The sequence below is a fragment of the Achromobacter sp. D7-1 genome, assembly GCF_059760445.1.
In genome coordinates this window covers 1-55,877 of sequence record NZ_JCBAMT010000039.1, presented here as the reverse complement: position 1 = coordinate 55,877, position 55,877 = coordinate 1, and the positions used below count along the sequence as shown (strand labels likewise).

The window sequence follows — 55,877 nt, the reverse complement described above, 5'->3', positions numbered from 1 at the left end:
GCGCAGAACATCGGCTTTAACGAGGTGGCGCGCCGCGCCATCATCACCGATCCGGATTTCCACGGCGGCGATTACTACGCGCAAGACACGGTGCCGCGCCGTGGCCTGTCGGTGGCGCGCATGATCGGCCACATCACCTATCTGTCCGACGACGACATGGCCGAGAAATTCGGCCGCGCCCAGCGCGCCCCGGCCGAGAATGGCGCCTACCACTACGGCTACGACGTCGAGTTCGAGGTGGAGTCGTACCTGCGCTACCAGGGCGAGAAGTTCACCCGCTATTTCGACGCCAATACCTATCTGCTGATCACGCGCGCGCTGGACTATTTCGATCCCGCGCGCACCACCGGCGGCGACCTGGCCCGCGCACTGGCGCCGGCCAAGGCCGATTTCCTGCTGGTGTCGTTTTCGACCGACTGGCGCTTTCCGCCGGAACGCTCGCGCGAAATCGTGCGCGCGCTGCTGAAGAACGCCAGTCCGGTGACCTACGCCGAGATCGACGCGCCGCATGGCCATGACGCCTTCCTGCTGGAAGACGCGCGCTACCATGCCGTGGTTCGCGGCTATTACGAACGCATCGCGCGCGAGCTCGGCCTCGGCGATGCCGCCCAGACCGAAGGACGCGCCGCATGACGCCCGTGACTCCCCGCCCCGCGCTCAACGTCCTGCGGCCCGACCTGGCGCGCATCGCCAGCTGGATCGAGCCCGGCAGCCGTGTCCTGGACCTGGGCTGCGGCGACGGCGCGCTGCTGGCGCATCTGCGCGATCACCGCCAGGTGCGGGGCGCCGGCGTGGAACTGGACGACAACTGCGTCATCGCCTGCGTGCGGCGCGGCGTCGAAGTGATCCAGCAGAACCTGGAAGACGGGCTGGCGCTGTTCGACGACAAGCAGTTCGACACCGTGGTGTTGTCGCAGACCCTGCAGTCCATGCACCGCACCGAGCACATCCTGCGCGAAATGGCGCGGGTGGCGCGCTTCGGCGTGGTGTCGTTCCCCAACTTCGGCTACTGGCCGCACGGCTGGGCCATCCTGCGCGGCCGCATGCCGGTGACGGGCCAGATGCCCTACCAGTGGTACAACACGCCGAACATCCACCTGTGCACGCTGCGCGACTTCGAGCAATTGGCCGGCGAGGTGCGCCTGAGCATTCTTGAACGCGCCACCTTCAACGAAGGGCGCGAGGTGAAATTGCTGCCCAGCTGGCGCAGCACCTTGGCGGTGTACCGTTTCGCGTCGCCCTGACATTCCGACACGCATCCTGCCTGCAGCGCTGGCGCAGAGGCCCTAAAATGCCGCAAGCCCGCGGCCGCTAGCGGCGCGCGGGCGCGTTTCAGGAGATCGTCATTACCGCTGTATCCAACGTCTACACCAGCCCCCGCGTGGCCCCCTTGCTGGTCCTGGGCTTTGCCAGCGGATTGCCGTTGGCCCTGACCAGCGGCACCTTGCAGGCCTGGGCCACGGTGGAAAACGTGCCGCTGCAGCAAATCGGTTTCCTGACCCTGGTGGGCAGCGCCTATACCCTCAAGTTCCTGTGGGCCCCGCTGGTGGACCGCTATGCGCCGCCCCTGCTGGGCCGGCGCCGCGGCTGGATGCTGCTGACCCAGTTGCTGCTGGCCGTGGCCATCATGGCGATGGGCGCCTTGTCGCCGTCGTCGACGCTGCAGACCCTGGCCCTGCTGGCTGTGCTGGTGGCCTTTCTGTCGGCCACGCAGGACATCGCTTTCGACGCCTATTGCACCGACGTGCTGCGCAAGGATGAGCGCGGCGCTGGCGCAGCCATCAAAGTCATGGGCTACCGGCTGGCCATGATCGTGTCGGGCGGGCTGGCGCTGATCCTCGCGGACCAGTGGATAGGCTGGGGCAACACCTATGTGCTGATGGGCGGCCTGATGCTGCTGTGCGCGCTGGCGACGTTCTGGGCGCCCGAGCCCGAGCACGTCGCCCGCCCGCCGCGCACGCTGCGCGAGGCCGTGGGCGAGCCGCTGCGCGAGTTCTTCACGCGGCGCGGGGCGCTGGCGGTGCTGCTGCTGATCGTGCTGTACAAGCTGGGCGACGCCTTCGCCGGGGCGCTGTCCACCACCTTCCTGATCCGCGGCGCGGGCTTCACGCCGACGGAAGTGGGCACGGTGAACAAGGTGCTGGGCCTGGCCGCCACCATCATCGGCGCGCTGGCAGGCGGATCGCTGATGTCGCGCTGGGGGCTGTATCGCTCGCTGATGGCCTTCGGCCTTTTGCAGGCGGTATCGAACCTGGCGTACTGGCTGATTGCCGTCAGCCCCAAGAACCTCTGGCTGATGGCCGCGGGCGTGGGTATCGAGAACCTCTGCGGCGGACTCGGCACGGCGTCCTTCGTCGGCCTGCTGATGGCGCTGTGCCGCCAGCAGTTTTCGGCGACCCAGTTCGCGCTGCTGTCGGCGTTGTCCGCCGTGGGCCGCACCTATCTGGCGGGGCCGCTCACGCCGCCGCTGGTCGAGGCGATGGGCTGGCCAGGCTTCTTCCTGCTGACCGTGGTCATCGCGCTGCCCGGCCTGGTGCTGCTGCATCTGCTGCGTGGCACGATAGAAACCATGGAAAAGCAGGGCGAGGAAGCGTAGGGGCAAGCACAAGAGCCCCGCAAGCAAAAAAAACGGCGCCGAGGCGCCGTTTTTTTTATGCCCTGACCGGGTTACTCCTCGCCGAGCAGGCGGACGATCAGCACGTCGCTGGGCAGGGATTCCAGTAGCCGTTCGGCCACGCTGCCGATGGCGGTGCGCAGGATGCCGGTGCGGCCGTGGGTGCCGGTCACGACCAGGTCGGAACGGTGATTGAACGAATACTCCGACAGCACGGTTTCCGGCTGGCCGCATTCGAGCACCACCTTGGGGGCGGCAACCTGGGCCAGTTCGGGCGTTTCGGCGATGAACTCCTGGGCGCTCTGTTCGGCGGCGTGATAGAAGCTGCGCGTGATGGCATCTTCCGGCGCTTTCTTGCCCTGGAAGGGGATGTCATAGGAGTGGAACAGCGTCAGATCCGCATTCGGCACCAGTTGCAGCGCGGCGCGCAAGGCCTGGCGCGAACCGGCGGAGAAGTCGGTGGCGACCAGCACGTCGCGGTAGGGGCGGCGCGGACGGGTCTTGACCACCAGCACCGGTTGGCGCGCCTGGCGGGCCAGCTTTTCGACCGTGGTGCCCAACAGCAGGCGGCCCAGCGTTTCATCGCGGGCGGTGCCGGTGACGATCAGCGAGCAGCCGTAGCTGTCGGCGGTTTCCATGATGCGGACCAGCGGATCGCCGCTGACGACCACCACTTCGGTCGGCACGTCGGCCGCCGCCAGGTCTTCGGCCAGCTCGCGCTCGGCCAGCGCCTTGTGGTCCGTCGACAGGCGCCGCCATACCGGCGTGGTCAGGCGGGCCGGCGTGGCATGGGATTCCATGACATGCAGGACGATGAGCTTGGTGCCTAGTTCCTTGGCCAGTTGCAGGGCGCGGTCCAGGGCGCGGTCGCCGCGCGCGCTCAGGTCGGTCGCCAACAGGATGGGGCCAGTTTGCTGTGTCATACGTTCTCTCCCGGTTGTGGCCAGATCGCCGACTCCCGCATGCGCGCGTTCCAGCCGTTCCGCCCTAACGGGCTATATCCCCATTGTCCCGCGGCCTCGCGGATGGGGACTTGATAGATATCAACGCAAAGTCGAGGGTAAGGGATGGCGCGGATGCAGGCAATGGCCGCCGCGGCGTGCCGGCTTAATACAATGGGGGCCAGTCCAACTTTCCCGCGCCCCATGTTCCCGGATCTGTCGCCCACCCTGCTGCACACGCTGTACCTCGTCGCCATCGTGGCGGAAGCGATGACCGCAGCGCTTTCCGCCGGCCGCCGCGACATGGACTGGATGGGCGTCTGCATCATCGCCTGCGTGACGGCGCTGGGCGGGGGCTCGCTGCGCGATGTGCTGCTGGGGCACTACCCCCTGACCTGGGTGGTCCACCCGGAATACCTGTGGATGACGGCGGGCGCGGCGATCATCACCGCCTTGATCGCGCCGGTCATGCGGCGCCTGCGCAGCGTGTTCCTGCTGGCCGACGCGCTGGGCCTGGTGGCGTTCACGGTCATCGGCTGCCAGGTGGCGCAGGTGATGCAGCTGCCGGTCACCGTGGTGCTGATCAGCGGCATGATCACCGGCTGCGCCGGCGGGGTGCTGCGCGACGTGCTGTGCAACGAGGTGCCGCTGCTGTTCCGCAAGGAACTCTATGCCAGCGTGTCCTTCGTGACCGGCGGCCTGTACCTGGGTTCGCAGGCGCTGGGCCTGTCCGCCAATACCGCGGTGCCGATTGCGCTGGCCGCGGGCTTGGCGGTGCGCCTGCTGGCCCTGCGCTTCAATTGGCAGATGCCGAAGTTTGTATATCGGGACGACTGGGACTGACAGCCGGGGCGGCATGGCGCTCTGCAACAATTTTCTTATTTATGTTTCAAGAGATTTCTAGTATCTTCACAATGTCTCATACCATGCATTGCGCAGTACAAGGGGAGCCGATTGGACATCAAAGCGCCCGCCACGATTCCGTATTTCCTGCAGGAACAGATTCGTGAATTGATCGTGGACGGCACCATCCGGCCCGGCCAGCCGCTGCGCGAGCAGGAACTGGAGCAGCGTTTCGGCACCAGCCGCAGCCCGATCCGCGAAGCGCTGCGCCTGCTGGAATTGAGCGGCCTGGTCACGCACATCCAGCGCAAGGGCTTCCGCGTCACTCTCTACACCGAAGCGCAGATCCGCCATCTGTACCTGTTACGTGCTGAGCTGGAAGCCTATTGCCTGCGCCAGGCGGCGGAGGTCGACGATCTGGCGCCGCTGCTGGCCGAGCAACGCGGCCATGACGCGGCCATCGCGGCGGCGCTGGCCGCGGGCGATGCGCAAGCGGCGATCGGGGCGGCGTGCGAGTTCTATCTGGCCGCGGCCCGCAGCACGGGCAATACCCCGCTGGCCAGCATGCTCAGCAAGCTTTACGAACAGATCGAGCCGCTGCGCTACCTGCTGGCCAGGCAAGCGATGCCGTTCAGCGGGATCCAGGTATGCACCCGCGGCGTGATCGAGGCGCTGGCCGTTCGCGATGTCGAGCGCGCGATCGACATGACGCGCAGCTATCTGGCGGATGTGCTGCCTGGCGTGCTGGAGGCTTATCGCCATGCCGCGCAGCAGGACGGGGAAGAGCCGGCGCCGCGCTACGGCCGCGCCTGAGCTGATCGCGCCTGAGCCGGCTGCGCCTATGCCGGCCACGCCTAGCCGGCCGCGCCTATGCCCTCGGGGGTGTGCGGACTTCGATGCCCGCCTGCTCCAGCGCCTTGCGGATGCCGTCGGCGAAGATCAGCGCGTTCGGCTGGTCGCCGTGGATGCAGAGCGTATCCGCCTGCACCGGCACGTCCTTGCCGTCGACCGAGCGCACCTTGCCTTCGCGCACCATGCGCACCACCTGCGCCACCGCCTGATCCAGGTCTTCGATCATCGCGCCCGCACGGCTGCGCGGTGTGAGCGAGCCGTCGTCCTGGTAGGAGCGGTCGGCAAAGACCTCATTGGCGGCGGCCAGGCCGATGGCGCGGGCCGCGTCGATCAGCTTGCTGCCCGCCAGCCCGTACAGGATCAGCGAGGCGTCCACGTCCTTGACGGCCTGGCAGATCGCGCGCGCCAGGCCTTCGTCCTTGGCGGCCATGTTGTAGAGGGCGCCGTGCGCCTTGACGTGGTGCAGGCGGGTGCCTTGCGAGGCGGCCACGCCGGCCAGCGCGCCGATCTGGTAGACCACAATGTCGTAGGCTTCGTCGGGACTGATCTGGATGACACGGCGGCCGAATCCGGCCAGGTCCTGCAGGCTGGGATGGGCGCCCAGCGCCACGCCGCGCGCCAGCGCGGCGGCCACGGTCTTGCGCATGGTGGCCGGGTCGCCGCCATGGAAGCCACAGGCGATGTTGGCGGAGCTGACGAACTGCAGCACCGCCGCGTCGTTGCCCATGGTCCAGGCGCCATAGCTTTCGCCCATGTCGCAGTTCATGTCGATGCGGGTGGTCATGGCAAATTCCTTTCTAGGCAAGGAGCGCGCGCAACGGCGCCAGCGCATCTTGCAATTGCGTGAAGGCGCGTTCGCGCTCGCCGTCCAGGCGCTGCGCTTCTTCCAGTTCGATCAGCTGGAAACGCAAGGTCTGGCCGGGCGCGCACTGCGCCAGGACCGGCAGGTCCACGGTGGCGATCTGCGCGATCTTGGGATAGCCGCCGGTGGTCTGGCGGTCGGCCATGAGGATGATGGCCTCGCCGCCCGAGGGCACCTGCACGGTGCCGAAGCAGGCCGCTTCCGACAGCATCTGGCGCGGCTGGCTCATGGACAGCGCCGGGCCCAGCAGCCGGTAGCCCATGCGGTCCGACTGCGGACTGATGCGGAATTCCGCGCCGCCGCCGAAGGCCTGGCGGGTGGCGCCGGAGAATTCCTCCCAGTGCATGCCCGGCAGGAAGCGGATGAACTCGCGGCGCTTGGCGCCCAGCGCAGCCGGCAGATACACGCGCTGGTTCCACAGCGCTTCCTGCAAGGCGTCCAGATCGCGGCTGGCGGCCAGCGGCGCATGCAGCGGCACCTGATCGCCCTTGGCCAGCGCGCGCCCCTGGAAGCCGCCGAAGCCGCTGCGCAGGTAGGTGCTTTCGCTGCCCATGACGCGCGGCAGCGCAAAGCCGCCGTGCACCGCCAGATAGCCGCGCACCCCCACGGCGGGCCTGGCGCCGAAGGCCAGCGTGTCGCCGGCCCGCGCCACCAGGGGGCGGTGGACCGGGATGTCCTGGCCGTTGAGCGTGGCGCCGAGGTCGGCGCCGGCCAGGGCGAAGCAGGCCGCCGCGTCAAAGCGCAGGGTCGGACCCGTCAGGGTCATTTCCAGCGTGGCGTGTTCGTCCTGGTTGCCGGCCAGGGCGTTGGCCAGGCGGTGCGCGCGCTCGTCCATGGCGCCGGCAGCCGGGATGCCCTGGTGCTGGTAGCCCTCGCGGCCGCGGTCCTGGAAGCTGGACAGCATGCCGGGCTTGATCACGGTCAGGCTCATGGCCGGGCTCCCCGGATGCGGTCGAATTCCTCGGAGCTGATGGGTACGAAACGGACCGAGTCGCCGGGTTGCAGCAAGGCGGCGGGTTCGCGGGCCGGGTCGAACATGGTGAGCGGGGTGGCGCCGATGATGTTCCAGCCGCCGGGAAGCCGGTTCGGGTAGATCACGGTCTGCCGGTTGGCAATTGCAACCGCGCCAGCAGGCACGGCGGTGCGCGGCGAGGCGCGGCGCGGGATATTCAGTTTTTCATCGTGCACGCCCAGGTAGGCGTGGCCGGGCGCGAAGCCCAGCATGAAGACCATGCTGCGGGGCTGGCTGTGCAGCTGGATGACGCCTTCAGGGGTGAGGCCGGCGGCTTCGGCCACCTCGGCCAGGTCGGGGCCGTGTTCGCCGCCGTAGCAGACCGGAATGTCGATCTCGCGTCCGCCCAGGGTGTCCGCGGCGATACCTGCGGACAGCAGTTGTCCGATGCGTTCGGCCAGTTGCGAGTACGTGGGGCCGCCGCTGGCGCCGGGCCGGTAATGCACCGCCACCGCGACGAACGATGGCACCACGTCGGTCACGCCGGGAAGCCGCGCGTCGCGCAGCTTGCCGGCCGCGGCCAGACAGGTCCGGCCCACGGCCGCGTCGATCTGGTCGCCAAAGGAAATGATCAGGCAGCGGTCACCCTGCGGCAGGATGCGCCAGGAGGTTTCGGCCGGAGAAGGAGGTTCTGAAATTGCGTTCAACGACACGAAACCTGTAGAGACGGATTACTTGGCGAACAGGGAATCCATGTTCTTGAACGCCTTGAATTCCAGCGCGTTGCCCGACGGATCCAGGAAGAACATGGTGGCTTGTTCGCCCACTTCACCCTTGAAGCGGATGTAGGGCTCGATGACGAATTCGGTGCCGGCGTCGGTCAGCCGCTTTGCCATCGCTTCCCATTGTTCCATGGAAAGCACGGCGCCGAAATGGCGCACCGGCACATTGTGCGAATCCACGGCGCTGGTGGCCTTGTGGCCGCATTCGCTGGGCGCCAGGTGGGCGACGATCTGGTGGCCGTAGAAGTTGAAGTCGATCCATTCGGGCGAGCTGCGGCCCTCCGGACAGCCCAGCTTTTCGCCATAGAAGGCGCGGGCTTCGGCCAGGTCACGGACCGGGAAGGCGAGGTGGAACGGCGGCAGGTTGGTTTGAGCGGTCATGGAAGGCTCCGGGTCGGGCAAAAGAAAATGATCAATCAGATTGCAGGCCATCGCAAGACTGCGCAGGCCTGGCATCAGCGCTTAGTTTAAGTATTGTTTTTTTGATTGAAAAACGATATTTTTCGTGTCTTAGCATCGAAATTATTGATTGTGATCAAAGAATTCAAAACCTTTCTGGCTGTGGCGCGGGACGGCACTTTCACCGGTGCCGGCGCTCAATTGGGGCTGACCCAGTCGGCGGTCAGCGCCCAGATCAAGCGCCTGGAGGAATACCTGGGCGTGGCGCTGTTCGACCGCAGCGCCCGCGCGGCCGTGCTGAACCTCCATGGGCGCGAGATGCTGCCGCAGGCCGAGGAACTGGTGGCGATGGCTGAGCGCATGGCGGCCGCGGCCGGCGCAGGACATGTCAGCGGGTCGCTGCGCATAGGCGCGATTGCCTCGGTGCAGCAGCATCTGTTGGCGCAGGCGCTGGGAGAGTTCCGGGCGGGCTATCCCGACGTGCGGGTGCGGATCGTGCCTGGCGTGTCGCTGTCGCTATTGGGGCAGGTGGACGCGGGCGAAGTGGATATGGCGCTGCTGATCCGGCCTCCGTTCGCCTTGCCGCCAGAATTGGGCTGGCAGCCGCTGCTGCGCGAGGAAATGGTGCTGGCGATGCCGGAATCGATGGCGCGGGCTCCTTGGCGCGAGCTGCTGGCCACCCAGCCGTTCATCCGCTACGACCGGGCCTCGTTCGGCGGACGGGGGGTGGATCTGTTCCTGAAAAAGCAACGCATCACGGTGCACGAGGCGGTGGAACTCGACGAGATCGAGGCCATCGCCAACCTGGTGCGGCACGGCCTGGGGGTGGCGCTGCTGCCGCGCTTGTTGGGGCTGGATCTGGCGGGCTTGCGCCTGGTGTCCCTGGACGAGGCGGCCTTCCACCGCGAGATCGGCATCATCGGGCGGCTGCCGTTCGATGCCGCGAGCGTTAGGGGCAAGATGGCGGAATGCCTGGTCCGCGCGGCCTCGGCTGCCGATGGCGCGCATCGTCCGGCCCGCTAGTTCTTCTGACGCTTGCGCCACAGGTAGAGACCGCTGCCCAGGACCACGATCGTGATCAGGTCCAAGGCGGCCCAGATCAGCTTCAGCGGCAGGCCGGCGGTGTCGCCATAGTGCAGCGGCCGCGAGAATTGCAGTACGCGCAGGTACCAGGGCATCTCGAGCACCGCCGTCAATTGGCCCGTACGCGCGTCCACCAGGACACCGTCGAAGAGATGGGCGGCCAGCGGGGTTTCACCCTTGGCCCACAGCAGGTAGTGCTGCGGCAGGCCCAGGCCCGCGTCCGGGAAACGCAGGGACTCCACCACGCGGCCGGGGACAGCAGCTTGCGCGGTGGCGTAGGCCTGTTGCGCCGAGGCCAATTGCGACGGGCCGGCGGGCGGATGGCCGTCGGCCGTCGCCACCGCGGCCTGGACGTCGTGGGACAGCCAGTAGCGGAAGAGCGGCACCGCCAGTTCGTGGATGGCGCCTGTGACGCCCATCATCAGCGCCCAGACCAGCGTGACGATTCCCAGGAGATTGTGCAGGTCCAGCCACTTCAAGCGCTTGGCGCGCGTGGCGCGGACGGTGCCAAACGGGGTTTTCTTCATGTAGGGGTGATAGAGGACGGCGCCCGATATCACCGCCACCGAGAAGAGCAGGGCCATGAAGCCCAAAAACAGCTGGCCGGGCAGGAGCGCGTAGAGATCGATGTGCAAGCGCGTCATGATGGTCATGGCGCGCGTGCCCAGGCCTTCGTCGGCGCTGTCCAGCGACTGCTGCAGCAAGCCGTTGCGAGCGTCGTAGTGCAGCTGGATCGAGGATGTTCCGGACGGAGCCTGGTCGCCAGGGGCCAGCGCCAGGATGACGCGGGGCGAGCGGGCGGCCACTTCGACCTCGACGATGCGATGCGCCGGATGATGGTGGAGAGCCTGCGCGATCAGGCCGTCGAGGGCAGGCGCGGACGGGTCCGGCGCGACGCTGGGCCAGGGCGGCGGAGCGTCCAGCCATTCCACGATTTCGTCGTGGAAGATCAAGGGCAGGCCGGAGACGCAGACCACCAGCATGAAGAGGGTACAGACCAGGCTGGTCCATTTGTGGACCAGATACCAGGTCTTGCTGCGCACCGCCCGCGCGGGCGATGCGCTCCCTGCAAGCAGCCGCATCAGAACTCCGCGGTGACGGACAGCAGCAGCGTGCGTGGCGCGGCCACCGTCAGGCCTTCACGCGCGGCCGACAGCCAGTAGTGCTTGTTGAACACGTTCTCCACCGTCGCCCGCAAGGTGACCGGCGTACGGTTGATATTCATCGCGTAACGCGCGCCCACGTCGAAGCGGGTCCAGGCGGGCAGCTGCTGTGTGTTCGCCGCATCGACATACTGGGTGCTGGTGCGCAGCACGCGCGCCATCAGGGTCAGGCCTTGCGCGAAAGGCGTATCCCATTCCGCCGAGGCGTTGAACTGCCAGCGCGGCACGGCAGGCGCGACGTTGCCGTCGTTGACGCCGCCTTCCGTCTTGGTCAGGACGCCAGCGGTGTAGGCCACGCCGCCCAAGAGCCGGACGTGGCGTGCCGGCTCGCCCTGGATCAGGAATTCCACGCCGCGATTGCGCTGCCTGCCGGATGCCTGGTAGCGCAAGGTAACCGGGTCCAGGTAAGCGCTGGGCTGCTCGATCTGGAACGCGCTCAAGGTGGTTGCGACGGTGCCGAAGTCGTACTTGGCGCCGACTTCATATTGCTTCGAGACGCCGGGCTTGAAGGTCTCGCCTGCGTTCACGGCCTCGGCCGGCGCGGTGCCGCCCTGGCTCAGACCCTCGATGTAGTTGCCGTACAGCGCCAGTTGCGTGGTCGGCCTCACCGTCAGCGCGAACGCCGGGGTGAGTGCGGATTTGCCGTAGTCCGATACGCGTTCGCCGGTCGCGGGGTTGTAGTTCACCGACTGCACGCGCTGCTGGCGCAGGCCGCCGGTCAGCTGCACCGCGCCGTCCATCGCCGAAAGCGTGTCGGCCAGCGCAACGCTGTACAACCGTGTTTCGCTGGTCTTGCCCAGATCGGTGGGCTTGGGGATGTTCGGTTTGGCCAGATCGGCCGGGTCGTACAGGTCGGAGAAAACCGTGGTGGTGGAACGCACGCGCGCCGACGAGTAATCGATGTCGAGGAAGCTGGCCGACAGCACCGGTTCGTGCTTGATCGGGCCGGTATTGAAGCGGCCGCGGATGCCGACCTCGCCGGTCTTGCTCAACAGCCTTTCGTTCAGGCGGGCGGGCACGGCGCCGATCATGCCCGCCGAGTCGAGCATCAGCCAGGTGGTCTGCAGGCTTTCGAAGTCGTGCTTGCGCGCGCCCAAGGCGCCGTACACCGTCCAGTCGTCGGACAGGTCGTACTCGGCGCGCACGTCGCCGGTCCACTCTTTGGCTTTCCAGTAGGTCCAGTCGGGGAAGAAATTGCGCTTCGGGTCCGGTGCATGGCCGATGTCCTCGCCCGAGGGGGGCGGGAACAGCAGGCCGCTACGCGCGTCGGTCACGCGGTTCTGGTAGTTGATGTCGCCTTCGATGCGGAAGCGGTTGCCACGGTAGTCCAGGCCGAGGGAGATCGCGCCCATGTCCTCGCCGGCGCCGGAGATGTTCATGTCGCCGCCGCTGCGCAGCACATTCAGGCGCACGCCGGTGCGCTGGTCTTCGCCGAAACGGCGGGCGATATCCGCCTGCAGGCCGAACTGGCTGTTTTCGAGATAGGACAGCGTTACGCGGTTCAAGGGCTCGGCGTCGGCGCGCTTGGGCACCAGGTTGATCGAGCCGCCCACCGAGCCGTACGGCGCCATGCCGTTGAGCAGCGCGTTCGGACCGCGCAGCACCTCGACGCGCTCGATTCCTATCAGCGAGGTGGAGTTGCGGGGGGAAATGCCATAGAGGCCGTTATAGGCGACGTCATAGTTGAACAGCGTGAAGCCCCGGACATTGAATTCGTCCCGGCCCGCGCCGCGCGAGTAGGTATTGCGCACCGAGGGGTCGTTGAGCAGTACGTCACCGAGGTTCTGCGCCTGCTGGTCTTCGATCAGCTTGGACGTGTATGAGGTCACGCTGAAGGGCGTATCGAGAAAATCCCTGTCGCCGAGCAGGCCGATCTTGGCGCCGCGCGCGACCTCGCCGCCCGGGTAGGGCTCGTTATACGCCGCAGTGGCGGAACCGGTCACCAACACGGCGGGCAGGGTGGTTTCAGCGGATACGGGCGCGGGCCGCAGCGAGTAGCCGCCGTCGGCCTGGCGCACGGCTTCCAGGCCGGTGCCGTTGAGCAGCTGCCGGAACCCGCCATCGACCGTATGGGTGCCGCGTACCCCGGGACTGGTCTTGCCTGCCGTCATAGCTGCCGGCACGCTGAGAAGAATATTGGCCTGATCGGCATAGCGGCTCAATGCGCCCGCCAGAGGGCCGGCGGGGACGTCGTAGGCGCGGACCGAGGGGCTGGCGGCGGCGGGTCCGGCGCCTTGGGCATGGACCGTGCCGACGCCGGCGCCCGTCATCAGGATCGCGCCCAGCAAAGCCTTGCGCGCCACGGCGGCTGGGCGCGGCAATCGGGCAAGGGACGATACGGGGTAGGCAAGTGGCGGCAGGCGGCGCATGGAACGGCTTTCCTTGGAATGGAGTTGGGCAAGGAGAGGTCCACCGTTTACGGGCATGGGGCGTCGGCCGGCCGTCACGGACCGGTATTGCCGTAGGAATGCGGCAAAGGTCGGCGGAGTCCTCTTTCCCTGTTGATCGAACGAACAGGAGAAAAGCGAACCGCGCTGTGAAAATTTTTTCGGGGGTACGCTCACCGGGGGGCCAGCGTTACCCACCATGGCAGTGTGCGCTGGATGCGTATCGGCAGGTCACGGGCGAGCATGGCCAGCGTGCGATCCAAGTCATTGGCCGGGTAGCGGCCGACGACGCGCAGGCCGGCGATGCGGGGATCGACGCCGACATGCCCGAGGTGATAGCGGCCCAGTTCCGCGATGAGATCGGCGAGGGACAGGTTCTCCGCCAGGATCACGCCGCGCGACCAGGCTTCGCGCGCGGGATCGGCCGGGGCCGCCGCGGAGATATCGTCCCCGGTGTAGCGCCGTTGCTCCCCGGCCCGGACGAGCGCATTGCGGCCGGCAAGGTTCTGAATGCCCACCTGCCCGTCATAGACCGCCAACAGGACATCTTCGTCCGTCTGCCGCACCGTGAAACGGGTGCCCAAGGCCTGCGCGCGGCCATAGCGGGTATCGACGAAGAACGGTCGACGCTGCGTGTCGTGGCCGGTTTCGACCAGGATTTCGCCATCGGCCAGCGTCAACAGACGGCGATCCTGGTTGAAATCGACATTGATGGCGCTGCGGGTATTGAGCCAGACGCGGGTGTCGTCGGCCAGGACAATGTTGCGTTGTTCGCCGACGCCGGTGGCATAGTCGGAGCGCCAGGCGGTCACGACGGCGGGCAAAGGAGTGTGCCGCCAGGCGAGCCAACCCAGGATTCCCGCGCCGCCCAGCGCCAGGACGTGGCCGACGGCCCGGCGGCGCGACGATGGGCGGCGGGAAGCGACCTGTACTGCTTTCTCGGCGGCTTCGCGCTCACCGTCGTTGCGCAGCAGCGCAAAGCGCCGGCTGACCGCCATGACATGCGCCCAGGCGCGGTGGTGTTCCGGCCGAGCATCCAGCCAGCGCTGCCAGTCGACGTGCTGCCTGGAGCCGGCTTCGGCATCCTGCAAAACTGCATACCACTCGGCGGCCGCTTTCAGGCTTTCATAATCCGCTTGGACGGGAAGGGGGCCGTCCGCGAGGACCGGCCGGGGCGGCGCAGGCATGGTCAGGGCCTGCGGATACCGGAGGCAGCCAGCCCGGCGTCGATCAGCGCAAGATGCAGCATGGCCTGAGCCAGGTACTTCTGCACCATGCGCATGGACACGCCCATGTGGTCAGCGATCTCGCGGGTGGAAAGCCCATGTATCTGGGCCTGGATGAAGGCTGTGCGTACCTTTTCCGGCAGGCGTCCCAGCCATTCGCCGACTTCCATCAGGGTTTCGATGACCAGCGACTGGTGTTCCGGAGAGGGCGCATGGGCCATGGGTTGCGCGGCAAGGCTTTCCAGCCAGGCTTGCTCCACTTCCCGCCGTCGCCAGAGATCGGTGCACAAGCCTTGCGCCATGGCGCGCAGATAGGCGCGAGCGGCGCCCGCACTGGCAAATCCGTCGGGTGCCGGCCTGATGATCAGGCGCAGGAAGGCGTCGTGTGCCAGGTCGGCGGCGTCAGCGGCGTTGCCCAACTTGCGGCGCAGCCATCCCAGCAGCCAGCCGTGATGATCGCTGTATAGAGCGTGCAGGTCTTGATGCACGGGGAGATCGGCGGCGGACATCGGGCGGACCCAGGCGCGAAGGTGCGCCGTATTTAGCAGGAGTGGGAATGGTTATCGTTTATAACTGAAGTCTGCCGCATTGCGCAATGCCGATACGCACGGGGATCTGGGTTGGTGTTGGGGCGCGGCAGCAAAAAGGGCCCGCTTGCGCGGGCCCCTTGTCATCTTGGCAACCTTACAGCCGGTCGCAGCGGACCGTGATCGGATGGTCGCGCAAGGTGGTCATGACGATGTCGTTGACTTCGCCTTCCACGTCGGTGATCACGTAGCCGATCTGGCCGCGGGTCTGCAGGGTCTGGCTGACGATGTTCAGGCCGTGCTGCGCCATCAGGTTGTCCAGCGTGCCGAGCGCGCCCGGGGCGTTGCGGTGCACGTGCAGGATGCGCGTGCCGCCGGCCGGCTCCAGATACGGCAGTTCGGGGAAGTTGACCGCGCCCTTGGTGGTGCCGGCCTGCAGGAAACGCACCAGCTTCTCGGCCACTTCGCGGCCGATGTTCTCTTGCGATTCCTGCGTGCTGCCGCCGATGTGCGGGGTCAGGATCACGTTGGGCAGGCCGATCAGCGGGCTGGCCAGCGGCTCGTCCGCGCCTTTGGGTTCGGTCGGGAACACGTCCAGCGCGGCGCCGGCCAGATGGCCGGACTTAAGCGCGGCGTGCAGCGCGTCGATATCCACCACCGTGCCGCGCGAGGCGTTGATCAGGATGGCGCCACGGCGCATGCGGCCGATGGTTTCCGCATTCATGATCTTTTCGGTGGTCTTGCCGCCCGGCACGTGCAGGGTCACCACGTCGGCCTGCTCCAGCAGATCGTTCAAGGTGGCGGCGGGCCGGGCATTGCCCAGCGGCAGCTTGGCTTCGACGTCGTGGTAGATGACGCGCATGCCCAGGCTTTCGGCCAGCGTGCTGATCTGCGAGCCGATGTTGCCGTAGCCCACGATGCCGAGCGTCTTGCCGCGGGTCTCGAAGGCGCCCGAAGCGCTCTTGTCCCAGTGGCCCTGGTGCACGCGGGCGTTCTTTTCGGGAATGCGGCGCAGCAGCAGGATGGCTTCGCCCAGCACCAGTTCGGCAACCGAGCGGGTATTCGAGAACGGCGCGTTGAATACCGGAATGCCGCGCTGCATGGCCGCGTCCAGGTCGACCTGGTTGGTGCCGATGCAGAAGCAGCCCACGACGCGCAGGTCGGGGTTGCCGGAAAGCAGCGCGGCATCCAGGTGGGTGCGAGAACGGATCCCCGCCACCTGGGCGCCGCGCAGGGCGTCGCTCAGTTGCGACGCCGGCAAGGAGGCGGCGTGCGTGACGATGTCGGAGTAGCCGGCGGCTTCGAAGACGGCGCGGGCGCTCGGGTGGATGTTCTCGAACAGGACGATTTGTGCCATGACAGCCTGAGGGGTGGGTGAGGAATCCGTTTTATTGATTGTGGCCCATTTTTGCTGCAGTGCAAGGAGTAGCCATTGGGGCGGTGTGGATGAATTGTTTCAGGTGCGCAAACGACTCGGGCATCGCCCGAAAAGGAGCGATGCCCGAACAGGACGTCGAAAACTGCGCTTTAACGATAGGCCTGGAACACCTTGGCGCCGCCCTGCTTGTCCACCAAGACCACGTCGTGCGGCGTCTTGCGGCCGCCGTATTCGGGGCCGTCCATGCCGGGCGAACCCAGCGGCATGCCGGGCGCGGCCAGGCCGGCGGCGTCGGGCTTTTCCAGCAGCAGGCGGCGCACGTCGCTGGCGGGCACGTGGCCTTCGATGGCGTAGCCTTCGACGGCCGCGGTGTGGCAGGAGCCGTAATTGGCCATGCCGGCGTTGCGGCGGATGGGGCCAGTGTCCTGGACGTCGTGGGTGGTGACGGCGAAGCCGCTGTCGCGCATGTGCTTGACCCAGTCTTCACAGCAGCCGCAGGTCGGGGTCTTCCAGACCTCTACCTTGACGGGCGTCTGGGCGGTGGCGAAAGCGGGGGCGCACAGGGCCGCGGCAAGGGCCAGGCGGCGCGTAAGACGGGAAAGATTCATGATGCTCCGTTGCGGGACGAGGTGAATTCAAGCGTACTGTAGAAGAACGGGAGTGACCCCATTCTGTCGTCAACATTACGATTTTGTAATGTTCGCCGTGGACGCGTGGCCTTCCGGCGCGCGCAACGTGATGCCGACCACGGTGCCGTGCGCGCCCGAGGCCGCATCGACCTCGCCGCCGTGCATGCGCGCGATGGCACGCACGATGGCCAGGCCCAGGCCGTGGCCTTCGCTGCGCGGTGTGCGCGCGTGGGTCGACCGGAAGAAGCGGTCGAAGATGCGGGGCAGGTCGGCGGACGGGATGGGCGCGCCGGGGTTGCGCACTTCGACCCGGGCGCCCGCGGGCGAAGCCGAGCAGGCCAGCACGATCTCGCCGCCGCGGGGCGTGGCTTTGATGGCGTTGGAGATCAGGTTGGCCAACGCGCGTCGCACCAGGCCGGCGTTGGCGGCCACGGTGGCGTCGCCCACGCAGCGCAGGTGCACGCCGCTTTCTTCCAGCATGGCCTCGTAGTATTCGGCCACGCGCCGCGCTTCGGCGGCCAGCGATACCGGCGCCAGATCCGCGGCCCGTTCGCCGCGGTCGGCGCGCGCCAGGAACAGCATGTCGTTGACCAGGGTCTTCAGGTCTTCCAGTTCTTCGAGGTTGGATTCCAGCGCATCGCGCAGTTCGGCCGCATCGCGCGGCGACGACAGCATGACCTGCGTGCCGTTGATCAGCGTGGCCAGCGGCGTGCGCAGCTCGTGCGCCACGTCGGCATTGAAGCCTTCCATCTGTTGATAGGCGGCCTGCAGGCGCTCCAGCGTGCGGTTGAAGGAGCGCACCAGATCATGCAGTTCGCGGTCGGTATCTTCCAGCGGCAGGCGCCGCGCCAGGTTGTCGGGCTGGATGCTGGCGGCCTGTTCGGACAGCCTGCGCGCCGGCGCCATGCTGCGGCGCACGGCCCAGGCCGCCAGCACCACCGTGGCGCCCACCCACAGCGCGCAGATCAGCACCAGCGCGGTGCCGTAGGCATACAGGAACTGGGAGCTGGTGCGCGTGCTGACCGCCACGGTCAACTGCGCGCCGGGCAGGATGCGGTCGTTCATGGCCACCCGCAGGCCGCGCATGCGGCCGCCGTCGGCGGTTTGCAGCACGACCTGCCTGCCGTCGCTGGTCGCCAGCGTCTCGGGGGCGGGGCCGCCGTAAACGGAGCGGCCGTGCGCATCCACGATCCAGATGCCCAGCTGGCCTTGGCCCGCGCGCATCTCGTCGAAGGTGGCGGCCAGGTCTTTCAGGCCGCGGGCGTTGTTCTGCATGTCGATCAGGTGATCGATCAATTCCAGCTTGCCGCTGACCTCGGTGATTTCCTGGCGCTCCACTTCGCGCTTGAGCGCCCAGAACAACGTGGCTCCCGCCAGGCTGGACACCAGCAGGGCGATGGCGCCCAGCAGCAGGGTCAGCCGCGCCTGCATCGAGCGCACGCGCAGCGGGTTCATGCGGGGCGGCCGTGGGCGGGGCGCGATTCCAGCACGTAGCCCATGCCGCGTACGGTGTGCAGCAACTTGGTGTCGTAGGGGTCGTCCAGCTTGCTGCGCAGCCGCCGCACCGCCACGTCGATGACGTTGGTGTCGCTGTCGAAGTTCATGTCCCAGACCTGCTCGGCCAGGGTGGTGCGCGACAGCACCTGGCCCTGGCGGCGTAGCAGCAAGGCCAGCAGATTGAATTCCTTGGCGGTCAGGTCCAGGCGACGGCCGCCGCGCTGGGCGCGGCGGCGGGCCAGGTCCAGTTCCAGGTCGGCCAGGCGCAGCAGGGTGGGCTCTTGCGAGCGTCCGCGGCGCAGCAGCGCCTGCACCCGTGCCAGCAGTTCCGAAAAGGCGAAGGGCTTGACCAGGTAGTCGTCGGCGCCGCCTTCCAGGCCGCGCACGCGGTCTTCGACCGCGTCGCGCGCGGTCAGCATCAGGATGGGGGTGTCTTTCTGTTCGCGCACTGCGGCCAGCACGCCGAAGCCGTCCACGCCCGGCAGCATCACGTCCAGCACGATCAGGTCGTAGACGCCTTCCAGTGCCAGATGCAGGCCGTCCACGCCGTCGCGCGCCAGGTCCACGACATGGCTTTGCTCCGACAGGCCCTTCTTGAGGTAGTCGGCCAGTTTGGGTTCGTCTTCGATGACCAGGATGCGCATGGCCGGAAATTTACCATTCGCGCGGCACTTGGGCCTGTGCATGGCAAAGCTGCCTTGCACAGGCTCGGGTGGTTCAGGCCGGGCTGTCGATGGCGATCCGGTCGGGCGGAAAGCGCAGGGCGAACACGCTGCCCTTGCCGGGTTCGCTGGTGATCAGCAGTTCGGCGTCGTGGCGCATGGCGATGTGCTTGGTGATCGCCAAGCCCAGGCCGGTGCCGCCCACCGCGCGCGAACGGCCGCGGTCGACGCGGTAGAAGCGTTCGGTCAGGCGCGGCAGATGGCGCGCCGGGATGCCGATGCCGGTGTCTTGCACGCTGTAGCGCGCGCCGCCGTCTTCCTCGCGCTCCCAGCGCACGGTGATGGTGCCGCCGTCGGGCGTGTAGCGCACGGCGTTGGTCAGCAGGTTCGACAGCGCCGAGGTCAGCTCGGTCTCGGCGCCCAGCACATCCAGGGATTCGTCGATGTGCCATTCCAGCACATGGCGGCCGCCCGACAGCGCCTCGATCTGCTGGCGCGCCTTCTGCAGCAGCGCACCCATGTTGACGGCGCGCGGGTCGCTGCCTGGCGACGATTCCAGCGTCGACAGGGTCAGCAGGTCTTCGACAATGGCCTGCATGCGCTGGGCCTGCTCGTGCATCATGTCGATGTACTGCTCGCGCTGTTCGGCGGGCAGGGCGTCGGCGGGCATGTCGCGCAGCGTTTCCAGAAAGCCCGCCAGCACCGTCAGCGGCGTGCGCAGTTCATGCGAGACGTTGGCAACGAAGTCGCGGCGGGTGGTCTCCAGGCGTTCGATCTGGGTGACGTCGCGCGTGATCAGCAGGCGCTGATTGCTGGCGTAGGCGGTCAGCTGCATCATCATCAGCCGCTCCTGGCCCTGTTGGCCCAGGCGCACCAGGATGGGATCGGGCCAGGACGGGCGGTGCGCGTACTCCACGAATTCGGGCGCGCGCAGCAGGTTCAGCAGGTTGTGGCCGCGGTCGGCCGGCAGGCGCAGGCCCAGGTGCTGGCGCGCCATGCGGTTGCACCAGTCGATCTGGAAATCCTCGTTCAGGGTCACCGCGCCATCCGGCAGCGCTTGGGCTGCGGCCAGCATGCCCTGCATGGTGTTCTGGGTTTCGTTCAGTTCACGGGCGCGAGCGCGGGTGTAGCGGTACAGCGGGGCGAGGATGTCGTCCCAGGGACCGACCGACGCGGGCGGCGAGGTGTCCGGGTGGTTGGCCCAGTGGGACACCAGGTGCAGGCGCCAGCTGCGCCAGAGCAGCATGGCGGCCAGCGCGACGGAGAACAATATCCAGCCCGCCGGGTCTCCTATGAGCCATTGAGCCAATAATGCGGCGACCGCCCACAGGGCGACCAGGAAAAGAGTGCGCAGCCAGATCATCGTGCGGGAGTTTTACCGCGTCGGGAGCTGGGCCGTAAACCGGTAGCCGCTGCCGCGGACCGTTTCCACGTGCGCGTCGTGGCCGCTTGGTTCCAGCGCCTTGCGCAGGCGGCGGATGTGCACGTCGACCGTGCGCTCTTCCACGAAGACGTGGTCGCCCCAGACTTGGTCCAGCAGTTGCGAGCGCGAGAACACGCGTTCGGGGTGGGTCATGAAGAAATGGAGCAGGCGGAATTCGGTGGGGCCGATCTGCAGCGACTGGCTGTTGCCGGACAGGCGATGCGTCACCGGATCCAGCTTCAGGCCGCCCACGTCGATCACGTCGTCGGTCAGCTGGGGGGCGCGGCGGCGCAGCACCGCCTTGATGCGCGCCATCAGTTCCTTGGGCGAGAAGGGCTTGGTGATGTAGTCGTCGGCGCCAGCTTCCAGGCCGTCCACCTTGTCCTGCTCGGAGCCCTTGGCGGTCAGCATGATGACCGGGACGGCGCGGGTGCGCTCGTCGTTGCGCAGCTTGCGCGCCATGGCCAGGCCGGAGGTGCCGGGCAGCATCCAATCCAGCAGGATCAGGTCGGGCAGCTCGGCGCGGATCAGGGTCTGGGCCTGGTCGGCGTCGAAGGCGCGCAGCACCTTGTGTCCGGCGAAGGACAGGTTGACGGCGATCAGTTCCTGGATGGCGGGTTCGTCTTCGACGACGAGGATGGTGCTGGACATGGCGGATTTGGCACACTTCTGAGCGCCGGCGCGGCGCGAACATTGCGATAGTATGGCCGCAATATTTCAGGTATGTGACCGCTGGGCGCCATAGTCCGCGTCCGCCGGCCTCCGCAGGGAGCCCGATAGGCTACCATTGAACGATATATCGGGAATTCACCATGCAAAACCCCTCCGAATCGCAACATTCCGCGGATTCCGCCTCGCAATCCACCCATTTCGGCTTCCAGACCGTGCCGGAAGGCGAAAAGGCCCGCAAAGTCGCCGAAGTGTTCCATTCGGTCGCGCAGCGCTACGACGTCATGAATGATTTCATGTCGGCCGGGCTGCACCGCGTCTGGAAAGCCTTCACCATCGGTCGCGCCGCCATTCGTCCCGGCATGAAAGTGCTGGACATCGCCGGCGGCACGGGCGATTTGGCCAAAGCCTTCGCCAAGCGCGCCGGCCCCACGGGCGAGGTCTGGCTCACCGACATCAACGACTCCATGCTGCGGGTGGGCCGCGACCGCCTGACGGACGCCGGCCTGCTGGTCCCCACCGCGGTGTGCGACGCCGAGCGCCTGCCGTTCCCCACGGGCCATTTCGACCGCGTCAGCGTGGCCTTCGGCCTGCGCAACATGACCCACAAGGACCGCGCCCTGGCCGAAATGACCCGAGTGCTGAAGCCGGGCGGCAAGCTGCTGGTGCTGGAATTCTCGCGCGTGGCCAAGCCTCTGGCGCCGGCCTACGACTGGTATTCCTTCAATGTGCTGCCCTGGCTGGGCAAGAAGGTCGCCAAGGACGAGGCCAGCTACCGCTACCTGGCGGAATCCATCCGCATGCACCCCGACCAGGAAACCCTGGCCGACATGCTGCGCACGGCCGGGCTGGACCGGGTGCAGTACTTCAACCTGACCGCCGGCATCGCCGCCCTGCACGAAGGCGTGAAACTGGGCTGATCCGCGCTGGCAATCTGGATATTTTCACCGTGCCTGCGGGAACTTGTGGGGCGGCGTCTTGTCCGTTATTCTTACGGTATTCAGATTAATGTAAGAAAAGTCGCGACTAAGGTCCCGCGGTCCGTGGGACTTCCTGCTGCTACGGGGCGGCAGGGGCGCGAGTACGAGGGAGCAAACCTATGTCCAAATTCTGTCTTTCGCGGTTTGTCGCCGCGGCGCTGATCGCCATCTCTGGCGCGGCACTGGTGACGGCGTCGTTTGACGCCGAAGCCCGCCGTGCCGGCGGCGGCAGCAGCGTCGGCCGCCAATCCTCCAACGTGACCCAGCAGCGCCAGGCGACCACGCCGCCGGCCGCCGCCAACAACACGGCTGGCGCCACCGCCGCCCCGGCAGCCGCCGGCGCGGCCACGGCCGGCGCCGCGGGCGCTGCCGCCAAGAGCGGCGCTTCGCGCTGGCTCGGCCCCATCGCCGGCATCGCCGCTGGCCTGGGTATCGCCGCCTTGCTGTCCAGCATGGGCCTGTCGGGCGCCTTCGCCGAATTCCTCGGCTCCGCGCTGCTGATCGCCGCCGTCGTGTTCGCCGTCATGTTCATCATCCGCCGCCTGCGCGGCGCCGGTCCGCGCACCGCCACGCAGGGCGCGTTCAACGGGTCCAACAACACCCCGGGCCAGCAACAGCAGCCGATGTGGCGCGAATCGCTGAAGCCGGCGGCTCCTGCCGCTGCGGCAGCCGTCGCCGCTCCGGTCGCCGCCGCGGCCCCGGCCGCGATGCCCAAGGCGGGCGACGACAACAACTGGTTCGTGCCGGGTGATTTCGACACGCCCAACTTCCTGAAGCAGGCCAAGGATCAGTTCGTGCGCATCCAGGCCGTGTGGGACAGCGGTAGCACCGATGGCCTGCGCGAGTTCCTGACCGACGACCTGATCACCGAGCTCAAGCCGCAGCTGGCCGAGCGCGGCGCGGCGCCCAACAAGACCGAAGTGGTCCTGCTGAACGCCGAAATGCTGGGCATCGAAACCGTGTCCGACGGCCACCTGGCCAGCGTGCGCTTCTCTGGCATGCTGCGCGAAGCCCCGGGCGCCGAGGCCTTCCGCTTCGAGGAAGTGTGGAACCTGTTCAAGCCTGCCAATGGCGGCTGGCTGCTGGCCGGCATCCAGCAGATCCCGGTGGATCTCGCCAGCTGAGCCTGGCCGGCCGGGTCCGAATCCCGCCTCCGTTGCGGATGCCGCAAGGCATCTGTTTGAACCGGCCCTTAAAGGGCCGGTTTTTCCATGTGCTTGCGCAAAACACCCATTCATCCAACCCGTTACACTCCCGATTTACCCATTAACTTCGGCAACCCCGGCAACCGGGGCCGTTGCAGACCGTCATGCTGCCTTTTCCGTTCCTGCCCACCCCCTCGCGACTGGCTGTAAGCGCGCTCAACGCCCTGTTGCGGCGCGAGGACTGGGCGCGCGAGCGCCTCGCCCGGCATGCCGGCAAGACTGTGCGTTTTGCGCTGGGCGGCTTCAGCCTGGGCCTGACCATAGACAGCGAAGGCCTGGCGGCCCAGGCCGATGCGGCCGTGGTGCCCGACGTGACCCTGACGGTCGCGCCTGAAAAGCTGCCGCTGCCACGCCTGGGCGCGGACCGCGAGACGCCCGACTTCGCCGAGGCGACCCATATTTCGGGCGACGCGGCGCTGGCGCAAGTGGTGGCGGATCTGTCCAAGCAGCTGCGCTGGGATCCGGAAGATGCGCTGGCCCGGGTGGTGGGCGACATCGCCGCGCTGCGCCTGGTGGGCGGCGCCCGCGCCGCGGCGGGCGGCGCGCGCACGGCCGGCCTGCGCCTGGCCGAGAACGTGTCGGAATACCTGTCCGAGGAAAGCGGCATGCTGGCGAGCCGCCCCGCGCTGGAACAATGGCGCCTGGACCTGGCCGAACTGAATGCCCGCGCCGATGCGCTGGCCCGCTCGGCCGCCGCGCTGCAAACCCGTCTGGCATCCGCCAGCGCAAAGCGGGGCGCCTGATACATGTTTCCCCTGCTGCGCCTCTTCCGCATCATCCTGGTTTCGCTGCGCTACGGCCTGGACGAGCTGGTGCTCTCCAGCCTGAACCATCCGCTGGCCACCTGCCTGTTGCGCGTCATCCGCCTGGGTACGCGTCCGCGCAAGCCGCGGGGCTTGAGGCTGCGCCTGGCGCTGGAATCGCTGGGCCCCATTTTCGTCAAGTTCGGGCAGGTGCTGTCCACCCGCCGCGACCTGATCCCCGCCGACATCGCCGACGAACTGGCCTTGCTGCAGGATCGCGTGCCGCCGTTCCCCTCGGCCCAGGCCGCTGCCTGCATCGAAACGGCGCTGGGTGCGCCGCCCGAGAAGCTGTTCGCCCAGTTCGAAGTGGACCCGGTGGCCTCGGCCTCGATCGCCCAGGTGCACTTCGCCGTGCTGCACGACGGCCGCGAGGTCGCGGTCAAGGTGCTGCGTCCGGGCATGCTCAGCATCATCGAGAAAGACCTGTCGCTGCTGAAGGTGGTGGCCCGCATCATCGAGCGCCTGGGCGCCGACGGCCGCCGTCTGAAGCCGCGCGAAGTGGTGGCCGAGTTCGACAAGTACTTGCACGACGAGCTGGACCTGGTGCGCGAAGCCTCCAATTGCAGCCAGCTGCGCCGCAACTTCGGCCCCGAGTCCGGCCGCGGCGACATGCTGATCGTGCCCGAGGTGATCTGGGAATACACCGCATCCACCGTGTTCACCATGCAGCGCATGTACGGCATGCCGGTGGGCCAGGTGGAGCGCATGCGACAGGCCGGCATCGACATCCCGACGCTGGCGCGCACCGGCGTGGAGATCTTCTTCACGCAGGTCTTCACCGACGGCTTTTTCCACGCCGACATGCACCCCGGCAACATCTACGTGTCGGACCGCCCGGACACGCTGGGCAGCTATATCGCCCTGGACTTCGGCATCGTCGGCTCGCTGTCCGAGTTCGACAAGAATTACCTGGCGCAGAATTTCCTGGCCTTCTTCCACCGCGACTATCGTCGCGTGGCGCAGTTGCACATCGAGTCGGGCTGGGTGCCGCCCGATACGCGCGAAGAAGAGCTGGAGGGCGCGGTGCGCGCCGTCTGCGAACCTTACTTTGACCGGCCGTTGTCGGAGATCTCACTGGGGCAGGTGCTGCTGCGCTTGTTCCAGACCTCGCGCCGGTTTAATGTGGAGATCCAGCCGCAGCTGGTCCTGTTGCAGAAGACCTTGCTGAACGTCGAGGGATTGGGCCGCCAGCTCGATCCCAACCTGGATCTCTGGAAGACCGCCAAGCCCTATCTGGAACGCTGGATGCGTCAGCGTGTCGGATTCAAGGGGCTGCGGCAGAGCCTGGAAAAAGAAGCCGCGCAGTGGTCGCAAATGCTGCCCGCTTTGCCCAGGCTGGTCCATGACCACCTGAGCCGTCCGAATGTCTCGCCCGCCTTGCTGGCCGAGATGATCCAATTGCGGCGGGCGCAGGAACAGAACAACCGGCTGGTTGCAGCGCTGGTTGGGGTGGCGGCGGTCGCCATCGGGGTCGCGTTATGGGCCTTGACCCGATAGGCGGCGCGATGATCTAGACGGCATCTGTCATGTTTCATTCATGAAACGGTCATCATAGCTTCGCGGTATACGGCGAAAAATAGCGCTGCGGTGGATGAATGCAGCGCCCTCGCCGGCAAGGCGCGCGCCATTCATTAATTTCTATATCTATAGCCCCACTAGCGGGACGAATACAAGGGCAGACCATGCTTTATCCTGAACTCTTCAAGACCATGGAAGCTGTGCGCTGGAACATGGCGCATGACATACCCTGGGGTGATTTCGATCGCAGCAAGCTCTCGGACGAGCAAGCCCACACGATCAAGATGAATGCCATCACGGAATGGGCAGCCTTGCCGGCCACCGAAATGTTCCTGCGCGACAATCGCGGCGACAGCGATTTCTGCGCCTTCATGTCGGTGTGGTTCTTTGAAGAGCAAAAGCATTCGCTGGTGCTGATCGAATACCTGCGCCGCTTCCGTCCGGACCTGGTGCCCACCGAGGAAGAACTGCACAACGTGCGCTTCGAGTTCGACAAGGCGCCCGAACTTGAAACCCTGATGCTGCACTTTTGCGGCGAGGTCCGCCTGAACCACTGGTACCGCCGCGCCGCTGAATGGCACACGGAGCCGGTCATCAAGGCCATCTACAAGACCGTGGCCCAGGACGAGGCCCGCCACGCTGGCGCCTACCTGCAATACATGCGCCGCGCCTTGCACGACCGCGGCCAGGACACCAGCGAGCAGGCCCGCCTGGCGTTCTCCAAGATCGGCGTGCTGATGGCCTCGGCCGGCCGTACGCAGCAGGCCCTGCACCCGACCAACCTGCATGTGAACAAGGACCTGTTCCCCAACGACACGGTGCAGTCGCGCCTGCCGGAACCGGGTTGGCTGGAGCACTGGCTGGACACGCAGATCCGCTTTGACGGCGAGTGGGAGCAGAAGGTCGCCACGCGCATCCTGCACATCCTGTCCAAGCTGATGGACCGCAGCTTCGAAACGGTGAAGGACCTGAACCGCTACCGCAAGGAAATGACGGCCCTGATCGTGCCCAAGGAAAAGCAGATCATCCTGGGCGGCGCCTGAGCCGGGGCGATACAATCGCCGCATGCCTGCCGCCCGTTTCGAATCCAAGGTCCTGTCCCGCGACGAATGCGTCGCCGCCGTCGCCGCCGGCCGCTTGCCGCGGCCGCTGGTGTTCACCAATGGCGTCTTCGACATCCTGCACCGGGGCCACGCGACCTACCTCGACCAGGCCGCCCAGCTGGGCGCGACCCTGGTGGTGGCGGTCAACACCGACGAGTCGGTGCGCCGTCTGGGCAAGGGCGCCGAGCGCCCGCTGAACCGCATGGAAGACCGCGCCGCCTTGCTGGCCGCGCTGGGCTGCGTGACCGCGGTCACGTCCTTCCATGAAGACACGCCCGAGGCCCTGATCGGCCAGCTCAAGCCCGACCTGATCGTCAAGGGCGGCGACTACGACATGGAAAAGCTGCCCGAGACCGCCCTGGTCAAGTCCTGGGGCGGCCGCGCGGTGGCGATTCCGTTCGAGTTCGAGCGCTCGACCACGGCGCTCGTGAAAAAAATCCAGAACAAGTAACCGCAGGCCCCCGCAGCGGGGTCAGCGCGGCTCGCGCAGCAAGCGGTTGATCGCTTCCAGGTCCGTTTCGGCCAGGATGCCGCTGGTGGCCTTCAGGCGCAGGCTGGTGAGCACGGTGCTGTAGCGCGCCAGGGCCAGGTCGCGCTGGGTGGCGTAGAGCTGCTGCTGGGCGTTGAGCACGTCCAGGTTGATACGCACCCCGACCTCATAGCCGGTGCGATTGGCCTCGACCGCGGCGCGGCTGGATTTTTCGCCGGCCTCCAGGGCCTGGATCCGGGCCAGCCCGCTGGTCACGCCGGTGTAGTACTGGCGCGCGGACTGGACGGCCTGGCGGCGCGCCGCCTCGTAGTCGTGGCGAGCCTTTTGCTCCAGCTGGACCTTTTCGGTCACTTGCGACGAGACGCCGCCGCCGGAGTACAGCGGAATCGACAGCACCACTCCGATCGTGCTGTCTATCGGCTTGCCCGGCGCGGCATTGCGCATGACGGCGTCGCTGGCGCTGCCGCTGCTGGCGCGCAGGTTCAGGGTGGGGTAATGGCCGCTCTTGGCGATCTGGATCTCGCGGCCGGCGATGCGGGTCAAGAGTTGCGCGCGCAGCACGTCCAGGCTGGAAGCCTCGGCCTGGTTGCTCCAGTCGGCCACGCGGGCGGGCTGTGGCGCCGGCAGCTGCACGCCGTAGGGCAGTTCGGCCAGCGCGCCCGGCGCCGTGCCGATGATCTTGGCCAATTCGTCGCGGCGGACTTCCAGGTCGTTCTGCAGGCGCAGTTCCTGCGCCACCACCAGGTCGTAGCGCGACTGCGCCTCGTAGGTGTCGGTGATGGTGGCGTTGCCGAGTTCAAAGTTGCGCTTGGCGGACTCCAGCTGCCCGGCCACGGCGGCCTTTTCGGCTTCGGTGGCGGTCAGCGTGTCCTGGGCATAGAGCACATTGAAATAGGCGTCGGCCACGCGCAGCAGCAGGTCCTGGTAGGCCTGCTGCAGTTGCACTTCGACGTCGGCGACGATCAGCTTGGATTGTTCGAAGTTCTGCCAGCGGCCCCAGTCGAACAGCGGCTGGGTCAGGGACAGGTCCCAGACGCCGCGGCCGCCGCTGTAGGCCACGCCCAGGCCGCGGGTGCTGCGGGTTTCCTGGTAGGCGCCGCCGGCTTCGGCGGAGATCAGGGGCAGGAGCAGGGAGCGGGCCTGGGGTTCTTTTTCCAGGCCGGCGCGGTAGTTGGCGCGCGCGGCGGCGTAGATCGGGTCATTGCCCAGCGCCGATTGCCAGATCTGGATCAGGTTCTGCGCGCGGACAAGCGATGGGCCGACGCTCGCGGCGCAGGTAAAAACCAGTAAAGCCGTTAGCAATCGGACACGCATGATGATCAACGATACGCCGGGTCGCCCGGGGCGCCGCTGCCCCGTCAGAGGGGCAGGCGCCCGGCTGCGGGGTTGGGGATCAGAACTTGAACTGCGAGACCGCGACGCCGCGCAGCGGCTTGATGACGGTTTCGAACAGGTTCACGGTTTCGAAGCTGGCCGCAGTGGTGCGGGTGATGCGACAGGCGGTCATGACGGGGGCCTGCCCCACGACCACGACCAGGCGGCCGCCCACGCGCAGCTGGTACTTCAGCGCGTCGGGGACGGTCGGCACGGAACCCGTGACGAGGATGGCGTCGTATTCGGTGGAGCCCCAGCCGTTACGGGCGTCGCCGGTTTCGACCTTGACGTTGGTGACGTTGTTCATCTGCAGGTTCTGCTGCGCGAACGTCACCAGGCGGCTGTCGATCTCGACCGAGGTGACCTGCTGCGCCAGGTAGCCCAGCAGCGCGGCCTGGTAGCCGGAGCCGGTGCCGATTTCCAGCACACAGTCCGACTTGGTCAGCAGCAGCTCTTGCGCCAGGCGGGCTTCCACCTTGGGCGCCAGCATGTTCTGGCGGGTGTTGACCGCGTTGATCTCAAGCGGCAGTTCCAGGTCGGAAAACGCCAGCGCGCGCAGGGCCGGCGGAACGAATTGTTCGCGGCGCACATCGAACAGCGCTTGCAGCACGTTGGCGTCCAGCACGTCCCAGGGGCGGATCTGCTGTTCCACCATGTTGAAGCGGGCTTGTTCTACGTCGGGCAGGGTCGAAGCGTTCATGACGGTCAGAAAAAACAGAGGAATCAACAGACCATTGTACCGATTCGTAGCGTCCTGTGACGCCGCGCCCCGCCGACAGATGTTTCAGGCGCTGCCCGCGCCTACCACCAGGCGTGGAAGTGGTGCACCGGGCCGTGGCCGGAGCCCACCGACAGGCGCTCGGCGTGGCGGATGGCTTCCGTCAGGTAGGCCTTGGCGCGGCGCGCGGCCTCGGGCACGTCCCCGGTTTGCGGCAGCAGCGCGGCCAGCGCCGCCGACAAGGTGCAGCCGGTGCCGTGGGTGTTGACGGTTTCGATGCGGTGGCCGGGCAATTCGATCATGCGGTCGCCGTCGTGCAGCAGGTCGATGGTCTCGTTGCCGGGCAGGTGGCCGCCCTTGACCAGCACCCAGCGTTCGCCCGAGTGCGCCAGCTTGTTGCGCAGGCGTTCGGCCACGCGCCGCATTTCCTTGACCGTTTCCACCGGGCGCTCTTCCAGTAGCACGCCGGCCTCGGGCAGGTTGGGCGTGAGCAGGGTGGCCTGGGGCAGCAAGGCCTCGCGCATGGCGCCCACGGCGTCGCGCTCCAGCAGCAGGTCGCCGCTCTTGGCCACCATGACCGGGTCCAGCACCACATGGGCCGGGGTCCATTTGGCGAGCTTCTCGGCCACCACCTGGATCACCGGCTGCTGGCCCAGCATGCCGATCTTGACCGCGTCGATGCGCACGTCCGCGAACAGCGTGTCGATCTGCTGGCCGACAAAGGCGGGCTGGACCGCCGAAATGCCGGTGACGCCCTGGGTGTTCTGCGCCGTCAGCGCCGCGATCACCGCGCAGCCGTAGGCGCCCAGCGCGCTCATGGCCTTGACGTCGGCCAGGATGCCGGCGCCGCCGGACGGGTCGACGCCGGCGATGGTCAGCGCGTTGGGGATGGGACGGCCGCTGGCGGCCTGCTGGCGGTTGCTCATTTGGGGGCGCCGGCGGTAATCAGCCCTTCGGTGGGCGAGCTGGGGGCGCCGCTGTACAGCTTCTTGGGCATGCGGCCGGCCAGGAAGGCCTCGCGGCCGGCTTCCACGCCCTTCTTCATGGCGCTGGCCATCAGGATGGGATCGCGCGCGCCGGCGATGGCGGTGTTCATCAGGACGGCGTCGCAGCCCAGTTCCATGGCGATGGCCGCGTCCGACGCGGTGCCCACGCCGGCGTCCACCACGATGGGCACGCGGGCCTGGTCGATGATGAGGCGCAGGTTCCAGGGGTTGAGGATGCCCATGCCCGAGCCGATCAGCGAAGCCAGCGGCATCACGGCCACCGCGCCCAGGTCTTCCAGCATGCGGCACTGGATGGGATCGTCGGTGCAATACACCATCACCTTGAAACCGTCGTCCACCAGGGTCTTGGTGGCCTTGAGGGTTTCGGGCATGTTGGGGAACAGGGTCTGCGGGTCGCCCAGCACTTCCAGTTTCACCAGGTCGTGGCCGTCCAGCAGTTCGCGCGCCAGGCGCAGCGTGCGCACGGCGTCGTCGGCGCTATAGCAGCCGGCGGTATTGGGCAGCAGCGTGAATTTCGACGGCGGGACGTAGTCCAGCAGGTTCGGTTCGCCGGGGTTCTGGCCGATATTGGTGCGGCGGATGGCGACCGTGACGATTTCGGTGCCGCTGGCATCCAGCGCCGCGCGGGTCTGTTCAAAGTCCTTGTACTTGCCGGTGCCGACGAGCAGGCGCGACGAGTAGGCGCGGCCGGCGATGGTGAGAGTGTCTTGAGTGGTCATGGCGGAGGTTCAAAGGGCGGGTGCGCACGATGCGAGGCCCGCGGGGACTGGCGATTCGTTGCTCGAATGATAAAGCACGACGCCGCACGGCAGAGGCGTCCGTTGAAATGCGGCGTTCCACTATTTGAAGATCGTGGCGTGCGCGGACCAAGATCAGCGCAGCCGGTCCAGATCGGCGCAGATCGTCTCGGCGGCGTCGATCAGGCGCGGACCCGGGCGGTACAGGGCGTCGGCGTCGACGCCGTACACGTGGCCCAGCCGGGCGGCGGGCAGCCCCAGCGCCTGCCAGGCGGCCAGGTTGCGGGCGGCGTCCTGCGGGCGGGAGATGCCGGCCAGCACCGCCTCGGGCCGCGCCGCCAGCACGCTTTCCAGCGTGACCTGGGGGGCGACCACGGGCGCCTGGCCGAAGACGTTGACGCCGCCGCAGACGCGCAGCGCGTCGCTGACGATGCTGCTGTCGTTCAGGGTGTAGATGGGATCCAGTCCCGCCTGCACGAACACGCGCACAGGGCGGCGGCCGGCATAGCGCGAGGCCAGGGCGTCCAGGCGCGCGCGCAGGGCCTGGGCCGCGGGCCGCGCCTGCGCCTCGGTGCCGAACAGCGTGCCCATGCGTTCGACCGCGTCGGGGATGGCGGCCAGGGTCTGCGGATCGCTGTAGAACACCGGCACGCCCAGCTTGTCCATCACCCGCGCCAACGGCGCCGCGGCGGCGGGCTGCCAGGCGATCAGCAGGTCAGGGCGGACAGCCGCCACGCGTTCGGCATCGGGCTGGGTGCCGTCGCCGATCACGGGCAACTGGCGGGCGGCGGGCGGATAGTCGCTGCCGCGGATGGTGGCGGCGATGCGGTCACCTGCGCCTGCCGCAAAGACGAGTTCGGTAGCGTGCGGGGCCAGGGTGACGGCGCGTCGGGCGGGGGCGGTCAGCGAGACTGTGCGGCCCTGGTCATCGCCGACCTGGATGGCCGTGGCAGAGGCAGGCCCGGAAGCCGTCGCCGGACTTGCCGCGGAACCTGCGGCGGTCTGCGCCGCAGCTTGGCCGGCCGTGGCGCCGACCGCGCACAGCAGCGTACCCAGGGCCAGGAACAGCCGCGGAACGATGCGAGAACGGGCGCTTGCGTGGGTCATGCAGAAAGCCGATATAGCCAGCGGGGAACGCCGACTATATCGGAATGCCGCTATCAATAGCGCAGCGTGAGCGACGCGTAGAAGTTGCGGCCCGGCGCGGGGTACAGGCTGTAGTTGGCGACGGGGCCCAGCATCTCGAAGGACGCGTTGCCGCCGCGGATGCCGTAGGTGGCGTACTGGCGGTCGAAGATGTTGTTCACGCCGATGGCGCCTTCGATGTTGCGCGTGAACTTGTAGGCCACCTTGGTGTTGAACAGCACGTAGGCGTCCAGTTCCTTGGCGAACTGGTTGGCCTGGTCGTTGTCCATGCGCGACTTGCCCACGTATTGCGCCGTGACGTTCCACAGGAACGCATCGGTGGGGCGCCAGGTCACGCCGGCGTTCGCCAGCCACTTTGGCGCCAGCGGCACGGTCTTGCCCGCCAAGTCCACGCCGGCGTAGGTGCCGGAGCGGAACTGCGCTTCCATCCAGGTCAGGTTCGCGTCTAGCGAGACGCTGCTGGAAATCGCGGTGTGGCCTTCCAGTTCGATGCCTTGGCGGCGGGTCGGGTCCAGGTTGGTGTTGGCGCCGGTGCCCGGGCCCCAGATGCCATCGGCCAGCGGGTTGTACTGGATCTCGTTGGTCAGGTCGTAGCGGAAGTACGACAGGCGGGCGCTGCTGCTGGCCGACTGCCAGGTCACGCCGATTTCCTTGTCGGTCGACGTCTGCGGCGCCAGCGGGTTCTGCACCGACAGCAGTTCGTCGGCATTGGGCAGGCGGAAGCTGCGGCCGACCTTGCCGTACACGCCGAAGCCGGCGGGCAGGTCCTGGCGCACGCCCAGCTGCCAGGCGGTCAGGTGGTTGCTGCGATCCGACGCCGTGCCCGAGCCGGAGATCACGTCCAGGTCGTCGGATGCGTACTGGCGGCGCACGCCGGCCGTCACGTAGGTGCTGTCGGTGGCGCGGACCTGGCCCTCGGCGAACAGGCCGTACTGGTGCTGGCGCGACTGCCACTTCGACGGCTGGAAGTCGTAATAGGCGTTCTGGTTGGCGGTGGTCTTGGCTTCCTGCCCGTCGGCGCCGAAGACGATGCTGTGGCCGCCGTTGATCGGCAGGCGGTAGCGCACGCTGGCGATGTTCTCTTCCAGCTTCTGATCGCGCTGGATGTCGCCGAAGCCGTCGTACGTCAGGCCGTCCAGCTTCTTTTCGCGGGTCGACAGGTCGGCGTACAGGGTGCCGGCGCCGATCGCCTGCTCGAGTTGCAGGCCGAAGGTGGTGGTGGTCGTCTTGACGAAGTCGATGTCGTTCTTCGAGCCGCGCGGGTCGTCCTGGTATTCGTTCAGGCCGGTGGTCGGATTGATCGTGCGCGGGCCGGGCAGTTCCAGCTTCTGCGTGGTAGTGCGGCCATACAGGCGGATCGAGCCGTCGTCATGGCGGAAGGTGATGCCGCCGCCGCCGCCTTCGCGGCGCTCGCCGCTGTGATCGCGGTAGCCGTCGCTGTGCAGCGACTGCATATAGGCGTCGACGCCGACCTTTTCATTGTTCAGCGCCACGGCGGCGTCGTACTGGCGCAGGCCGTAGCTGCCGAAGGTGGCGGTGGCGCGGGCGGTGACCGGCTCCTTGGCGAAATCCGAGCGCGTGATGATGTTGATCACGCCGCCGGTGGTGCCGCCGCCGTATTGCACCGAGCCGCTGCCGCGCACGATTTCAATGCGTTCGACCTGGTCCAGCGGCACCACGCCCAGGCTGGGGGCCGACAGGTCGTTGGTGTTCTGCTTGACGCCGTCGATCAGGATCAGCGTGTTGCTGGCGCCGGTGATGCCGAAGCCGCGCAGGTCGACGATGGAGTTGTCGCTGGAGCTGCTGGTGTTGATCAGGTGGATGCCGGCCTGGGTCGACAGCACGTCCTGCATGGTGCGGGCGCTCGCTGCAGCGATGTCTTCGGCGGTAATGACCGAGATCGACACCGGCAGCGTGCGGCCGTCGGTCGGCACGCGCTGGGCGGTGACGGTGACGGCGTCGAGCTGGGGAGTGGTGGAGGCGGTTTGTTGGGCGGCGGCGACGGCCGGGGCGGAGCAGAGCAGGGCGCCGGCATAGCGCCGGATGGAGCGGATTTTCATCTACGTAACCTCGATGCGACCCGCGACCCCGCAGGCCATACACGATGGGGAGGACGCCCACGCCGCAGCGGGCCGGTGAGGGCCTGGCGGTATTGCATGGACTTCCTTGCGATCGAACTGGCCGGTATCGGGCTGCCATGGGCGTTTCGCGCGCATGGGGACCGTTGCGGGGGCAGCACAGGCTGGAGCCAGGGTTGCCGGCGCCTTGTGGGGCCGCAGTCCTGGGAGGTTCTTCCTGTTTCCCGTTTACCTTTCGCGCGCGGCCGGCAAGTGTTGCGTTCTTGCCTGGCCCGTACGCCGAAAGCACCGGTTCGGGGCCGAAACTGTATCACCCGGAGGCGCGAACAGGCCCATTTTGTTACGATCAGGGCTTGTTTTTGCGGCGTTTTTCGCTTTTTCGCCACATAGCGCCGCTGTCGCCAACTCCATCCGGACCTGCCCGTGTCGTATCCCCGCCTGCCTTACCCGCCCGAAGCCTATACCCACGGCGGCGAATTCGCCCGCCTGCTGGGCAAGCGCATCCTGATCCTGGATGGGGCCATGGGCACCATGATCCAGCGCTACAAGCTGGGCGAGGCGGACTTCCGCGGCGAGCGCTTCGCCGATCACGGCAAGGACGTCAAGGGCAACAACGAACTGCTGTCGCTGGTGCGGCCGGACGTGATCTCCGAGATCCACCGCCAGTACCTGGAAGCCGGCGCCGACGTCATCGAGACCAACACCTTCGGCGCCACCACCATCGCGCAGGGCGATTACGAGCTGCCGGAACTGGCCTACGAACTGAACCTGGTGTCCGCCCGCCTGGCGCGCGAGGCCTGTGATGCCTACAGCACGCCCGACCGCCCGCGTTTCGTGGCCGGCGCGCTGGGTCCGCAGCCCAAGACAGCGTCCATCTCGCCGGATGTGAACGATCCGGGCGCCCGCAACGTCACCTTCGAGGAACTGCGCGTCGCCTATGTGGAGCAGCTCAATGGCCTGCTGGACGGCGGCATCGACATCGTCCTGATCGAAACCATCTTCGATACCCTCAACGCCAAGGCGGCCATCTTCGCCACCGAGGAAGTGTTCGAGGCCCGCGGCGTGCGCCTGCCGGTCATGATCTCGGGCACGGTGACCGACGCGTCGGGCCGCATCCTGTCCGGCCAGACCGTGGAAGCCTTCTGGAACTCGGTGCGCCACGCGCGCCCCATCACCATCGGCCTGAACTGCGCCCTGGGCGCGGCGCTGATGCGGCCCTACGTGGCCGAGCTGGCCCGCATCTGCGACACCTACGTCTGCGTCTATCCCAACGCCGGCCTGCCCAACCCCATGGCCGAGACCGGCTTTGACGAAACGCCGGCCGATACCTCCGCGCTGCTGGAAGAATTCGCCCGCGCCGGGCTGGTGAACATGTCGGGCGGCTGTTGCGGCACCACGCCGGACCACATCCGCGAGATCGCGGCCAAGGTCATGTCGTTGACCCCGCGCGCCGTGCCGGACATTCCGGTCAAGACCCGCCTGTCGGGCCTGGAGCCGCTGAACATCGACGAAGACACGCTGTACGTCAACGTCGGCGAACGCACCAACGTGACGGGCAGCAAGATGTTCGCCCGCCTGATTCGCGAAGAGAAATACGACGAGGCGCTGGCGGTGGCCCGCCAGCAGGTCGAGAACGGCGCGCAGATCATCGACATCAACATGGACGAGGCCATGCTGGATTCGGTGGCCTGCATGCGCCGCTTCCTCAACCTGATCGCCTCCGAGCCCGACATCGCGCGCGTGCCGATCATGATCGACAGCTCCAAGTGGGAAGTCATCGAGGAAGGCTTGAAGTGCGTGCAGGGCAAGCCCGTGGTGAACTCGATCTCCATGAAGGAGGGGCTGGAGCCCTTCCGCCACCATGCGCGCCTGTGCCGCCGCTACGGCGCGGCCGTGGTGGTGATGGCCTTCGACGAGCTGGGCCAGGCCGACACGCTGGAGCGCCGCAAGGAAATCTGCGGCCGCGCCTACAAGATCCTGGTCGAGGAAGAAGGCTTCCCGCCCGAGGACATCATCTTCGATCCGAACGTCTTCGCGGTCGCCACCGGCATCGACGAGCACAACCACTACGCCGTGGACTTCATCGAAGGCACGCGCTGGATCCGCGAGAACCTGCCCCACGCCCGCATCTCGGGCGGCGTGTCCAACGTCAGCTTCTCGTTCCGCGGCAATGAGCCCATGCGCGAGGCCATCCACACGGTGTTCCTCTATTACGCCGTCAAGGAAGGCATGACGATGGGCATCGTCAACGCCGGCCAGCTGGGCGTGTACGCCGACCTGGACCCCAAGCTGCGCGACCTGGTCGAGGACGTGGTGCTGGACCGCGCCGAGCCCGTCGGCAAGACCGAAGCCGACGACGAGCGCACGCCGACCGAACGCCTGGTGCAGTTCGCCGACAGCGTGAAGGGTTCGGGCGCCAAGAAGGAAGAAGACCTGGCCTGGCGCGACGCTGAAGTGGAAAAGCGCCTGTCGCACGCGCTGGTGCACGGTATCACCACCTTCATCGTGGAAGACACGGAAGAAGTGCGCCAGAAGATCTTCGACCGCGGCGGCCGCCCCATTGAAGTGATCGAAGGCCCGCTGATGGACGGCATGAACGTGGTCGGCGACCTGTTCGGCGAGGGCAAGATGTTCTTGCCGCAGGTGGTGAAATCCGCCCGCGTCATGAAGCAGGCCGTGGCCCACCTGATTCCCTTCATCGAGGAAGAAAAGCGCCAGATCGCGGCCGCCGGCGGCGACGTGCGCGCCAAGGGCAAGATCGTCATCGCCACCGTCAAGGGCGACGTGCACGACATCGGCAAGAACATCGTGTCGGTGGTCCTGCAGTGCAACAACTTCGAAGTCGTGAACATGGGCGTGATGGTGCCCTGCGCCCAGATCCTGGAAAAGGCCAAGGAAGAGAACGCCGACATCGTCGGCCTGTCCGGCCTGATCACGCCCAGCCTGGAAGAAATGGCCTATGTGGCCAGCGAGATGCAGCGCGACGAGTACTTCCGCAGCCGCAAGCTGCCGTTGATGATAGGCGGCGCCACCACCAGCCGCGTGCACACCGCCGTGAAGATCGCGCCGAACTACGAAGGCCCGGTCATCTACGTGCCGGACGCCAGCCGTTCGGTGGGCGTGGCGACCAACCTGATGTCCGACCAGTCGGAAACGTACCTGGCCGAACTGGCCGGGGAATACGAAGAGGTGCGCCGCCGCCACGCCAACCGCAAGGCCACGCCCATCCTGCCGCTGGCCGAAGCGCGCGCCTCGCGCCCCGCGATCGACTGGGACAACTACACGCCGCCGCGTCCCAAGTTCATCGGCCGCCGCACCTTCAAGAGCTACGACCTGGCCGAGATCGCCAAATACGTGGACTGGGGCCCGTTCTTCCAGACCTGGAGCCTGTTCGGCCCGTTCCCGGCCATCCTGGACGACAAGGTCGTGGGCGAGCAGGCGCGCAAGGTCTACGCCGACGGCCTGGCCATGATGAAGCGCATCATCGAAGGCCGCTGGCTCACCGCCAACGGCGTGGTGGGCTTCTATCCGGCCAACAGCATCAACGACGAAGACATCGAGGTCTACAAGGACGAGACCCGCAGCGAGGTGCTGTTCACCTACCGCAACCTGCGCCAGCAGGGCGCAAAGCGCGAGGGCGTCAGCAACAAGTCCCTGTCCGACTTCATCGCGCCCAAGTCCAGCGGCAAGCTGGACTACATCGGCATGTTCGCGGTCACGGCGGGCCTGGGCATCGAGAAGAAGGAAGCGGAATTCGAAAAGGCGCTGGACGACTACTCCAGCATCATGCTGAAGTCCCTGGCCGACCGCCTGGCCGAAGGCTTCGCCGAATGCCTGCATGCCCGCGTGCGCCAGGACCTGTGGGGCTACGCGCCCGACGAGGCCCTGTCCAACGAGGACATGATCGCCGAGAAATACGTGGGTATCCGCCCCGCGCCAGGCTACCCGGCCTGCCCGGAACACGTCATCAAGACCGATATGTTCCGCGTGCTGGACGGCGCCGACATCGGCATGATGCTGACCGACAGCTACGCCATGTACCCGGCGTCCAGCGTGTCGGGCTTCTACTTCAGCCACCCGCAGTCGCAGTATTTCAACGTGGGCGTGATCGGCGAAGACCAGCTGCAGGACTACGCAGCCCGCAGCGGCCGCAGCATCGAAGACCTGAAGCGCACCTTGGCGCCGAACCTGGGCTGACGGTTTGGGGGCGTCAGGCGTACATGCCTGTCAGCCCCCTGTCCTTCACGCGATTCTGCCCGCCAGGCGACCGCGCCGTCACGGCGGCTATTCGCCGTGGTGGGTCTTTCCCTTGCCCACGTAGGGAATGGCGTGATCGATGGTTTCCCAGATATAGCGCCCGGACGGGCTTTGCTGTTCTTCGGCCACGTGCGACACCAGGCCGGCCGCGCGCGAGATGACGGCGAAGCCGCGCATCAGTTCGGTCGGCACGCCGATCTCGCTGAGCAGCGCCGCCACCGCGCCGGTGGCGTTGATGGTGATGTGCTTGCCGTAGGTCTGGTCGATCGCGGCCGACAGCAGGCGCAGCGCCTTGAGCGAGTCGCCCTTGAGGTCCGGTTCGGCCTCGGCCAGCGCCAGCAGCTTGATCGAGCGCGGATCGTCGGGCTTGTGCAGATGGTGGCCGAAGCCGGGCAGGGCGCTGCGCGATGCGCGGAATTCGCGGGCGATCGTCAGCGCCTCCGCGTGGCCGTCATCGGCCTGGCGGATGCGGTCCAGCAGGCGCGAACAATTTTCCATGGTGCCGACGAACTGGCTGCCCACCGCCATCAGGCCGGACGCCACCGCGCCCTGCAGGTTCTCCGGCGCGCTCATGTAGATCAGCCGCGTGGCGATGGCGCTGGGCGTCAGGCCATGCTCCATCAAGGTGACCAGCACGGCGTCGACGATGCGCAGGTCCACCGGGCGCGCCTCGCGGCCCAGGATCTGCATGATCATGACTTCGGTGAATGTCTTCTTGCCGATCAGGTCCTCGACCAGGTCCACGTCGCGGTAGGACATGCCGGTGAGGTGATGCGCGCAGAGGCGGGTTTCGGGCGTTTTCATGGGGTCTCCTTCTGGGCCGCGTCGCGCACGGCATTTTTCAGCACCTTGCCCACGCTGGAGCGCGGCAAGCTGTCATGGATGTGGAACTGCTTGGGTGTGGCCACGGGGCCGAGCAGGCCGCGCACGTGGGCCTTGAGCTCGTCTGCGCTGGCCTCTGCGCCGGGATGGAACTGCACCGCGGCGTGGACCGCTTCGCCCCACTTGTCGTCCGGCAGGCCGAATACCGAGCATTCGTATACGGCAGGGTGCGCGGACAGCGCGTTCTCCACGTCCACCGGGTAGATGTTGAAGCCGCCCGTGATGATCACGTCGCGCAGACGGTCCTTCAGGAACAGGTAGCCGCGCGCATCGATCAAGCCGGTGTCGCCGGTATGCAGCCAGCCGTCCAGCACCGTCTCGGCGGTTTTCTCGGGCAGGCGCCAGTAGCCGGACATGACCAGGTCGCCCTGCACCACCACCTCGCCGATCTCGCCGCGCGGCAACAGCGCGCCGTCGGGCGCCATGATGGCCACGTCGGTGAGCCAGGTGACGCGCCCGACCGAGGCGCGGTTCTCCGGCGCTTCGAGGTCGGCGGGGCGCAGCGCGGTCACGATCTGCGGCGCCTCGGTCTGGCCATAGGTGGTGCCCAGCACCGGGCCGAAGAAGGCGCGGGCGCGGTCGATCTTTTCGACGGGCATGGGGGCGCCGCCGTAGATCAGGTTGCGCAGTCGCGGGAAGTCGGCGCGCGAGACGCCGGGCTGCGCCATGATCATGTAGATCAGCGTGGGCGGCATGAAGCTCAGCGTGCCGCCCCGTTCGCGGAAGGCGGCGGTGATGCTGGCCGGCGTCACGCCGTCCAGCAGCAGATGGGCGCCGCCGCGCGCCAGCACCGGCAGCAGGTAGGTGCCGGTGCCGTGCGTGATGGGGGCGGCCACCACATAGCGGTCTTCGTGGGTGAGGCCCCAGCTGGAGATCTGGTTGATGATGCCCGCGTTCCATGCGTGGTACGGCTGCATCACGCCTTTGGGCAGGCCGGTGGTGCCGCCGGTGAACTTGATGGCCTGGGTGGCGTCGCGCGGTAGCACGTGGCGCTGCGGCTCGCGTCCGGCGCAGCGGGCCAGCAGCGCGTCCAATGCCAGCGGCGCCGCCGCGTCGTCCAGATGGATGTGGCGGCGGTCTTGCGGCGCCTGGGCCGCGGGCGCCAGCGGCGCGCCCACGCCGTCGACGATCACGATGGACGGCTCGGTGGCGTCCAGGATGCGCCCGATCTCGCGCTCCGTGCTGCGGTAGTTGAGCGGCACCCACACCTTGCCGCTGGCCAGCACGGCCAGCAGCGCCAGGATGTGCCGCGCGGAGTTGCCGGCGCAGATCGCCACCCGCGTCTGCGGCGCGGGATCCAGTTCTTGCAAGGCCGCGGCCAGCGCCCGCGTATCGGCGGCCAATTGCGAGTAAGTGACCTGGCCTTCGGGGCCGTCCAGCGCGATGCGGTCCGGATACTGCTCGGCGGCGCGGAAGAAGAAATCTATCGGGTACATCCTGGTGTTCCTAGTTGGCTTTGAGGTTGGCGCTCTTGACGACCTTGCCCCATTTGTCGATCTCGCTGGCGATCTTCTGGGCGTAGGTCTCGGGGGTGTTGGGCTGCTGTGGCGCGTAGAAGCCGGACTGCTGGTAGGACGCCTGCAGCGCCGGGCTGGCCAGCGCCTTGTTGATGGCCTGGTTCAAGCGCTCGACGACGGGTTTGGGGGTGCCGGCCGGCGCCATCACGCCGAACCAGGATTCCACCTCGAAGCCGGGCAGGCCGGATTCGGCCAGCGTGGGCGTGTCGGGCGCCGAGGGCAGGCGCTGCGGCGAGGTGACGCCGATGGCGCGCAGCTTGCCGGCCTGCACGTGCGGCAGCGACGAGGGCAGGTTGTCGAACATGGAATCCACCTGGCCGCCCAGCAGGTCGGCCACGGCCGGGCCGCTGCCGCGGTATGGCACGTGCAGGATGTCGGTGCCGGTCTGCATCTTGAACAGCTCGCACGACAGGTGGATGGACGAGCCGCTGCCGGACGAGGCGCAGGTCAGCTTGCCCGGATTTTTCTTCGCGTAGGCCACGTATTCCTGCACGGTCTTGACCGGCAGCTTGGGGTTGACGACCAGGATGTTCGGAATGGTCGCCAGCAGGCCCACGGGCTCGAAGCCCTTCACGAAGTCATAGTTGAGCTGGCTGTACAGCGTGCGGTTGATGGTGTTGGCAATGGAGCCCACGTACAGCGTGTAGCCGTCTGGCGCGGCGCGCGCGACGATTTCCGCGCCTATGTTGCTGTTGGCGCCGGTCTTGTTCTCGACCACGATGGTCTGGCCCAGCTCTTCCGACAGGGACTTCGCCATCAGGCGCGCCACGATGTCGGTGGCGCCGCCCGCCGCGTAGCCGACCACCAGCGTCACGGGACGCTCGGGATAGGGCTTGGCCGCCAGGGCCGGGGCCGCGAGCAGCGCGCCCAGGGCGGCCGCCGCGGCGGCCCACCGCTTGCTTTGCATCTTCATTGTTGTCTCCGTCCTGTTTGTCTAATATTTGGACAACTCTGCGTCTGTCCAACTTCATATTGGGCTTTGATAGAGGCCTCATCAACGCAATCTGTCCAAAAATTGAACAAGCCAGAATCCGAAGGCTCGGGACCGCGCGTGTTGCGCCGCGGCTTGCGCGTGTTGGGCGTGCTGCGGCAGGCGGGCGCGGCGGGCATGCACGTGGTCGACATCGCGCGCGCGGCAGGCATGCAGCGGACCACGGCCTATCGCTATCTCGATGTGCTGGTGCAGGAGGGCTACGCCTTGCGCGAGTCCGAGGCGCCGCGCTGGCGCGTGGCCGAGCTGGGCGTGATGATGGCGGGCGATCCGCATGCGCAGGCGGTGCGCGGCCTGCGGCCGGTGCTGCGGCAGATCAGCGATGTCAGCGGCGATTCCGCTTTCCTCATCTGCCGCGCCGGCAACGATTCGCTCTGCTTGCACCGCGAGGTGGGCAACTATCCCGTGCAGGTGCTGGCGGTCACGGTGGGGCACCGCCAGCCGCTGGGCGTGGGGGCGGCCGGGCTGGCGCTATTGGCGGCATTGCCGCCGGACGAGTCGGAAGAGGTGATTGCGCAGAACGAGCAGGCGCTGCGCGCCTATGGCGGCATGACGGTGGCGCAGATGCGGCGCCTGGTGGAGAACACGCGGGACCGCGGCTGGTCGGTAGTGGGCAATGCCGCGGTGCCCGGCGTGTTGGGGGTGGGCGTGGCCCTGTGCGACGCGGGCGGATATCCGCGCCTGGCCGTCAGCGTGTCCAGCCTGATCAGCCGCATGCAGGCGGCACGCCAGCGCAGTATTGCCGACCTGATCCGCGCCCAGTTGGCGCAAGACGAGGTCAGGGCGCAGCGCTGGGCGCTGCCGGGGTTTCCGGGCGGCTAGGCGGCCGCTGGCGCCGGCACCCGATAGGTCTTTTGATAGTGGACCGTGAAGGTCTTGAACGCGTCCAGCGCCTTGTGGGGATCATGGCCCGGCTTGACCAGGAAGCTGTCGAAGCCGACGCGCGCCTGGTAGTGGATGGTGTCGATCATCACGTCCCCGACCGCGCGCAATTCGCCCTGCCACTGGTAGCGCGTGCGCAGCAGCTGCGCCAGCGAATAGCCGCGGCCGTCGGTGTAGACCGGGAAGTCCACGGCGATGAAGGCGATGCCGGCGGGATCCAGCGTGCCGTCGGCTTCGGCCAGGTCGCGCAGGTCGGCGTCCGGATCGAGCTGGACCGCGACCGGATGCTGGTGGCGGCGCAGTGTGGCGCGCGAGGTCTTCCAGACGGAAAGTGGCACGATCCAGCCCGGCGCGTCGCCCGGCACCTGGCCCTCGGCGGGGACTTCGGGCTCAGGCGTGAAGACGCGCCAGGCGTCGGCTTCCAGCCGGCCGTTGCGGATCAGGTGCGGGCCGGGGGCGTCGTGCGGATAGATTTCAGACATGGGCGGCCTCGGCGTGCTGCGCGGGTTTAGCGAAGGCGGGATCGGAGTACACGTCCTGCTTGAAGGGATCGATGCCGACGCGGTCCACCACGTCGATGAAGCGTTCCTCTTCGCTGTCGCGCAGGCCCAGATAGGTGCGGACCAGGCGGTCCACCACGCCCGCGACCTGGTCGCGCGCGAACGACGGGCCGATGATGCGGCCGATCGCGGCGCCGCCGCCGCGCGTAGATTCGATGTCGGGCAGCGGCTTGGCGGCGCCGTTCTGGCGCCCGCCGATGGTGACCTGATACCACTCCTCGCCGGCCTTATCGACCCCGAGGATACCGATGTGGCCCACGTGATGGTGGCCGCAGGAGTTGATGCAGCCCGAGATGTTCAGGTCCAGCTCGCCGATCTCGAACAGGTAGTCGAGGTTGTCGAACTGGCGCTGGATGGCTTCGGCCACGGGGATGGAGACGGCATTGGCCAGCGCGCAGAAATCCCCGCCCGGACAGGCGATGATGTTGGTCAGCAGCCCGATGTTGGGCGTGGCCAGGTTCAGCGTCTGCAGCGTGGTCCAGAGTTCATGCAGGCGTGCGCGGCGCACGTCGGCCAGGATCAGGTTCTGCTCGTGCGAGACGCGCAGCTCGCCGAAGCCGTAGTCGTCGGCCAGGTTGGCCACCGCGTCCATCTGGTCGGCGGTGATGTCGCCCGGCGGCACGCCGGTGGGCTTGAGCGATACGGTGACGGCGGCGTAGCCGGCCGCCTTGTGCGGATGCACGTTGGTGCGCAGCCAGCGCGCGAAGCGCGGATCGGCGGCGGCCAGCGCCGCGGTGTTGTCGACGTCCTGCGCGGCGGCGGCGTCATATTTCGGCCAGACGAAGCGGGTCCTGATGGTGTCGACGAATTCCTGGGTGATGGTGTCGGGCCCGCCCTTGATGAGCTGCCATTGTTCATCCACCTGCTGTGCGTAGACTTCCGGCGTCAGGTCCTTCACCAGGATCTTGATGCGCGCCTTGTACTTGTTGTCGCGGCGTCCGTGCAGGTTGTAGACCCGCAGCGCGGCCTGCAGATAGGTCAGCAGGTCCTGCCATTCGACGAAGGGGTTGATCAGCTTGCCCACGATGGGCGTGCGGCCGAGGCCGCCGCCGATCCAGACGCGAAAGCCCAGCTTGCCGTCGCGTTCGACGGCCTGCAGCCCGATGTCGTGCACGCCCACGGCCGCGCGGTCCTGCACCGCGCCGCTGACCGCGATCTTGAACTTGCGCGGCAGGAAGGCGAATTCGGGGTGCAGCGTGGACCACTGGCGGATGATCTCGCACCACACCAGCGGATCCACCAGCTCGTCCGGCGCGACGCCGGCGAAATGGTCGGTGGTGGTGTTGCGGATGCAGTTGCCGCTGGTCTGGATGGCGTGCATCTGCACGGTGGCGAGCTCGGCCAGGATGGCTGGCACGTCTTCGAGCTTGGGCCAGTTGAACTGGATGTTCTGGCGGGTGCTGAAATGGCCGTAGCCGCGGTCCCACTTGCGCGCGATGTGCGCCAGCGTGCGCAATTGGCGCGACGCCAGGATGCCGTAGGGAATGGCGACGCGCAGCATGGGCGCGTGGCGCTGGATGTACAGGCCGTTCTGCAAACGCAAAACACGGAATTCATCTTCCGTTAGTTGGCCATCGAGGAAGCGGCGCGTCTGGTCGGAGAACTGCGCCACACGCTGCTCGACGAGTTGCTGGTCGACGGGGTCATACACGTACATGTCTACTGCCCTTGAAGTCTTCTCGGTCTGAATCCCTGCGCTCGCCTGGCGCAATGCGGCAGGGGAAAGGGGTTCATAACCGTAACAGGCAGCTGCGGCGACCGTCTAAGTCATTCTGGTAATAAGGTAATGGGGCCCCCACGCTGCGCGCGCTGACGCGCGCTTGCTGCCCCCCAGGGGGGGCTGTCCCGCCTTGGGGCGGCCATTCTTGCGGGACGGCCGATCTACAACGCGGCGTTTACCGCCCAGCGCGCCACCAGCACCAGAATGATGACCAGACAGGCCGCCATCAGCAGCCCGGTCAGAATCAGCGGGGCCGGCTTGTTGTTGGCGATGTCGGCATCGTAGCCCCGTCCGCGGCGCACGCCGAAGAATCCCCACAGCACGGATTTGACCGTGCGCAAGAAACTGAGCATGTTGTCTCTCCTGGCGTAGTGGTGGATGCCGTCAATGTAGGCCGCCGCGCGTTGCGGAAACAGATGCAGATCCGCCTTACCCGACCGTATCAGACGTGGACCCGGCCGGGGCGCCGATGCCGCGCACGATGTGGTCCAGCAATTCCCGCGCGGCGGGCGAGACATGGCGGCCGGCGCGACTCAGCACGTGCAGGCTGCCCTGGTTGAGGATGGGGTTGGCCAGCGGCAGGCTGGCCAGGCGCTGGGCGCGCATGTCGGCCGTGACCGCGATGGGCGGCGTCAACGCGTAGCCGATGCCGGCGGCGGCGAACTGCCACAGCGCCTTGAAGGACGAAGTGGTGAGCACGTTGCGCAGCCGGACCTGTTCGCTGATTTCGGCAGCCTGGATATGCTGGCGCACGCCGAACCCTTCCTGCATGGACGCGCCGGGATAGTCGGCCAGGTCGGTCAGGAGCAGCGGACGGCGCAGCCGGGTCAGCGGATGGTCGTCGCGGACGATGGCGCGGATCGGCTCGGGCCGCGAGTAATGGGTGCGCAGGCGGGCGTCGTTGGGCGGCTGGAACACCAGCCCTATGTAGGCGCGGTCGTCGACGATGCGCTGCACGATCTCGGAGGTGCGCGCCACGTCGATGTCCAGCGTGACTTCGGGGTGGCTGCGCCAGTAGCCGGGCAGCACGCGTTCGAACATCAGCTCCACGAAGCCTTCGCCCAGCACCAGGTCGATGTGTCCCCGTTCCGCCTTGCGCAGACTGTCGATCTCGGAGAAGAAACTCTCCTGGATGTCCTGCTGGCGCTTGATGTAGCGCGCCAGGATATGTCCGGCATCCGTGGGCACCACGCCGCGTCCGCGGCGTTCGAACAGGGCGATGCCGCAATCGCGTTCCAGCGCGGCGATGGCGCGGCTGACGGCGGACGGGTCCATGTCCAGCACTTCGGCCGCGCCGCGCACCGAGCCGCGGCTCATGACCTGCATGAAGTAGTGGGTGCGGCGGGCGTCGAGTTTTTCGTCCATGGCGGTGCTCCGAGGGGGAGTGCGGCGGCAGATCCACAGATACAATCTAGGGTTTACCCTTGCATGGCCCAAGTTCATGCAAAATTTTCCCTGGAAAAGCCTTTCCGTTGCATTTTACGCAACGTTTATGCGCCAGCCCTGTCATGGTTGCATGCTGGGCCCCCGGCGAAAATCGGCCCTGCTGCGAGCGCCTCGCCGCCGCCGCGCCGCGACGCTCCTCTGGGGCGCCGGCCGGACGGGGTTGCGGCGGGCAGCCACGACGATTATTCACGTTCATCAGGGGAATCCGATGTCACACGCCAGCGCCAGCCTGGCCGCGCCCTCCATGCCGCTATCCGGGCGCATCCGCATGCTCGCCGCCATCTTGCTGGTGGTCGTCATTTCAGAAGCGATCGGCAGCGCCACCTTCAACGTCGGCCCGGGCAAGATCGTTCTGCAGCCGATGCTGTGGGCCATCTTCATCGGCGCCATCGTCGCCGCCTGTGGCCAGCGCCTGCCTGCCGGCCTGAACATCGATACCGCCATGCAGACCCGCATCAGCGGCTATCTGCAATACGCGCTGCTGCCTTTCCTGGCCAAGCTGGGCCTGATGGTGGGCGGCGCCTTGCCGCAGGTGCGCGAAGCCGGCTGGGCTCTGGTGTTCCAGGAGTTCGGCCACTTCTTCGGCACCATGGCCATCGGCCTGCCGCTGGCCCTGCTGCTGGGCATCAAGCGCGAAGCCATCGGCGCAACCTTCTCGGTGGGCCGCGAGCCCAGCCTGGCCATCATCGGCGAGCGCTACGGCATGAACTCGCCCGAAGGCCGCGGCGTGATGGCCGAATACATCACCGGCACCGTGATCGGCGCGCTGTTCGTGGCGCTGATGGCCGGCTTCATCACCAGCCTGAACATCTTCGATCCGCGTTCGCTCGCCATGGGCGCCGGCGTGGGCTCGGGCAGCATGATGGCTGCCGGCGTGGGCGCGATCGCCTCCCAGCAGACTCCCGAAGTCGCGCACCAGGTGGCCGCGCTGGCCGCCGCCGCCAACCTGCTGACCACGGTGGTGGGCGTGTACTTCACGCTGTTCATCTCGCTGCCGACCACCATCTTCCTGTACGACAAGCTGGAGCCCGTACTGGGCCGCTTCTCGCGCGGCAAGGCCGAGACCGCTGCTGCTGCCGACGACGGCGCCGCGCAGGAAACGCCGGCGCATGGCGCCAAGATGGGCTTCGGCGACCGCTTGACCGCTTACGTCATCTGCGGCCTGTTCGCGCTGGTGGGCAACCGCCTGGGCTACAACGTGCCGTTCGCCGACGCCTTGCCGGGCATGGGCATCATCATCCTGCTGGTCGTGATCGCCGACCTGGTGCTGCGCGTGGTGCCCAAGCTGCCGGCCGTGTTCGTGCTGTCGCTGATCGCCATGACCGCGGGCTGCCCGGGCGTGCTGCCGTACTCGGACCAGATCATCGCGATGGTCGGCAAGGTCAATTTCCTGCCGTTCACGACCGTGATCCTGGCCATGGCCGGCTTGTCCATCCTCAAGGACCTGCCCGCCTTCCGCAAGCTGGGTTGGAAGATCGTGGTGGTGTCCCTGGCCGCCAACGCGGGTACGTTCCTGGGTGCGACGATGATTGCGGAATTCTTCCACTGATCTCCGTCCGGTCCTGCATGAAAAACCGCCTGATGAAAGCGTCAGGCTTTTTTTTTTTGGTCAGGGCGTGTGGCCCGGCCGGTAGCGGGCCTGGTCCGTGACGTTCTCGGTCGCGCCGATATTGGCGACCTTGGGGATGCCCAGGCCTGCCGCCTTCATCGCCACTGCGGTCTGCAGTTCCTGGACCTGCGGGTTGCCCATGGCGACACGGTAGGCTTGCAGCGGCATCAGGCCTTCGATGGTGCCCAGGTCGTTGGCGGAGCCGGCGCGCTGGGCCGTCGGGTCGGGTTGCGTGGTGAACGCCTCGAGCGCGCGGCGCATGCGCGATTCCGCGTGCAGGTCGCGCAGCGCGTCCGCATTGGAGGCGCCGATGACGGTCTGCGCGGGCGGCTGGTGGTCGCGTTCGCGGATGGTTGGCGCGGCGTGGCCCGCAGCCGCGGCCTTGGCGGCCCGGACATGGGCAATGCCTTGCGTTTCAAGGAATGGGCGCGTGGCGTCCAGCGTGGCGGAACGCGCGGGGTAGGGCGCGTCGGCCCGGTGGATGGCGGAGATCGCAGCGACGTTCATGCTGGGCCCCTTTTTCTGATGACAGGCCGGCGGATCGGCCCGTCTGGCAATTTCACTGTAACAGCTGAGGGCGGTCGTGGCGAAAAAAAGGCCCCTGACGAGGTCAGGGGCCCTAGCGACGCGGCCCGCGGGCCGCGCCGTACTCAGGGCAGGTGATGGCCAGGGAGCCCGGCGGGTTCTCCCGGCCCTGCGCCTGCCCAAACCGGATTAGGGCTTGGTGGCCTGCATGGATGGCCGTTGGCTGAAGGTCTCGTACCAGGCGGCGGTGGCCGGGTGGCCGGCGCGCCAATCCAGGTCCGGAAAGCGGAAATCCAGATAGCCCAGCGCGCATCCGATGGTGATGGTGCCGATGTCGAGGCGGCCGTTCAGCGAGGCGGCACTCTTCTCCACCAGCGCGAGGCCGTCGCGGACCTTGCCCAACTGGCCTTCGACCCAGCCGTCCCAGCGCAGCGCTTCGGGGCGCAGCACGGTTTCATAGCGGGCCAGCAGCGCCGCACCCAGCATGCCGTCGGCCATCGATTGCTCTGTCAGTACCTGCCAGCGGTCCTTGCCGGCCGGGAACAGCGCGCCGCCGCCCAGGTCGTTGAGGTATTCGCAGACCACGCGGCTGTCGTACAGCGCCTGGCCGTCGTCGGTGATGAAGGTAGGCACCTGGCCCAGCGGATTGCTGGGGATGATGCTCTGGTCGCGCGCGACGGGGCCGGCCGCGCTGGGCAGCCTTTCGATGCGGTCGGCCAGGCCGAGCTCATGGGCGATGACCATGCACTTGCGCACGAAGGGCGAGGCGGGCGAGTAAAAGATTTTCATGGGTATCCTTGTCGGTGGAGAGGCGTCAGTGTTGTGCATGCGCCAGATGTTGTCCAGCGATCCAGCCGAAGGTCAAGGCGGGACCGAGCGTGATGCCGGGGCCGGGATAGGCGCCGCCCATCACGGATTGCATGTCGTTGCCGGCGACGTAGAGGCCGGGGATCGGCGCGCCTGCGGCGTCCAGGGCTTGGGCGTCCCGGTTGGCGGCGATGCCGCAGGCCGTGCCGATGTCGCCGGGATAGACCTTGACCGCGTAATAGGGGCCCGCGGCCAGCGGCGCGAGGCAGGGATTGGGTTCGTGTTCCGGATCGCCCAGGTAGCGGTTGTAGGCGGTCGATCCCTTGCCGAAATCAGGGTCCTGGCCCTGGGCCGCGTGGGCGTTGTAGCGGTCCACCGTGGCTTGCAGCGCATCGCCGGGCACGCCCAGCCGGGCAGCCAGCGCCGCCAGGGTGGCGCCTTGCAGCAGATAGCCCGCATCGATCAGATGCTGGCGCGGTCTCCCGCCAGGCAGCGCCAGACCCAGGCCCCAGGTGTCGATGAAGCGCTGGTCGCAGATCAGGAAGGCGGGAACGCTGGGCGTCGCGCCGTTGTTGCGGTACATGGCCTGCACGAACTCGTGGTACGAGGCCGATTCGTTGACGAAGCGCTGGCCGGCGCTGTTGAGCGCGATGAGGCCGGGCTTGGCCCGGTCCCACACCAGGTGCGGATAATGCAGGCGCTGGCCGTCCGCGGATTCCAGGACGGACACCGGCGCCCAGAATGCGGGGCTGGCGTGGCCCCTGCCGAGCGCGGCGCCGGCAGTTTCCGACAGGCGGATGCCGTCGCCCGTATTGTCCCGCGGCGACATGGACCAGAGGCCGGTGGGCTGGGGATAGGACTGCGCGCGGCGCTCCGGATCCCAGGGAAAGCCACCCGTGGCCATCACTACGCCGCGCCGCGCGCGGATGTTCAGCGTCTTGCCGCCGCGCGCGACGGCGGCGCCCAGCACGCGGCCGCTGGCATCGCGGTGCAGCGCCAGCGCCGGCGTGTCGAGCCAGTACTCGATCCTGCGGGCCAGCAGGCCGTGGAACAGCTGCGCGGCCAGCGCATTGCCCAGCAACAGGCGGGTGCCGCGGTGATAACCGCGCGCGCGGTCGGCGGCATAGCGCAGCACCAGCTTCATGCTGTGGCGCCAGGCCGCGAATGAGCGCGTGGCGCGCAGCAGATGCCGCACGTCGGTGATGTTGACCATCATGCCGCCCAGCACCGTGAATTCCTTCAGCGGATCGCGCAGCGTACGGAAGTCCTGGCCCAGCTTGCGGCCGTCGAACTCCAGCGGATCCAGCGAGCGGCCGCCCATCGCGGCGCCGGGCAGATCGGGGTAGTAATCGGGCGAGGCGGTGCGCGCGGCCACGTCCAGGATGCCGCGCGAGGCCAGGTAGTCCATCATGCGCGGGCCGGCTTCCAGGTAGGCGCGCTTCATGTCGTCCGGGGCCGCCGCGCCCACGGTCTGTTCCAGATAGGTCCACACCTTGTCGAAGTTGTCCGGATGGCCGGCGGCTTCCGTCTGCGCATTCAGCGGTATCCACAGCGCGCCGCCGGAGATGGCGGTGGAGCCGCCAACGCGGCAGGTCTTCTCGACCAGCAGCACGTCCAGCCCTTCCTCGCGCGCCGTCAACGCCGCGGCCATGCCGCCCGCGCCCGAGCCGACGACCAGCGCGTCGACTTCCTTGTCCCAAGTGATGCCTTCCATGCTGCCTATGCTCCCGAGCCGCCCAGCGATTTACCGCCGTCCACGAAGATGACCTGGCCTGTGATGAAGTCCATGTGCGGCGCGGCCAGGAAGGACACGGCATTGGCGATGTCTTGCGGCTGGCCCGCGCGGCCGGTGGGCTGCAGGGCCAGTTGGGCCGCGAGGCGTTCGGGTGTGAGATTGCGCAAGAGCGGCGTGTCGATGAGGCCGGGGGCGATGGCGTTGACCAGGATGCCGCGCGCGGCCAGCTCCATGGCCGAGGCGCGTGTGTAGCCCACCAGGGCCGCTTTCGAGGCTACGTAGTGCGGGTGGTTCTTCGCGCCCAGGTAGGCGCGCGACGCGATATTGACGATCTTGGCGCCGGGCGCCATGTCGCGCGCCGCTTCCTGCGTCAGGGTCGCCACCGCCAGCAGGTTGACGTCGAAGGCGCGGCGGTAGTCGGCGCTGTCGACCTCGAAGAACTTGCGCTCGTCGAACAGCCCCGCGTTGTTGACCAGCGCCGCCAGCGGCGCGAGCGAGCGGGCCAGCGCACGGGTGGCGGCCTCATCCGTCAGGTCCACCACGCGGTGTTCCACGTCCAGCCCCTGCGCCTGCAATGCCTGCGCCTCTTTCGCGGCCAGCTCCGCGTTGCGATCGGCCAGCACGACGCGAAAGCCGTCGCGCGCCAGCCGCTCCACGATCGCCAAGCCCATGCCGCTGGCGCCGCCCGTGACCAATGCCGTGCCCAGATTCATGATGTTTCCCTATACGGCCAGGTAGCCGCCGTCCACGGGCAGCACCACGCCGTTCACGTAGCTGGCCATGTCCGAGGCCAGGAAAAGAACCGGGCCCACGATCTCGTCGGCCCGTCCCGCGCGCGCCATGGGCGCGCGCTGCATGTACCAGTCCGTGCCCTGCGCTTGCGCGCGCTGGCCCGCCGTCATCTCGGTTTCCATCAGACCGGGGGCCACGGCGTTCACGCGCACGCCGTGCGGCGCCAGGTCGCGCGCCAACACCTCGGTGAAGGAGCGCACGCCGCCCTTGGACACCACGTAGCCCGCGGTCGAAATGCTGCAGCCATAGGCCACGATGGAACACAGGTTGACGATGGCGCCGCGCGTGGCCTTCAGCTGCTCGACGAAGGCGTGCGTGACGTTGAAGGTGCCCTGCAGATTCACGCTCATCAGACGCTCCCAGATCTCGGGCGTCTTGGGATCGTCGAACGGGGCTCGGGCGGAAATCCCGGCGTTGTTGATCAGGATGTCCAGATGGCCGTGTTCGGTGGCGGACCGCTCGGCAAAGGCGCGCACGGCGGCGGCATCGGTCACGTCCAGCACTGCGTCGGCGGCCTTGCCGCCCGCTACGCGGATGGCCTGCGCCGTGGCGGCGGCCAGCGCCGCGTCCACGTCGGCGACGATCACGGCCGCGCCTTGGCGCGCAAAGCCCTGCGCGATGGCCGCGCCCAGGCCGCGGCCCGCGCCCGTGACGAGCACCCGCTTGTCTTGCATCGATATCATGGTCGGTCCTTTCGGCGCGCTAGGCGCCCAGATAGGCGCGCTGCACGCCTTCGTCGCTGGCGAGCGCGGCGGATTCGCCTTCCAGCGCGATTTCGCCGTTTTCCAGGATGTACGCGTAACTGGACACCGACAGCGCCAGCTTCACGTTCTGCTCCACCAGCAGGATGGTGATGCCTTGTTCGCGATTCAGCCGCAGCACGATGTCGAAGATCTGTTCGACCACCAGCGGCGACAGTCCCATCGACGGTTCATCCAGCAGGATCATGCGCGGCCGCGCCATCATGGCGCGGCCCGTGGCCAGCATTTGCTGTTCGCCGCCGGACAAGGTCGCGGCCTTTTGCTCGTAGCGTTCGCGCAGGCGCGGAAAGGTGTCGCAGACCATGTCCAGATCCTGCTTGACCGCCGGGCGGTCGGTGCGCAGGTAGGCGCCCATTTCCAGGTTCTCGCGCACGCTCATTTCGCGGAAGATCTCGCGGCCCTCCGGCACCTGCACGATGCCGCGTCCCACAATGGCGTCCGCCGCCAGGCGGTGTATGGGTTCGCCGGCGAAGCGCACGCTGCCCGCGGTGGGAGCCACCAGGCGCGAGATCACATTGAGCGTGGTGGACTTGCCCGCGCCGTTGGCGCCCAGCAGCGCCACGATGGCGCCCTGCGGCACTTTCAGCGATACGTCCTGCAGCGCGCGGATATTGCCGTAGGCGGCCGATACCGCCTCGACTTCAAGCAGATATTCAGCCACCAGCGGCTCCCTTGCCCAGATAGGCTTCGATGACCCGGGGGTTGCTGCGCACTTCCGCGGGCGTGCCTTCGGCGATCTTCTCGCCGAAGGACATGACGGTGATGCGATCCGAGATCGACATCACCAGCTGCATGACGTGCTCCACCAGCAGCACCGTGATGCCGTCGCGTTCGCACAGCTCGGTCAGCAGGCGGTCCAGCGTTTCGATCTCGCGGTTGCGCAGGCCGGCCGCCGGTTCGTCCAGCAACAGCAGCTTGGGCGATATGGCCAGGGCGCGCGCCAGTTCCAGCATCTTCTGGCGGCCGAAGTCCAGGCTGCACGCCGGCGTGTCGAGGAAGTCGGCCAGCCCCACGCGTTCCAGCAGGTGCTCGACCCGCTCGCGCGTCTGCGCGGCGGCCGGACGCAGCAGCTTGCCGGCGCTGTCGGCGCCGTGCGCGTAGGTGCCGAGCAAGGCGTTCTCGCGCACGCTGAGCGCGCCGAACAGCTCCAGGTTCTGGAAGGTGCGGGCCACGCCCAGCGCCGCCATTTCGTGCGGCTTCTTGCGGGTGATGTCGACGCCGTCGAACTGGATGCTGCCGCTGCTGGGGCGGTAGTAGCGCGAGATGCAATTGAAGGTGGTGGACTTGCCCGCGCCGTTGGGGCCGATCAGCGCGTGGATGCGGCCGCGCTCGACCTGCATGGACAGGCCGTTGATGGCGGTGAGGCCGCCGAACTTCACGGTCAGACCCTGCACGTCCAGATAGGGATGGCTGCTCATGCCGCGCTCCTTTGGGTCGGTTTGGCCGCGGCCTTGTTGGGAGTGGAGGGGAGCGGCGTGGCGGGCGCCGGCGCGCGTCCGCGCGCGCCGCGGCCGGCGAACAGGCCCTTGGGCGCGAACATCATGAAACCCATCAATATGACGCCGTAGATGATTTCCTGGAACGACAGCGCCTGGCGCAGCAACTCGGAAATGAGGCCGAAGGCCAGGGCGCCGGCAATGGCGCCGCGCACCGAGCCGATGCCGCCGACCACCACCATGGTCAGGATCAGGATGGTGGTCTGGAAGCCCAGGCTTTCCGGGTGGATGAAGGAAGCGAAGGTCGTGTACATGCCGCCCGCGATGCCGGCATAGGCGGCGGAAAGCGTGAAGGCGGTGCGCTTGATGGCGTTGACATTCACGCCCATGGCCTGCGCCGCCACGTCGCTTTCGCGCACCGCGCGGAAGGCCGAACCGAGCTGCGAGCGGGACAGGGCTACCGTGGCCCAAAGCAGCAGCGCGGCGATCAGCACCACGAAGGGGTACGCCTTGGCGTCCGACACCAGTTCATAGCCGAACAGCGTGGCCGGCGAGATCCGGAAACCGTTCGAGCCATTGGTGACCGATTGCCAGTTCAGGAACACCCACTGCATCGCTTCGCCGAAGGCGAAGGTGGACAGCGCCAGGTAGATGTCACGCATGCGCAGCGCCAGCGCGCCGATCACATAGCCCAGCGCGGCTGCCAGCAGCCCGCCCGCGACGATGGAAATGAAAAAGGGCGGATGCCACAGATTGTTGATGAGGCCGGCGGTATAGATGCCCACGCCGTAGAAAGCGGCATGCGACAGCGCAAACTGCCCGGTCTCGCCAATGACCAGGTGCAGGCCCAGCGCCAGCACCACGAACACCATCAGCAGGTTCACCACGTAGATGACATAGCCGCTGGCCGCGAAAGGCAGGACCGCCAGCACCACGGCCATCAGCGCCAGCAGCGCATGGTCGATTTTCTTGCTCATACTTTCTTCACCTGCAGTTTGCCGCCCAAGAGCCCTTGCGGACGCAGCAGCAGCACCACCATGATGGCCACGAAGGGCGCGACCACGATGGCATTGGTCGAAATGAACAGCCCCACCAGGTTCTCCGCCACGCCGATCACGAAGCCGCCGATCACCGCGCCGGGCAGGCTGGTGATGCCGCCGACGATGGCCGCCGCGTAGGCCAGGATGGCGATATGGCCGATGTCGGGCGTGATCAGGATCTTGGGCGTGATGAGCAGCGCCGCGACCGCCGATATCAGTCCGGCCAGCGCCCACACCAGCATGCGAATGCGGGTCAGGTTCACGCCCACCAGCCTCGCGGCCTTGGGGTTCATGCCCACGGCGCGCATCGCGCGGCCAACCCGGGTGTAGGTGAACATGCCGAAAAGCAGCAGCATCACCGCCACCGCGACGGCGAAGATCACCAGGTCCAGCTGGGTCAGCACCGCGTCGCCGATGATGATGGCGTCGGTCGAGGCCAGCGGCGGCAGCGAGCGCGGCGTGTCACCCAGGCCGGTCTGGCGCACCAGGCCTTTCAGCGCATAGGCCAGGCCCAGCGTGGCGATCACCATTTGCACGCCCACGCCCTTGGAGGCGATGACGCGTTCCATGACGACGCGCTGGAACAGGCCCGACAGGACGGCCACGGCGAGGAGCGTGATGGGAATGACGACGAGATAGGGCCAGCCCATCACCAGGGTGAGGAACAAGGCGATGTAGCCGCCGACCATGAAGATCTCGCCCTGGGCGAAATTCGGCACGTCGGTGGTCTTGAAAATGATCACAACGGCGACCGCCAGCAGCGCGTACACGCTGCCCGTCACCAGTCCCGACAGCACCCCCTGCTGCAGGAACAGCCAGATATCGGCAAAGCTCATGATGTTTCTCCGGCAGCCCGCGCGCTGCTGCGC

The 55,877-nt window shown here is 67.4% G+C and carries 52 protein-coding genes (1 of these 52 running past the window's edge); 15 read left to right on the top strand and 37 right to left on the bottom strand.

The genetic code is table 11. The features are described 5' to 3' along the window. The 3 genes from metX to AC6LKD_RS17805 form a co-directional block, all read left to right on the top strand. Positions 1-633, top strand: partial view of a homoserine O-succinyltransferase MetX gene (metX, locus tag AC6LKD_RS17815; protein WP_498116973.1) — the 3' portion only. It extends 627 nt beyond the left edge of the window; only the last 633 of its 1,260 coding nucleotides appear in the window; its start codon lies beyond the left edge, outside the window; the stop codon is at positions 631-633. Continuing rightward, on the top strand, positions 630-1,244 hold the full coding sequence (gene metW / locus AC6LKD_RS17810) for a methionine biosynthesis protein MetW (RefSeq protein WP_013391232.1): 615 nt from the start codon (positions 630-632) through the stop codon (positions 1,242-1,244). Before metX ends, metW begins: the two co-directional genes overlap by 4 nt. A 95-nt stretch (positions 1,245-1,339) precedes the next feature. Further along, positions 1,340-2,596: a muropeptide transporter gene (locus AC6LKD_RS17805; RefSeq protein ID WP_041652131.1), complete on the top strand. Its 1,257-nt coding sequence runs from the start codon at positions 1,340-1,342 to the stop codon at positions 2,594-2,596. 71 nt (positions 2,597-2,667) lie between these two features. Here AC6LKD_RS17805 and AC6LKD_RS17800 read toward each other — a convergent pair whose 3' ends face one another. Beyond that, on the bottom strand, positions 2,668-3,537 hold the full coding sequence (locus AC6LKD_RS17800) for a universal stress protein (protein WP_013391234.1): 870 nt from the start codon (positions 3,535-3,537) through the stop codon (positions 2,668-2,670). A 222-nt stretch (positions 3,538-3,759) separates the two neighbouring features. Between AC6LKD_RS17800 and AC6LKD_RS17795 the strand changes: the two genes are divergently transcribed. Continuing rightward, positions 3,760-4,398, top strand: a complete 639-nt coding sequence (locus AC6LKD_RS17795; RefSeq protein WP_498116971.1) for a trimeric intracellular cation channel family protein — start codon at positions 3,760-3,762, stop codon at positions 4,396-4,398. A gap of 111 nt (positions 4,399-4,509) precedes the next feature. Further along, complete coding sequence (locus tag AC6LKD_RS17790; RefSeq protein WP_013391236.1) at positions 4,510-5,211, top strand: GntR family transcriptional regulator; 702 nt, start codon at positions 4,510-4,512, stop codon at positions 5,209-5,211. Between the two features lie 55 nt (positions 5,212-5,266). Here the strand turns inward: AC6LKD_RS17790 and AC6LKD_RS17785 are convergent, their stop codons facing one another. Genes AC6LKD_RS17785 through AC6LKD_RS17770 form a run of 4 tightly spaced genes read right to left on the bottom strand, consistent with a single transcriptional unit; the run spans position 5,267 to position 8,227 of the window. Then, a complete protein-coding gene (locus tag AC6LKD_RS17785; RefSeq protein ID WP_498116970.1) occupies positions 5,267-6,034 on the bottom strand; it encodes a LamB/YcsF family protein in 768 nt (255 codons plus the stop codon). A gap of 13 nt (positions 6,035-6,047) precedes the next feature. After that, the gene (locus AC6LKD_RS17780) at positions 6,048-7,043 is read right to left on the bottom strand and encodes a 5-oxoprolinase subunit C family protein (protein ID WP_498116969.1); all 996 of its coding nucleotides are present in this window, start codon (positions 7,041-7,043) and stop codon (positions 6,048-6,050) included. Continuing rightward, positions 7,040-7,771, bottom strand: coding sequence for a 5-oxoprolinase subunit PxpB (gene pxpB, locus AC6LKD_RS17775; RefSeq protein ID WP_498116967.1), 732 nt, complete (start codon positions 7,769-7,771; stop codon positions 7,040-7,042). The genes AC6LKD_RS17780 and pxpB overlap by 4 nt, the downstream gene beginning before the upstream one ends. 24 nt (positions 7,772-7,795) lie before the next feature. Then, the gene (locus tag AC6LKD_RS17770; RefSeq protein WP_013391240.1) at positions 7,796-8,227 is read right to left on the bottom strand and encodes a VOC family protein; all 432 of its coding nucleotides are present in this window, start codon (positions 8,225-8,227) and stop codon (positions 7,796-7,798) included. Between the two features lie 150 nt (positions 8,228-8,377). Between AC6LKD_RS17770 and AC6LKD_RS17765 the strand changes: the two genes are divergently transcribed. After that, positions 8,378-9,268: a LysR family transcriptional regulator gene (locus AC6LKD_RS17765; protein WP_041654804.1), complete on the top strand. Its 891-nt coding sequence runs from the start codon at positions 8,378-8,380 to the stop codon at positions 9,266-9,268. Here the strand turns inward: AC6LKD_RS17765 and AC6LKD_RS17760 are convergent. From AC6LKD_RS17760 to phoB, 10 genes are all read right to left on the bottom strand, one after another. After that, complete coding sequence (locus tag AC6LKD_RS17760) at positions 9,265-10,410, bottom strand: PepSY-associated TM helix domain-containing protein (RefSeq protein WP_498116966.1); 1,146 nt, start codon at positions 10,408-10,410, stop codon at positions 9,265-9,267. The two genes, AC6LKD_RS17765 and AC6LKD_RS17760, sit on opposite strands and share 4 nt — an antisense overlap. Then, positions 10,410-12,860 (bottom strand): TonB-dependent siderophore receptor, encoded by a 2,451-nt coding sequence (locus AC6LKD_RS17755; RefSeq protein ID WP_498116965.1) that lies wholly within the window; start codon positions 12,858-12,860, stop codon positions 10,410-10,412. Before AC6LKD_RS17755 ends, AC6LKD_RS17760 begins: the two co-directional genes overlap by 1 nt. A gap of 191 nt (positions 12,861-13,051) precedes the next feature. Then, entirely contained in the window at positions 13,052-14,065 is a 1,014-nt protein-coding gene (locus tag AC6LKD_RS17750) for a FecR domain-containing protein (RefSeq protein ID WP_498116964.1), read from the bottom strand. 2 nt (positions 14,066-14,067) lie between these two features. Further along, on the bottom strand, positions 14,068-14,613 hold the full coding sequence (locus AC6LKD_RS17745) for a sigma-70 family RNA polymerase sigma factor (protein ID WP_013391245.1): 546 nt from the start codon (positions 14,611-14,613) through the stop codon (positions 14,068-14,070). Positions 14,614-14,788: 175 nt separating this feature from the next. Then, on the bottom strand, positions 14,789-15,988 hold the full coding sequence (gene serA, locus AC6LKD_RS17740; protein ID WP_492275927.1) for a phosphoglycerate dehydrogenase: 1,200 nt from the start codon (positions 15,986-15,988) through the stop codon (positions 14,789-14,791). Positions 15,989-16,158: 170 nt separating this feature from the next. Continuing rightward, complete coding sequence (locus tag AC6LKD_RS17735; RefSeq protein WP_013391247.1) at positions 16,159-16,617, bottom strand: DUF411 domain-containing protein; 459 nt, start codon at positions 16,615-16,617, stop codon at positions 16,159-16,161. A 75-nt stretch (positions 16,618-16,692) separates the two neighbouring features. Then, on the bottom strand, positions 16,693-18,093 hold the full coding sequence (locus tag AC6LKD_RS17730; protein WP_498116963.1) for a heavy metal sensor histidine kinase: 1,401 nt from the start codon (positions 18,091-18,093) through the stop codon (positions 16,693-16,695). Continuing rightward, positions 18,090-18,779 carry a heavy metal response regulator transcription factor gene (locus AC6LKD_RS17725; RefSeq protein WP_013391249.1) on the bottom strand — a complete coding sequence of 230 codons (690 nt, stop codon included), beginning with the start codon at positions 18,777-18,779 and terminating at the stop codon, positions 18,090-18,092. The genes AC6LKD_RS17730 and AC6LKD_RS17725 overlap by 4 nt, the downstream gene beginning before the upstream one ends. A 73-nt stretch (positions 18,780-18,852) precedes the next feature. Then, positions 18,853-20,160: a phosphate regulon sensor histidine kinase PhoR gene (phoR, locus tag AC6LKD_RS17720; RefSeq protein ID WP_013391250.1), complete on the bottom strand. Its 1,308-nt coding sequence runs from the start codon at positions 20,158-20,160 to the stop codon at positions 18,853-18,855. A 12-nt stretch (positions 20,161-20,172) separates the two neighbouring features. Further along, positions 20,173-20,871 carry a phosphate regulon transcriptional regulator PhoB gene (gene phoB / locus AC6LKD_RS17715; RefSeq protein ID WP_006227196.1) on the bottom strand — a complete coding sequence of 233 codons (699 nt, stop codon included), beginning with the start codon at positions 20,869-20,871 and terminating at the stop codon, positions 20,173-20,175. Positions 20,872-21,032: 161 nt separating this feature from the next. Here phoB and ubiE point away from each other — a divergent pair, with 161 nt between their 5' ends. The 6 genes from ubiE to rfaE2 all read left to right on the top strand — a co-directional run bounded on the left by ubiE (position 21,033) and on the right by rfaE2 (position 26,949). Further along, the gene (gene ubiE / locus AC6LKD_RS17710) at positions 21,033-21,809 is read left to right on the top strand and encodes a bifunctional demethylmenaquinone methyltransferase/2-methoxy-6-polyprenyl-1,4-benzoquinol methylase UbiE (RefSeq protein ID WP_013391251.1); all 777 of its coding nucleotides are present in this window, start codon (positions 21,033-21,035) and stop codon (positions 21,807-21,809) included. 179 nt (positions 21,810-21,988) lie between these two features. Continuing rightward, on the top strand, positions 21,989-22,993 hold the full coding sequence (locus AC6LKD_RS17705; RefSeq protein ID WP_013391252.1) for a Tim44 domain-containing protein: 1,005 nt from the start codon (positions 21,989-21,991) through the stop codon (positions 22,991-22,993). Between the two features lie 185 nt (positions 22,994-23,178). Then, the gene (locus AC6LKD_RS17700; RefSeq protein WP_207468949.1) at positions 23,179-23,817 is read left to right on the top strand and encodes a ubiquinone biosynthesis accessory factor UbiJ; all 639 of its coding nucleotides are present in this window, start codon (positions 23,179-23,181) and stop codon (positions 23,815-23,817) included. A gap of 3 nt (positions 23,818-23,820) precedes the next feature. Further along, positions 23,821-25,374 (top strand): ubiquinone biosynthesis regulatory protein kinase UbiB, encoded by a 1,554-nt coding sequence (gene ubiB, locus AC6LKD_RS17695; RefSeq protein WP_013391254.1) that lies wholly within the window; start codon positions 23,821-23,823, stop codon positions 25,372-25,374. A 185-nt stretch (positions 25,375-25,559) separates the two neighbouring features. Next, positions 25,560-26,438, top strand: coding sequence for a ferritin family protein (locus AC6LKD_RS17690; protein ID WP_088138082.1), 879 nt, complete (start codon positions 25,560-25,562; stop codon positions 26,436-26,438). 22 nt (positions 26,439-26,460) lie between these two features. Further along, complete coding sequence (rfaE2, locus tag AC6LKD_RS17685; protein WP_498116962.1) at positions 26,461-26,949, top strand: D-glycero-beta-D-manno-heptose 1-phosphate adenylyltransferase; 489 nt, start codon at positions 26,461-26,463, stop codon at positions 26,947-26,949. A gap of 21 nt (positions 26,950-26,970) precedes the next feature. On the opposite strand, the gene AC6LKD_RS17680 is transcribed toward rfaE2, so the two are convergent. From AC6LKD_RS17680 to AC6LKD_RS17655, 6 genes are all read right to left on the bottom strand, one after another. Then, entirely contained in the window at positions 26,971-28,302 is a 1,332-nt protein-coding gene (locus tag AC6LKD_RS17680; RefSeq protein ID WP_013391257.1) for a TolC family outer membrane protein, read from the bottom strand. A gap of 79 nt (positions 28,303-28,381) precedes the next feature. Continuing rightward, positions 28,382-29,062, bottom strand: a complete 681-nt coding sequence (locus AC6LKD_RS17675; RefSeq protein ID WP_175211688.1) for a protein-L-isoaspartate O-methyltransferase family protein — start codon at positions 29,060-29,062, stop codon at positions 28,382-28,384. Between the two features lie 101 nt (positions 29,063-29,163). Next, positions 29,164-30,006 carry a bifunctional hydroxymethylpyrimidine kinase/phosphomethylpyrimidine kinase gene (gene thiD / locus AC6LKD_RS17670; protein ID WP_498116961.1) on the bottom strand — a complete coding sequence of 281 codons (843 nt, stop codon included), beginning with the start codon at positions 30,004-30,006 and terminating at the stop codon, positions 29,164-29,166. Next, positions 30,003-30,806, bottom strand: a complete 804-nt coding sequence (locus AC6LKD_RS17665) for a thiazole synthase (protein WP_013391260.1) — start codon at positions 30,804-30,806, stop codon at positions 30,003-30,005. The genes thiD and AC6LKD_RS17665 overlap by 4 nt, the downstream gene beginning before the upstream one ends. A gap of 153 nt (positions 30,807-30,959) precedes the next feature. Next, a complete protein-coding gene (locus AC6LKD_RS17660) occupies positions 30,960-31,931 on the bottom strand; it encodes a cobalamin-binding protein (protein WP_492275932.1) in 972 nt (323 codons plus the stop codon). Between the two features lie 53 nt (positions 31,932-31,984). Further along, positions 31,985-34,030 carry a TonB-dependent receptor gene (locus AC6LKD_RS17655; protein WP_013391262.1) on the bottom strand — a complete coding sequence of 682 codons (2,046 nt, stop codon included), beginning with the start codon at positions 34,028-34,030 and terminating at the stop codon, positions 31,985-31,987. 441 nt (positions 34,031-34,471) lie between these two features. Between AC6LKD_RS17655 and metH the strand changes: the two genes are divergently transcribed. Then, positions 34,472-38,245 (top strand): methionine synthase, encoded by a 3,774-nt coding sequence (metH, locus tag AC6LKD_RS17650; RefSeq protein ID WP_492275933.1) that lies wholly within the window; start codon positions 34,472-34,474, stop codon positions 38,243-38,245. A gap of 87 nt (positions 38,246-38,332) precedes the next feature. Here the strand turns inward: metH and AC6LKD_RS17645 are convergent, their stop codons facing one another. The 3 genes from AC6LKD_RS17645 to AC6LKD_RS17635 are packed head-to-tail and all read right to left on the bottom strand — an operon-like array spanning position 38,333 to position 41,617. Continuing rightward, positions 38,333-39,109: a citryl-CoA lyase gene (locus AC6LKD_RS17645; protein ID WP_492275934.1), complete on the bottom strand. Its 777-nt coding sequence runs from the start codon at positions 39,107-39,109 to the stop codon at positions 38,333-38,335. Continuing rightward, a complete protein-coding gene (locus AC6LKD_RS17640) occupies positions 39,106-40,623 on the bottom strand; it encodes a class I adenylate-forming enzyme family protein (RefSeq protein ID WP_492275935.1) in 1,518 nt (505 codons plus the stop codon). Before AC6LKD_RS17640 ends, AC6LKD_RS17645 begins: the two co-directional genes overlap by 4 nt. A 10-nt stretch (positions 40,624-40,633) precedes the next feature. Then, a complete protein-coding gene (locus AC6LKD_RS17635) occupies positions 40,634-41,617 on the bottom strand; it encodes a Bug family tripartite tricarboxylate transporter substrate binding protein (RefSeq protein WP_013391266.1) in 984 nt (327 codons plus the stop codon). 102 nt (positions 41,618-41,719) lie between these two features. On the opposite strand from AC6LKD_RS17635, the gene AC6LKD_RS17630 reads away from it, so the two are divergent. After that, on the top strand, positions 41,720-42,517 hold the full coding sequence (locus AC6LKD_RS17630; protein WP_498116960.1) for an IclR family transcriptional regulator: 798 nt from the start codon (positions 41,720-41,722) through the stop codon (positions 42,515-42,517). Here AC6LKD_RS17630 and AC6LKD_RS17625 read toward each other — a convergent pair. The 4 genes from AC6LKD_RS17625 to AC6LKD_RS17610 all read right to left on the bottom strand — a co-directional run bounded on the left by AC6LKD_RS17625 (position 42,514) and on the right by AC6LKD_RS17610 (position 46,222). Continuing rightward, a complete protein-coding gene (locus tag AC6LKD_RS17625) occupies positions 42,514-43,059 on the bottom strand; it encodes a DUF934 domain-containing protein (protein WP_013391268.1) in 546 nt (181 codons plus the stop codon). The two genes, AC6LKD_RS17630 and AC6LKD_RS17625, sit on opposite strands and share 4 nt — an antisense overlap. Beyond that, positions 43,052-44,794: a nitrite/sulfite reductase gene (locus tag AC6LKD_RS17620; RefSeq protein WP_013391269.1), complete on the bottom strand. Its 1,743-nt coding sequence runs from the start codon at positions 44,792-44,794 to the stop codon at positions 43,052-43,054. Before AC6LKD_RS17620 ends, AC6LKD_RS17625 begins: the two co-directional genes overlap by 8 nt. A 224-nt stretch (positions 44,795-45,018) precedes the next feature. After that, on the bottom strand, positions 45,019-45,210 hold the full coding sequence (locus AC6LKD_RS17615; protein ID WP_207468972.1) for a DUF2970 domain-containing protein: 192 nt from the start codon (positions 45,208-45,210) through the stop codon (positions 45,019-45,021). Positions 45,211-45,286: 76 nt separating this feature from the next. Beyond that, positions 45,287-46,222, bottom strand: a complete 936-nt coding sequence (locus tag AC6LKD_RS17610) for a LysR family transcriptional regulator (protein ID WP_498116958.1) — start codon at positions 46,220-46,222, stop codon at positions 45,287-45,289. A 289-nt stretch (positions 46,223-46,511) separates the two neighbouring features. Here AC6LKD_RS17610 and AC6LKD_RS17605 point away from each other — a divergent pair, with 289 nt between their 5' ends. Next, a complete protein-coding gene (locus AC6LKD_RS17605; protein WP_013391272.1) occupies positions 46,512-47,852 on the top strand; it encodes a DUF3100 domain-containing protein in 1,341 nt (446 codons plus the stop codon). A 60-nt stretch (positions 47,853-47,912) separates the two neighbouring features. Here the strand turns inward: AC6LKD_RS17605 and AC6LKD_RS17600 are convergent, their stop codons facing one another. From AC6LKD_RS17600 to AC6LKD_RS17560, 9 genes are all read right to left on the bottom strand, one after another. Continuing rightward, entirely contained in the window at positions 47,913-48,419 is a 507-nt protein-coding gene (locus AC6LKD_RS17600) for a hypothetical protein (RefSeq protein WP_498116957.1), read from the bottom strand. 207 nt (positions 48,420-48,626) lie between these two features. Continuing rightward, the gene (locus AC6LKD_RS17595) at positions 48,627-49,226 is read right to left on the bottom strand and encodes a glutathione S-transferase (protein WP_013391274.1); all 600 of its coding nucleotides are present in this window, start codon (positions 49,224-49,226) and stop codon (positions 48,627-48,629) included. A 25-nt stretch (positions 49,227-49,251) separates the two neighbouring features. Continuing rightward, positions 49,252-50,958, bottom strand: a complete 1,707-nt coding sequence (locus tag AC6LKD_RS17590) for an FAD-binding protein (protein WP_498116955.1) — start codon at positions 50,956-50,958, stop codon at positions 49,252-49,254. Between the two features lie 5 nt (positions 50,959-50,963). Continuing rightward, positions 50,964-51,692, bottom strand: a complete 729-nt coding sequence (locus AC6LKD_RS17585; RefSeq protein ID WP_424243453.1) for an SDR family NAD(P)-dependent oxidoreductase — start codon at positions 51,690-51,692, stop codon at positions 50,964-50,966. 9 nt (positions 51,693-51,701) lie between these two features. Further along, on the bottom strand, positions 51,702-52,454 hold the full coding sequence (locus AC6LKD_RS17580) for an SDR family NAD(P)-dependent oxidoreductase (RefSeq protein ID WP_492275941.1): 753 nt from the start codon (positions 52,452-52,454) through the stop codon (positions 51,702-51,704). 19 nt (positions 52,455-52,473) lie between these two features. After that, on the bottom strand, positions 52,474-53,193 hold the full coding sequence (locus AC6LKD_RS17575; protein WP_498116954.1) for an ABC transporter ATP-binding protein: 720 nt from the start codon (positions 53,191-53,193) through the stop codon (positions 52,474-52,476). Next, positions 53,186-53,950, bottom strand: coding sequence for an ABC transporter ATP-binding protein (locus tag AC6LKD_RS17570; protein ID WP_013391279.1), 765 nt, complete (start codon positions 53,948-53,950; stop codon positions 53,186-53,188). Before AC6LKD_RS17570 ends, AC6LKD_RS17575 begins: the two co-directional genes overlap by 8 nt. Next, positions 53,947-54,945, bottom strand: a complete 999-nt coding sequence (locus tag AC6LKD_RS17565; RefSeq protein ID WP_498116953.1) for a branched-chain amino acid ABC transporter permease — start codon at positions 54,943-54,945, stop codon at positions 53,947-53,949. Before AC6LKD_RS17565 ends, AC6LKD_RS17570 begins: the two co-directional genes overlap by 4 nt. Then, positions 54,942-55,844 carry a branched-chain amino acid ABC transporter permease gene (locus AC6LKD_RS17560; RefSeq protein WP_498116952.1) on the bottom strand — a complete coding sequence of 301 codons (903 nt, stop codon included), beginning with the start codon at positions 55,842-55,844 and terminating at the stop codon, positions 54,942-54,944. The genes AC6LKD_RS17565 and AC6LKD_RS17560 overlap by 4 nt, the downstream gene beginning before the upstream one ends. Positions 55,845-55,877 lie beyond the last annotated feature (33 nt).

Coding starts and splice junctions, on each gene's coding strand:
- AC6LKD_RS17640 (WP_492275935.1), bottom strand. CDS start 40,623: ATGTACCCGATAGATTTCTTCTTCCGCGCCGCCGAGCAGTATCCGGAC.
- AC6LKD_RS17705 (WP_013391252.1), top strand. CDS start 21,989: ATGTCCAAATTCTGTCTTTCGCGGTTTGTCGCCGCGGCGCTGATCGCC.
- AC6LKD_RS17570 (WP_013391279.1), bottom strand. CDS start 53,950: ATGAGCAGCCATCCCTATCTGGACGTGCAGGGTCTGACCGTGAAGTTC.
- AC6LKD_RS17635 (WP_013391266.1), bottom strand. CDS start 41,617: ATGAAGATGCAAAGCAAGCGGTGGGCCGCCGCGGCGGCCGCCCTGGGC.
- AC6LKD_RS17800 (WP_013391234.1), bottom strand. CDS start 3,537: ATGACACAGCAAACTGGCCCCATCCTGTTGGCGACCGACCTGAGCGCG.
- AC6LKD_RS17675 (WP_175211688.1), bottom strand. CDS start 29,062: ATGAACGCTTCGACCCTGCCCGACGTAGAACAAGCCCGCTTCAACATG.
- metW (WP_013391232.1), top strand. CDS start 630: ATGACGCCCGTGACTCCCCGCCCCGCGCTCAACGTCCTGCGGCCCGAC.
- AC6LKD_RS17620 (WP_013391269.1), bottom strand. CDS start 44,794: ATGTACGTGTATGACCCCGTCGACCAGCAACTCGTCGAGCAGCGTGTG.
- rfaE2 (WP_498116962.1), top strand. CDS start 26,461: ATGCCTGCCGCCCGTTTCGAATCCAAGGTCCTGTCCCGCGACGAATGC.
- AC6LKD_RS17610 (WP_498116958.1), bottom strand. CDS start 46,222: ATGGACGAAAAACTCGACGCCCGCCGCACCCACTACTTCATGCAGGTC.
- AC6LKD_RS17600 (WP_498116957.1), bottom strand. CDS start 48,419: ATGAACGTCGCTGCGATCTCCGCCATCCACCGGGCCGACGCGCCCTAC.
- ubiE (WP_013391251.1), top strand. CDS start 21,033: ATGCAAAACCCCTCCGAATCGCAACATTCCGCGGATTCCGCCTCGCAA.
- AC6LKD_RS17660 (WP_492275932.1), bottom strand. CDS start 31,931: ATGACCCACGCAAGCGCCCGTTCTCGCATCGTTCCGCGGCTGTTCCTG.
- AC6LKD_RS17780 (WP_498116969.1), bottom strand. CDS start 7,043: ATGAGCCTGACCGTGATCAAGCCCGGCATGCTGTCCAGCTTCCAGGAC.
- phoR (WP_013391250.1), bottom strand. CDS start 20,160: ATGATCTGGCTGCGCACTCTTTTCCTGGTCGCCCTGTGGGCGGTCGCC.
- AC6LKD_RS17560 (WP_498116952.1), bottom strand. CDS start 55,844: ATGAGCTTTGCCGATATCTGGCTGTTCCTGCAGCAGGGGGTGCTGTCG.
- AC6LKD_RS17580 (WP_492275941.1), bottom strand. CDS start 52,454: ATGATATCGATGCAAGACAAGCGGGTGCTCGTCACGGGCGCGGGCCGC.
- AC6LKD_RS17615 (WP_207468972.1), bottom strand. CDS start 45,210: ATGCTCAGTTTCTTGCGCACGGTCAAATCCGTGCTGTGGGGATTCTTC.
- ubiB (WP_013391254.1), top strand. CDS start 23,821: ATGTTTCCCCTGCTGCGCCTCTTCCGCATCATCCTGGTTTCGCTGCGC.
- AC6LKD_RS17795 (WP_498116971.1), top strand. CDS start 3,760: ATGTTCCCGGATCTGTCGCCCACCCTGCTGCACACGCTGTACCTCGTC.
- AC6LKD_RS17745 (WP_013391245.1), bottom strand. CDS start 14,613: ATGTCCGCCGCCGATCTCCCCGTGCATCAAGACCTGCACGCTCTATAC.
- AC6LKD_RS17690 (WP_088138082.1), top strand. CDS start 25,560: ATGCTTTATCCTGAACTCTTCAAGACCATGGAAGCTGTGCGCTGGAAC.
- AC6LKD_RS17750 (WP_498116964.1), bottom strand. CDS start 14,065: ATGCCTGCGCCGCCCCGGCCGGTCCTCGCGGACGGCCCCCTTCCCGTC.
- AC6LKD_RS17590 (WP_498116955.1), bottom strand. CDS start 50,958: ATGGAAGGCATCACTTGGGACAAGGAAGTCGACGCGCTGGTCGTCGGC.
- AC6LKD_RS17735 (WP_013391247.1), bottom strand. CDS start 16,617: ATGAATCTTTCCCGTCTTACGCGCCGCCTGGCCCTTGCCGCGGCCCTG.
- phoB (WP_006227196.1), bottom strand. CDS start 20,871: ATGTCCAGCACCATCCTCGTCGTCGAAGACGAACCCGCCATCCAGGAA.
- AC6LKD_RS17755 (WP_498116965.1), bottom strand. CDS start 12,860: ATGCGCCGCCTGCCGCCACTTGCCTACCCCGTATCGTCCCTTGCCCGA.
- AC6LKD_RS17730 (WP_498116963.1), bottom strand. CDS start 18,093: ATGAACCCGCTGCGCGTGCGCTCGATGCAGGCGCGGCTGACCCTGCTG.
- AC6LKD_RS17700 (WP_207468949.1), top strand. CDS start 23,179: ATGCTGCCTTTTCCGTTCCTGCCCACCCCCTCGCGACTGGCTGTAAGC.
- AC6LKD_RS17770 (WP_013391240.1), bottom strand. CDS start 8,227: ATGACCGCTCAAACCAACCTGCCGCCGTTCCACCTCGCCTTCCCGGTC.
- AC6LKD_RS17760 (WP_498116966.1), bottom strand. CDS start 10,410: ATGCGGCTGCTTGCAGGGAGCGCATCGCCCGCGCGGGCGGTGCGCAGC.
- AC6LKD_RS17785 (WP_498116970.1), bottom strand. CDS start 6,034: ATGACCACCCGCATCGACATGAACTGCGACATGGGCGAAAGCTATGGC.
- AC6LKD_RS17680 (WP_013391257.1), bottom strand. CDS start 28,302: ATGCGTGTCCGATTGCTAACGGCTTTACTGGTTTTTACCTGCGCCGCG.
- serA (WP_492275927.1), bottom strand. CDS start 15,988: ATGGCACAAATCGTCCTGTTCGAGAACATCCACCCGAGCGCCCGCGCC.
- AC6LKD_RS17595 (WP_013391274.1), bottom strand. CDS start 49,226: ATGAAAATCTTTTACTCGCCCGCCTCGCCCTTCGTGCGCAAGTGCATG.
- AC6LKD_RS17725 (WP_013391249.1), bottom strand. CDS start 18,779: ATGCGCATCCTGGTCATCGAAGACGAACCCAAACTGGCCGACTACCTC.
- AC6LKD_RS17655 (WP_013391262.1), bottom strand. CDS start 34,030: ATGAAAATCCGCTCCATCCGGCGCTATGCCGGCGCCCTGCTCTGCTCC.
- AC6LKD_RS17585 (WP_424243453.1), bottom strand. CDS start 51,692: ATGAATCTGGGCACGGCATTGGTCACGGGCGGCGCCAGCGGCATGGGC.
- AC6LKD_RS17645 (WP_492275934.1), bottom strand. CDS start 39,109: ATGAAAACGCCCGAAACCCGCCTCTGCGCGCATCACCTCACCGGCATG.
- AC6LKD_RS17665 (WP_013391260.1), bottom strand. CDS start 30,806: ATGACCACTCAAGACACTCTCACCATCGCCGGCCGCGCCTACTCGTCG.
- AC6LKD_RS17565 (WP_498116953.1), bottom strand. CDS start 54,945: ATGAGCAAGAAAATCGACCATGCGCTGCTGGCGCTGATGGCCGTGGTG.
- AC6LKD_RS17605 (WP_013391272.1), top strand. CDS start 46,512: ATGTCACACGCCAGCGCCAGCCTGGCCGCGCCCTCCATGCCGCTATCC.
- thiD (WP_498116961.1), bottom strand. CDS start 30,006: ATGAGCAACCGCCAGCAGGCCGCCAGCGGCCGTCCCATCCCCAACGCG.
- AC6LKD_RS17625 (WP_013391268.1), bottom strand. CDS start 43,059: ATGTCTGAAATCTATCCGCACGACGCCCCCGGCCCGCACCTGATCCGC.